At 69.3% G+C, this 57,671-nt stretch carries 43 protein-coding genes and 3 pseudogenes (1 of these 46 running past the window's edge); 38 read left to right on the forward strand and 8 right to left on the reverse strand.

All coding sequences use genetic code 11. The features are described 5' to 3' along the window. Positions 1-88 precede the first annotated feature (88 nt). From AOK01_RS00705 to AOK01_RS00805, 21 genes and pseudogenes are all read left to right on the forward strand, one after another. Positions 89-1,567, forward strand: coding sequence for a sugar transferase (locus AOK01_RS00705; protein ID WP_055507226.1), 1,479 nt, complete (start codon positions 89-91; stop codon positions 1,565-1,567). 79 nt (positions 1,568-1,646) lie between these two features. Further along, positions 1,647-2,963, forward strand: a complete 1,317-nt coding sequence (locus AOK01_RS00710) for a nucleotide sugar dehydrogenase (RefSeq protein WP_055507228.1) — start codon at positions 1,647-1,649, stop codon at positions 2,961-2,963. Continuing rightward, positions 2,953-4,220: pseudogene (locus AOK01_RS00715) on the forward strand (glycosyltransferase family 4 protein). Before AOK01_RS00710 ends, AOK01_RS00715 begins: the two are co-directional and overlap by 11 nt. After that, on the forward strand, positions 4,217-5,608 hold the full coding sequence (locus tag AOK01_RS00720; protein WP_055507232.1) for a Wzz/FepE/Etk N-terminal domain-containing protein: 1,392 nt from the start codon (positions 4,217-4,219) through the stop codon (positions 5,606-5,608). Before AOK01_RS00715 ends, AOK01_RS00720 begins: the two are co-directional and overlap by 4 nt. Beyond that, entirely contained in the window at positions 5,605-7,164 is a 1,560-nt protein-coding gene (locus AOK01_RS00725; protein WP_055507234.1) for a Wzz/FepE/Etk N-terminal domain-containing protein, read from the forward strand. Before AOK01_RS00720 ends, AOK01_RS00725 begins: the two co-directional genes overlap by 4 nt. Before the next feature lie 3 nt (positions 7,165-7,167). Next, entirely contained in the window at positions 7,168-9,093 is a 1,926-nt protein-coding gene (gene asnB / locus AOK01_RS00730; RefSeq protein WP_055507237.1) for an asparagine synthase (glutamine-hydrolyzing), read from the forward strand. Positions 9,094-9,118: 25 nt separating this feature from the next. After that, positions 9,119-11,404, forward strand: coding sequence for a bi-domain-containing oxidoreductase (locus AOK01_RS00735; RefSeq protein WP_055507239.1), 2,286 nt, complete (start codon positions 9,119-9,121; stop codon positions 11,402-11,404). Further along, on the forward strand, positions 11,401-13,404 hold the full coding sequence (locus AOK01_RS00740; protein WP_055507241.1) for a heparinase II/III family protein: 2,004 nt from the start codon (positions 11,401-11,403) through the stop codon (positions 13,402-13,404). Before AOK01_RS00735 ends, AOK01_RS00740 begins: the two co-directional genes overlap by 4 nt. A gap of 43 nt (positions 13,405-13,447) precedes the next feature. After that, positions 13,448-14,989, forward strand: coding sequence for a right-handed parallel beta-helix repeat-containing protein (locus tag AOK01_RS00745; protein WP_055507243.1), 1,542 nt, complete (start codon positions 13,448-13,450; stop codon positions 14,987-14,989). Positions 14,990-15,036: 47 nt separating this feature from the next. Further along, entirely contained in the window at positions 15,037-16,257 is a 1,221-nt protein-coding gene (locus AOK01_RS00750; protein ID WP_055507245.1) for a hypothetical protein, read from the forward strand. Between the two features lie 2 nt (positions 16,258-16,259). Beyond that, entirely contained in the window at positions 16,260-17,534 is a 1,275-nt protein-coding gene (locus tag AOK01_RS00755) for a glycosyltransferase (protein ID WP_055507247.1), read from the forward strand. Continuing rightward, positions 17,531-18,766: a class I SAM-dependent methyltransferase gene (locus AOK01_RS00760; protein WP_055507249.1), complete on the forward strand. Its 1,236-nt coding sequence runs from the start codon at positions 17,531-17,533 to the stop codon at positions 18,764-18,766. The genes AOK01_RS00755 and AOK01_RS00760 overlap by 4 nt, the downstream gene beginning before the upstream one ends. Then, the gene (locus AOK01_RS00765; protein ID WP_055507251.1) at positions 18,763-19,572 is read left to right on the forward strand and encodes a sugar phosphate nucleotidyltransferase; all 810 of its coding nucleotides are present in this window, start codon (positions 18,763-18,765) and stop codon (positions 19,570-19,572) included. Before AOK01_RS00760 ends, AOK01_RS00765 begins: the two co-directional genes overlap by 4 nt. Beyond that, the gene (locus AOK01_RS00770) at positions 19,569-20,216 is read left to right on the forward strand and encodes a PIG-L deacetylase family protein (protein WP_055507253.1); all 648 of its coding nucleotides are present in this window, start codon (positions 19,569-19,571) and stop codon (positions 20,214-20,216) included. Before AOK01_RS00765 ends, AOK01_RS00770 begins: the two co-directional genes overlap by 4 nt. Positions 20,217-20,219: 3 nt before the next feature. Next, positions 20,220-21,245 carry an NAD-dependent epimerase/dehydratase family protein gene (locus AOK01_RS00775; protein ID WP_055507255.1) on the forward strand — a complete coding sequence of 342 codons (1,026 nt, stop codon included), beginning with the start codon at positions 20,220-20,222 and terminating at the stop codon, positions 21,243-21,245. Continuing rightward, a complete protein-coding gene (locus tag AOK01_RS00780; RefSeq protein ID WP_055507364.1) occupies positions 21,242-22,540 on the forward strand; it encodes a DUF4910 domain-containing protein in 1,299 nt (432 codons plus the stop codon). Before AOK01_RS00775 ends, AOK01_RS00780 begins: the two co-directional genes overlap by 4 nt. A 5-nt stretch (positions 22,541-22,545) precedes the next feature. Then, positions 22,546-23,856 (forward strand): MATE family efflux transporter, encoded by a 1,311-nt coding sequence (locus tag AOK01_RS00785; RefSeq protein WP_055507257.1) that lies wholly within the window; start codon positions 22,546-22,548, stop codon positions 23,854-23,856. After that, the gene (locus AOK01_RS00790) at positions 23,853-24,800 is read left to right on the forward strand and encodes a glycosyltransferase family 2 protein (RefSeq protein WP_055507259.1); all 948 of its coding nucleotides are present in this window, start codon (positions 23,853-23,855) and stop codon (positions 24,798-24,800) included. Before AOK01_RS00785 ends, AOK01_RS00790 begins: the two co-directional genes overlap by 4 nt. Continuing rightward, positions 24,797-26,053, forward strand: coding sequence for a polysaccharide pyruvyl transferase family protein (locus AOK01_RS00795; protein ID WP_055507261.1), 1,257 nt, complete (start codon positions 24,797-24,799; stop codon positions 26,051-26,053). Before AOK01_RS00790 ends, AOK01_RS00795 begins: the two co-directional genes overlap by 4 nt. 41 nt (positions 26,054-26,094) lie before the next feature. Next, entirely contained in the window at positions 26,095-26,646 is a 552-nt protein-coding gene (gene rfbC, locus AOK01_RS00800) for a dTDP-4-dehydrorhamnose 3,5-epimerase (RefSeq protein WP_055507263.1), read from the forward strand. A 7-nt stretch (positions 26,647-26,653) separates the two neighbouring features. Beyond that, positions 26,654-27,988, forward strand: coding sequence for a glutamate-1-semialdehyde 2,1-aminomutase (locus AOK01_RS00805; protein WP_055507265.1), 1,335 nt, complete (start codon positions 26,654-26,656; stop codon positions 27,986-27,988). Between the two features lie 176 nt (positions 27,989-28,164). On the opposite strand, the gene AOK01_RS00810 is transcribed toward AOK01_RS00805, so the two are convergent. The 3 genes from AOK01_RS00810 to AOK01_RS00815 all read right to left on the reverse strand — a co-directional run bounded on the left by AOK01_RS00810 (position 28,165) and on the right by AOK01_RS00815 (position 29,733). Next, positions 28,165-28,950: a phosphatase PAP2 family protein gene (locus AOK01_RS00810; protein ID WP_079103068.1), complete on the reverse strand. Its 786-nt coding sequence runs from the start codon at positions 28,948-28,950 to the stop codon at positions 28,165-28,167. A 250-nt stretch (positions 28,951-29,200) separates the two neighbouring features. Then, positions 29,201-29,326 (reverse strand): hypothetical protein, encoded by a 126-nt coding sequence (locus AOK01_RS46040; RefSeq protein WP_281181279.1) that lies wholly within the window; start codon positions 29,324-29,326, stop codon positions 29,201-29,203. After that, positions 29,323-29,733 (reverse strand): hypothetical protein, encoded by a 411-nt coding sequence (locus AOK01_RS00815; RefSeq protein WP_157871147.1) that lies wholly within the window; start codon positions 29,731-29,733, stop codon positions 29,323-29,325. The genes AOK01_RS46040 and AOK01_RS00815 overlap by 4 nt, the downstream gene beginning before the upstream one ends. A 542-nt stretch (positions 29,734-30,275) precedes the next feature. Here AOK01_RS00815 and AOK01_RS00820 point away from each other — a divergent pair. Beyond that, positions 30,276-32,000 (forward strand): stealth family protein, encoded by a 1,725-nt coding sequence (locus AOK01_RS00820; RefSeq protein WP_055507269.1) that lies wholly within the window; start codon positions 30,276-30,278, stop codon positions 31,998-32,000. 711 nt (positions 32,001-32,711) lie between these two features. Here the strand turns inward: AOK01_RS00820 and AOK01_RS00825 are convergent. Further along, the gene (locus AOK01_RS00825) at positions 32,712-33,533 is read right to left on the reverse strand and encodes a DUF6602 domain-containing protein (RefSeq protein ID WP_157871148.1); all 822 of its coding nucleotides are present in this window, start codon (positions 33,531-33,533) and stop codon (positions 32,712-32,714) included. A 293-nt stretch (positions 33,534-33,826) separates the two neighbouring features. On the opposite strand from AOK01_RS00825, the gene AOK01_RS00830 reads away from it, so the two are divergent. The 4 genes from AOK01_RS00830 to AOK01_RS00845 all read left to right on the forward strand — a co-directional run bounded on the left by AOK01_RS00830 (position 33,827) and on the right by AOK01_RS00845 (position 40,980). Next, positions 33,827-34,090, forward strand: a complete 264-nt coding sequence (locus tag AOK01_RS00830; protein WP_055507273.1) for a hypothetical protein — start codon at positions 33,827-33,829, stop codon at positions 34,088-34,090. A gap of 180 nt (positions 34,091-34,270) precedes the next feature. After that, on the forward strand, positions 34,271-34,591 hold the full coding sequence (locus AOK01_RS00835) for a trypco2 family protein (protein WP_245702014.1): 321 nt from the start codon (positions 34,271-34,273) through the stop codon (positions 34,589-34,591). A 13-nt stretch (positions 34,592-34,604) separates the two neighbouring features. Continuing rightward, complete coding sequence (locus tag AOK01_RS00840) at positions 34,605-36,995, forward strand: trypsin-like peptidase domain-containing protein (protein ID WP_055507277.1); 2,391 nt, start codon at positions 34,605-34,607, stop codon at positions 36,993-36,995. Next, on the forward strand, positions 36,988-40,980 hold the full coding sequence (locus AOK01_RS00845; protein ID WP_055507279.1) for a CHAT domain-containing protein: 3,993 nt from the start codon (positions 36,988-36,990) through the stop codon (positions 40,978-40,980). The genes AOK01_RS00840 and AOK01_RS00845 overlap by 8 nt, the downstream gene beginning before the upstream one ends. Before the next feature lie 419 nt (positions 40,981-41,399). Here the strand turns inward: AOK01_RS00845 and AOK01_RS43295 are convergent, their stop codons facing one another. Then, positions 41,400-41,543: a hypothetical protein gene (locus AOK01_RS43295; RefSeq protein ID WP_157871149.1), complete on the reverse strand. Its 144-nt coding sequence runs from the start codon at positions 41,541-41,543 to the stop codon at positions 41,400-41,402. A gap of 645 nt (positions 41,544-42,188) precedes the next feature. Between AOK01_RS43295 and AOK01_RS42330 the strand changes: the two are divergent. After that, positions 42,189-42,611, forward strand: a pseudogene (locus AOK01_RS42330) (transposase); the annotation flags it as partial. Positions 42,612-42,921: 310 nt separating this feature from the next. Here the strand turns inward: AOK01_RS42330 and AOK01_RS00860 are convergent. After that, a complete protein-coding gene (locus AOK01_RS00860; RefSeq protein WP_055507282.1) occupies positions 42,922-43,152 on the reverse strand; it encodes a hypothetical protein in 231 nt (76 codons plus the stop codon). Between the two features lie 95 nt (positions 43,153-43,247). Beyond that, a complete protein-coding gene (locus tag AOK01_RS00865) occupies positions 43,248-44,324 on the reverse strand; it encodes a tyrosine-type recombinase/integrase (protein WP_055507284.1) in 1,077 nt (358 codons plus the stop codon). A gap of 13 nt (positions 44,325-44,337) precedes the next feature. On the opposite strand from AOK01_RS00865, the gene AOK01_RS00870 reads away from it, so the two are divergent. The 11 genes and pseudogenes from AOK01_RS00870 to AOK01_RS00910 all read left to right on the forward strand — a co-directional run bounded on the left by AOK01_RS00870 (position 44,338) and on the right by AOK01_RS00910 (position 55,696). Continuing rightward, positions 44,338-45,279, forward strand: a complete 942-nt coding sequence (locus tag AOK01_RS00870) for a class I SAM-dependent methyltransferase (protein WP_245702015.1) — start codon at positions 44,338-44,340, stop codon at positions 45,277-45,279. 337 nt (positions 45,280-45,616) lie between these two features. Beyond that, positions 45,617-45,775 (forward strand): hypothetical protein, encoded by a 159-nt coding sequence (locus AOK01_RS43300; RefSeq protein ID WP_157871150.1) that lies wholly within the window; start codon positions 45,617-45,619, stop codon positions 45,773-45,775. A gap of 199 nt (positions 45,776-45,974) precedes the next feature. Further along, on the forward strand, positions 45,975-46,955 hold the full coding sequence (locus AOK01_RS00875; RefSeq protein ID WP_055507286.1) for a hypothetical protein: 981 nt from the start codon (positions 45,975-45,977) through the stop codon (positions 46,953-46,955). A gap of 140 nt (positions 46,956-47,095) precedes the next feature. Beyond that, a complete protein-coding gene (locus AOK01_RS00880) occupies positions 47,096-48,610 on the forward strand; it encodes an amino acid permease (RefSeq protein ID WP_055507288.1) in 1,515 nt (504 codons plus the stop codon). A 392-nt stretch (positions 48,611-49,002) separates the two neighbouring features. Continuing rightward, positions 49,003-49,910: pseudogene (locus AOK01_RS00885) on the forward strand (type I glutamate--ammonia ligase); the annotation flags it as partial. Positions 49,911-50,000: 90 nt separating this feature from the next. Further along, positions 50,001-51,047 (forward strand): hypothetical protein, encoded by a 1,047-nt coding sequence (locus AOK01_RS00890; RefSeq protein WP_157871152.1) that lies wholly within the window; start codon positions 50,001-50,003, stop codon positions 51,045-51,047. A 308-nt stretch (positions 51,048-51,355) separates the two neighbouring features. Then, positions 51,356-51,706: a hypothetical protein gene (locus AOK01_RS44575; protein ID WP_245702017.1), complete on the forward strand. Its 351-nt coding sequence runs from the start codon at positions 51,356-51,358 to the stop codon at positions 51,704-51,706. A gap of 9 nt (positions 51,707-51,715) precedes the next feature. Continuing rightward, the gene (locus AOK01_RS00895; RefSeq protein WP_245702019.1) at positions 51,716-52,531 is read left to right on the forward strand and encodes a tyrosine-type recombinase/integrase; all 816 of its coding nucleotides are present in this window, start codon (positions 51,716-51,718) and stop codon (positions 52,529-52,531) included. Continuing rightward, positions 52,528-53,370 carry a hypothetical protein gene (locus tag AOK01_RS00900; protein WP_157871153.1) on the forward strand — a complete coding sequence of 281 codons (843 nt, stop codon included), beginning with the start codon at positions 52,528-52,530 and terminating at the stop codon, positions 53,368-53,370. The genes AOK01_RS00895 and AOK01_RS00900 overlap by 4 nt, the downstream gene beginning before the upstream one ends. Before the next feature lie 632 nt (positions 53,371-54,002). Further along, positions 54,003-55,118: a tyrosine-type recombinase/integrase gene (locus AOK01_RS40460; RefSeq protein WP_245702020.1), complete on the forward strand. Its 1,116-nt coding sequence runs from the start codon at positions 54,003-54,005 to the stop codon at positions 55,116-55,118. Continuing rightward, positions 55,115-55,696: a DUF6262 family protein gene (locus tag AOK01_RS00910; protein ID WP_055507295.1), complete on the forward strand. Its 582-nt coding sequence runs from the start codon at positions 55,115-55,117 to the stop codon at positions 55,694-55,696. Before AOK01_RS40460 ends, AOK01_RS00910 begins: the two co-directional genes overlap by 4 nt. 1,528 nt (positions 55,697-57,224) lie before the next feature. Here AOK01_RS00910 and AOK01_RS00915 read toward each other — a convergent pair. Further along, a protein-coding gene (locus AOK01_RS00915) for an anti-sigma factor antagonist (protein WP_425424709.1) crosses the window boundary here: on the reverse strand, positions 57,225-57,671 show its 3' portion. The gene runs 66 nt beyond the window's last position; 447 of the gene's 513 nt are visible here — the last part of the coding sequence; its start codon lies off the right edge, out of view; it ends in the stop codon at positions 57,225-57,227.

Below are 57,671 nucleotides of genomic sequence, written 5' to 3' on the forward strand. Positions count from 1 at the left end.
GGGAGGAACAGTGCGGGAGGTGGGGGCCTCCCGGGGCGGGGCAGTGTGAGGCGAGTACGTCGAACCACTGGGGACCTTGGGGGGTTCTGTGCGGCAAGGGGGATTGGCCAGCCCTTTTCCGACGACGCGCGAGCGTCCGGCGAACGGGGCGATCAGCCGACCGACGAGCGATTGGGAGCAGCGGTACCGCCGTACCGTGATCATGAGCGACACGGTGGCCACCGCCATCGTGGTGGCGTCCATAGGCAACTTCTTCGGGGCCCGGGACGCGGCCAACTGGCATGAGAAGTGGGGCATTCTCGCCTTCGGCACCGAGCTGCTGGTGCTGGGGGCGCTCGCGGTGAGCCGCTCGTGGGCTCCTGCCGTGCTCGGCCAGGGCGCCGAGGAATTCCGCCGGCTCGGCCGCGCGGTGTTCACGGCGACCGTCGTACTGGCACTCGGGGGGATAGCCCTCACCTCGCGCAACATCAAACTCTGGATATTCGTCGCGATCCCCGCGATCGCGCTCGTCACCATGACCGGGCGGTATGTGCTGCGCCTGCGGCTGCACAAGCAGCGCAAGGAGGGGCGGTGCCTCAGACCGGTGCTCGCGGCCGGGAGCCCGGCCACGGTGCGCGACCTGATCGCCCGGACCCGGAAGTTCCCGCATCTCGGCTGGCGGGTGGAGGCGGTGTGCACGACAGACGGTCTGGGGCTCGACGGTGACCACCTGGACGGAGTGCCGGTCGTCGGCCGGCTGACGGACGTCGCGGGCCACGTCCAGCGCGACGGCTACCGGGTCGTCGCGGTCACCACGGACCCGCACTGGTCACCGCACCGGCTGCAGCGACTGGCCTGGAACCTGGAAGGCAGCGACGCCGAGATGGTCGTGGCCCCCGTGCTCATGGAGGTGGCAGGCCCGCGGCTGCACGTCGACGCGGTGCTCGGGATACCGCTGCTGCGGGTCAGCATGCCGACCTTCAGCGGGGGCCGCCGGGCGGTCAAGGAGGTCGTCGACCGGTTGGGCGCGGCGGTCCTGCTGCTGCTGTTCACGCCGCTGATGGTGTCCGTCGCGCTGCTCGTGCTGATGAGCAGCCGGGGTGGGGCGTTCTACCGCCAGCGCAGGGTCGGCAAGGACGGCCGCGAGTTCACCATTCTCAAGTTCCGCACCATGGTCACCGGGGCCGACGTGGCCCGTGCCGCGCTGGCCGACCGCAACGAGGGCGCGGGGCTGCTGTTCAAGCTCCGCCGGGATCCGCGGGTGACCCGGGTGGGAGCGGTGCTGCGCCGGTACTCGCTCGACGAGTTGCCGCAACTCTTCAACGTGCTCACCGGCTCGATGTCGCTCGTCGGGCCGCGCCCTCCGCTGCCGGAGGAGTCCGCCGCGTACGGCCCGGACATCCGGCGGCGGCTGCTGGTCAAGCCCGGCCTCACCGGCCTGTGGCAGATCAGCGGACGCAGCGACCTGTCGTGGGAGGAGGCGATCCGGCTGGACCTGCGGTACGTGGAGGACTGGTCGCTCGCCCTGGACACAGTGATCTTGTGGAAGACGCTGCGCGCGGTGCTGTACGGGCAGGGGGCCTACTGATGCGCGGGGTTCGTCGAAGTCGTACGGCCGGTCCGCGGACCGCGGGCCGCAAGGACTCGCCTGGGGGGAAGAACGCGTCATGAGAGTCAGCGTTTTCGGGCTCGGTTACGTGGGCTGTGTGTCGGCCGCGTGCCTGGCCGGCATGGGGCACGAGGTCATCGGGGTGGACGTCAACCAGGTGAAGGTCGACCTGGTCAACGACGGCCTGGCGCCGGTGGTCGAGGAGCGGATCGGCGAGCTCATCGCCGAGGTCGTGGGGAGCGGAGCGCTGCGCGCCACCGGCGACGTCCGCGAGGCCATCATGGGCAGCGAGGTGTCGCTGATCTGCGTGGGCACCCCGTCGGAGCCCAACGGCAGCCTGTGCACCACGTACTTGGAGCGGGTCACCGAGCAGATCGGCGCGGCGCTGGCGGAGCGGGGCGGGCGGCACACCGTCGTGTTCCGCAGCACCATGCTCCCGGGCACCTGCCTGAACCTGCTGGTGCCGATCCTGGAGAAGTACGTCGGCGGCCTGGCCGGAGTGGACATCGGGGTCGCGGTCAACCCGGAGTTCCTGCGCGAGGGCACCAGCGTGCGGGACTTCTTCGACCCGCCCAAGACCGTCATAGGCGAGCTCGACCCGGCCAGCGGCGACGTGGTGATGGAGCTGTACGGCGACCTGCCCGGCGAGGTGTTCCGGGTGCCGGTCCCGACGGCCGAGGCGATCAAGTACGCGGACAACGCGTTCCACGGCCTCAAGATCGGCTTCGCGAACGAGCTGGGCGCGGTGTGCCAGGCGCTCGGGGTCGACTCGCACCAGGTCATGGACGTGTTCCTGGCCGACCGCAAGCTGAACATCAGCTCCGCCTATCTGCGGCCCGGCTTCGCCTTCGGTGGCTCCTGCCTGCCCAAGGACCTGCGCAGCCTGCTCCACGCGGCGCGGCGGGCCGACGTCTCGGTGCCCATCCTCGCCCACGTGCTGCCCTCCAACTCCGACCATCTGCAGCGGGCCGTGGACCTGGTGGAACGCACCGGCAAGCGCCGGGTCGGGATGTTCGGGCTGTCCTTCAAACCCGGCACCGACGACCTCCGCGAGAGCCCGCTCGTCGAGCTGGCGGAGAGACTCTTCGGCAAGGGCTACGAACTGCGGATCTACGACCCGAACGTGAACCTCTCCCGGCTGCTCGGCGCGAACCGCGAGTACATCGAGACCCGGCTGCCGCACCTCGCGCAGCTGCTCGCCGACTCCGTCGACGAGGTGCTCGACCACGCCGAGGTGTGCCTGGTCGGAACCAAGGACCCCGCCGTGCTTTCGGCGCTGCCCCATGGCGCCAGCCCGGTGATCGTCGACCTCGTCCATCTCCCCGACGCCGACGCGCGCCGGGCCGAACCGGGATACATGGGCCTTGCCTGGTGACATAGGCAGCGGCGACCGGCATGGCCGGCGCGCGCTGATTCTGGTGGAGAACCTGTCGGTGCCGTTCGACCGGCGGGTGTGGCAGGAGTGCACGACGCTGCGCGACGCGGGCTGGGAGGTGCACGTCATCTGCCCCCGGGGGGAGAAGCGGGACACGGAGCCGGAGGCCGTGATCGACGGGGTGCGGATCCACCGCTACCCGTTGCGCGCGGCCACCGGAGGCCCGGCCGGCTATCTGCGGGAGTACGGCTCTGCGCTGTGGCACACCTTCCGGCTGGCCCGCAAGGTCGGCCCGGTCGACGTGGTCCACGCCTGCAACCCGCCCGACCTGCTGTTCCTGCCGGCGCTGTGGGCGAAGCGGCGCGGCGCGCGGTTCGTCTTCGACCAGCACGACCTGGTGCCCGAGCTGTACCTCTCCCGGTTCGGCCGCGGCGAGGACCTGCTCTACCGCGCCGTGTGCGCGCTGGAACGACGGACCTACCGGGCCGCGGACGTCGTACTCGCCACGAACGAGAGCTACCGGGACGTCGCGCTGCGCCGTGGCGGCCGGCGGCCGAAGGACGTCTTCGTGGTGCGCAGCGCACCCGACGTCACCCGGTTCCACCCTGTGCCGCCGGAGCCGGAGTTGAAGCGCGGCAAGCCTCATCTGCTGTGCTATCTCGGCGTCATGGGCCCGCAGGACGGCGTCGACTACGCCTTGCGGGCCCTCGCGAAGCTGCGCGACGAGCTGGGAAGGACCGACTGGCACGCGGTGTTCGTCGGCGCGGGCGACGCCTTCGACGCGATGGTGGAACTGTCCCGGCAGCTCGGGCTCTCCGACCAGGTGCAGTTCACCGGGCGCATTCCGGACGCCGACCTGGTGCGCTATCTGTCCACCGCGGACGTGTGCCTCTCCCCCGACCCGTGCAATCCGCTCAACGACGTGTCGACCATGAACAAGGTCCTGGAGTACATGGTCATGGGCCGGCCGATCGTCTCGTTCGACCTCCGGGAGGCGCGCGTCTCCGCCGGTGACGCCGCCGTCTACGCGTCCGCCGACGACGAGGGCGAATTCGCCGCGCTCGTCGCGCGGTTGCTGGACGATCCGGAGCAGCGGGCCCGGATGGGCAAGCTCGGCCAGGAGCGGATCAGCGGGCCGCTCGCCTGGCGGAACTCTCAAGCGGCACTGCTCGCGGCCTACGCCGCCGCCTGCGGTGACCGCGCTCCGGCGTCGGCGGACGACCCGGACCAGCAGCAGGAAGAAGGCCGCACCGTTGAGCGATGAATCCATACGCCTGGTCACCATCGGGCGGATCGTCCGTCGGCGCCGACGGCTTCTCACCATCCTCGTGGTGGTGGGTGCGCTCGTCGGCTACGGCACCTCCTTGCTGTTTCCGCCGCGCTACACGACGTCGGCGTCGGTGTTGCTGCCGGGGGCGTGGGAGGAGCGCGAGCTGCTGACCCAGACTCAGATCGCGACCAGTTCGGTGGTGGTCGACCGCGCGGCCGCCAAGCTCGACTGGGCCGGGGTCGGCGGCAGCGAGCTGCGGGACCAGGTGAGTGCCAAGGCCGCCGAAGGGAACATCGTCAAGATCTCGGGCACGGCCGACACACCGGAGCGCGCACAGCGGCTCTCCGACCAGGTGGCCCAGCAGTTCGTCACGTTCGCCGGGCGGATCGCGGGCGACAGCCTCGACACCGAAGAGGCGGAGCAGCCCGAGGCGCTGCGGCAGATGGTGGTGCGGACCAGCCGCCGCATCACCGAGCTGGCCGACGCGGCCGATCCCGGGCGGACCGTGGAGAGCGTACAGACGCGCACCGAGCTCGCGAAGCTGCGTACCGCGTTGCAGGAGGCCGTCAACAAGCTGGACGAGAGCGACCCGGCCGCCAACAAGGCCGGCATGGTCGTCATGGGCCCGGCGGCCCGCCCGTCCGGCGAGGCACCGCCGACGCGCACGCAGCTCGTCGCCGGCGGGGCACTGCTGTTCTTCCTCCTCGCGGTCATCGGCCATCTCACCGCCGCACGGACGAACCGCCGGCTGCGCACCGAGCCGGAGATCGCCGCGGCGCTGGGCTCGACGCTGCTGGGAACCGTCGACGTACCCGGTGCACGGGACCGGCCGAAGGACCAGGGTTCATGGGCCCGGGTCCGCCGGCTGCTGGGCGCCGACGTCCGGTGGGACACACCGACCCCGCGGACGTCCGGCGACGAGGCCGGCAGACAGCTCCGCTACCGGCGGGTGTACGCCCGCCTCCGCGACCGACTACCCGCCGCGCGACGGCTGTTGGTGCTCGTCCCGGACGGCGACGAGACCGCCCGCCGGGCCGCCGGGCAGCTCGTCGCCGAGGCCGAAAGCGACCCCTCCTTGAACTCCTCGCACAGGGGGTATCCCCTGCTGCGGGTCGTGGGGATCTCGGTGTCCCGGCCGATGGTGCCGGACCGCGGTACCGAGTCCGGCGCCCTGGTCGTGCTCAGCGCGGGCAGCTGGACCGCCGGGGAGCTCGCCGGTATCGCCGAGGCCTGTGCGGACGCCAAGCACGAGGTCGTCGGCATCGTCCTGGCCGACCCGGTCCTGGACCGCCCGACGCGCTCGGCCGACCGTCCCCGGGACGCCGCCACGCCGGCCCTCGCGGTGGGCGACAACGTGACGGGAGGTGCGCGGTGACGACGAGTACGACTTCTCAGGCGTCGGCCTCCGCTCCGCTGTTCGACCTGCAGTCCCTGGTGGTGGCGGTGCGCAGACGCCGCCGCTTCTGGTGCGCCGCGGCGCTCCTTGGGCTGATCGTCGGCGCGGCGATGTCGGTCCTGGTGCTGCCACCGCCGACCGCGACGACCAAGGTGCTGGTCGCGCATCAGGAGGACCAGCCGAACGACCCCGGAACGCTGATCCGTACCGATGTCGGGCTGCTGCAGACCACGCGGATCGCCGACAAGGCCCTGCGGTCCCTCAAGTCCCGGGAAAAGCCCGAGGACTTCATGCGGGACTACGGGGGCACCGGCCTGACCAACAACCTGCTGCAGATCGAGGTCACAGGGGACAGCGACGCGCAGGCGGTGGCCCGCGCCAAGGCGCTGGCCGACGCGTTCGTCGCGGACCATGTGCGGCGCATCAAGGCAGCCACGGACGCCGAGGCCAAGACCCTGCTCGACCAGCGTGACGTGATGCGGGACGAACTCGCCCAGGTCAACAAGGCGATCGGGGACGGATCGACGGAGAGCGGGCCGAAGGCGTCGGCGGACATGGAGTCCCTCTTCGCCCGCCGGGCCGAACTCACCTCGCGCATCACCGATTTCAGCCAACGCGCCGCGGAAGCACGCGTCGGCACACCCCAGCTCATCGCCGGCACCCAGATCGTGGACGCACCGCGCGCGGTGCGTCACTCCCTGCCCAGGGCCGCCGCCACCAACTCCGCGATCGGGCTGGTCCTCGGGCTGGTCCTCGGGCTCGCGGTGGCCGCACTCGGCACGGTGGTGGCGGACCGCCCCGTGCTGCGCCGGGACATCTCGGCGAACCTGGGCGCCTCGGTCGTCGCCGAGCTGCGCCGCGCGTCCCTGCGGCCGGCCCGGCTGTGGCGGAGCCGGCGGACCCGGGCGGCACGGACCCGGCTCACCACGACCCTGTCCCGTACCGTACGCAACTCCGTGGAACCGGTGTCGCTCCTCGAACTGGGCTGTGCGCGCGCCACGAGCGTGATCGCGCTGGACCTCGCCAGGGAACTGGCGGCGGACGGACCGGTGGTGATCGTCGACGGGCTGCCAGGACCGCAGCTCGCCGGCCGCCGCCCGAAGCCGGGAGACCCGAGCGTGGTCAGCGGCGAGCGGGCCGCGGACGTGTCGCCGCAGGAGCGCCGGCTCGGCGTCGGCTCGGTGGCGCCCGGCTCGGCCTGGGCCGACCTCCAGTACCTCGGCACCCGGACCGTGCTCGTGGTGCGCGCCGGGCACGGCAGCGCCGCGTGGCTGCACACCGTGGCGCGGCAACTCGCGGACCAGCGCATCGAGGTGCTCGGCGTGGTGCTGATCGACCCCGATCCGCGGGACCGGACCGACGGCACGCTGTGGGACGGGCTGCACACCGCGCTGCGCGGCCGGCCCGAGCGGCCCGCCAGGCCGAACACGACGGGCCGACGCCAGCAGGAACGCCAGCCGGAGCGGGAGCGGCAGACGGAGCGGCAGCCGATGTGGGCGGCACAAGGCCCGGACAGCGACCAGGAGGCGCGGTAAGACATGTGTGGCATCGCAGGCACGTACCGGTGGCCGGACGGAAAGGCCGTGACCGACCGGCTCACCGATACCCTCGCCCACCGCGGCCCGGACGGCGCGGGCCGGTACGGCCACGCCGCCGGTGACGGCGAAGTGCAGCTCGGGCACCGCCGGCTGGCCATCATCGACCTGTCCGAGACCGGCGCCCAGCCGATGGTCTCGGGCGGCCTCGCCCTCACGTACAACGGCGAGCTCTACAACGCGCCCGAGCTGCGTGCCGAACTGGCGGCGGCCGGGGTGCGCTTCCGCGGTACCTCCGACACCGAGGTGGTGCTGGAGGCATGGCGGCGCTGGGGTACGGACTGCCTGCCCCGGCTGCGGGGCATGTTCGCGTTCGGGATCTTCGACGAGCGCACCGGTGACCTGGTGCTCGCCCGCGACCAGCTCGGCATCAAGCCGCTGTTCCTGCTCCGGCGCGGTACGGGCCTGATGTTCGCCTCGGAGCTGAAGGCGCTCGCCGCCGTGACCGGCGGATCGCTGGAGGTGGACCCCGCGGCGCTCGTGGCCTCGCTGCTGTACTACTGGGTGCCGGACTCCCGGTGCGCGTTCCGCGAGGCGGAGAAGCTGCCGCCGGGGAGCTGGCTGCGGTGCCGGGCCGACGGCCGGGTGGAGCGCGGCCGGTACTGGAACCTGAAGGACGTCGCCGCCGAGGGCCAGGAGCAGGCCCGCAGCGGTGAACTGCCGGACCTGGCCGCCATCGTCGAGGAGTCGACCCGGCAGCACCTGCTCTCCGACGTACCCGTGGCGACCTTCCTCTCCGGCGGGCTCGACTCCAGCTATCTGACCGCGCTGGCCGCCCGCGACCGGCCCGGGATCTCCGCCTACACGATCGGGTTCCGCCCGGAGGACGCCAAGTTCGAGGCGATGCCGGACGACCTGCGCTATGCCCGGCAGGTCGCCGAGGAGTTCGGCGTCGACCTGCACGAGATCGAGATCGCTCCGGACGTGCTCGACCTGCTGCCGCGGATGACGCACCACCTGGACGAGCCGATCGGCGACCCGGCGGCGATCAACACGTACCTGATCTGCCAGGCCGCCCGGGAGGCCGGGGTCAAGGTGATGCTCTCGGGGATGGGCGCCGACGAGCTGTTCGCCGGCTACCGCAAGCACCTGGCCAACCAGCTCGCGCTGCGCTACCAGCGCGTCCCGCGGCCCCTGCGGCGCGGCGTGTCCGGCGTCGTGGACCGGCTGCCGGTCGCCACGGCCCGCCGGGGGTACCGGTCGGTGCGGTTCGCGAAGCGGTTCCTGTCCTTCGCCGAGCTGCCGGAGGAGACCGCGTTCCGGCGCAGCTACACCATGTACGACCAGGACGAGCTGCTCGCCCTGATCGATCCGGACCTGGCCGGCACGGTCGACGACGTGCTGACCGAGCACGCGGACGTCTACGAGGACAACGAGCTCGACGACTTCGTCAACCGCATGTGCCTGGGCGACGCCCGGATGTTCCTGCCGGGCCTGAACCTCGCCTACACGGACCGCGCCAGCATGGCCGCGTCGACCGAGGTGCGGGTGCCGTACGTGGACGTCGAGGTGGTGAAGGCGGCGTTCGCCGTGCCCGGCGACCGCAAGATCGTCGGACGGCAGGGCAAGGCGGTCCTCAAGAAGGCGGCCGAGTCGGTACTGCCCCGGGAGATCGTGTACCGGCCCAAGGGTCTGTTCAGCGCCCCGCTGCGGGCCTGGATGAGCCGGGACCTGGCACCGCTGGTGCGCGAGGTGGTGAACGACGGGGTGCTCGTCAACTCCGGGTTCCTGCGCCGCGACGCGCTGGCGCGGATGGTCGCCGAGGACGCCGCCGGGCAGCGGGACTTCTCCAAGCATCTGTGGCACGTGCTGACCCTTGAGTACTGGTATCGCGGCGCGACCTCTGGGTCCGGCCGGACCCACCCCTGACAGCGTTGGAACATGAGGAGTTCGGGTGAAACAGGTTGTGCAGAACTACAAGAGCGGCGAGCTGGCGCTGCTCGACGTGCCGGTGCCGCGTTCCAAGCCGGGCGGTGTGCTGGTCCGCAGCGCCTACTCGCTGATCTCCACCGGCACCGAGCTGATGAAGGTGTCCGAGGCCGGGATGTCGATGCTCGGCAAGGCACGCTCCCGCCCTGACCAGGTGGCCAAGGTCATGCAGAGCGTGGCCACCAACGGGGTGCCCGCCACCTACCGCAAGGTGATGGGCAAGCTCGACTCGTACACGCCGCTGGGCTACTCGCTGTGCGGGGTGGTCGAGCAGGTCGGCGACGGGATCGACGACGTCAAGGTCGGCGACCTGGTGGCCTGCGCCGGCAATGAGCACGCGTTGCACGCCGAGCTGAACTGGGTGCCCAAGAACCTCTACGCCCGGGTGCCGGACGGCCTCGCGCCGCGGCACGCGGCCTTCGGCACCGTCGGGTCGATCGCGATGCAGGGCGTCCGGCGCGGCGAGCCGCAGCTCGGCGAGGTGGCGCTGGTCATCGGCCTCGGGCTGATCGGGCAGCTCGTCGTGCAGCTCCTCACCGCCTCGGGGGTCCGCGTCGTCGGGGTCGACCCCGACCCGGCGCGCTGCGAACTCGCCGAGCGCCTGGGCGCCGCGACCTGCGGCGATCCCGCGTCGGCGGCCGTGGAGAACGCCGTCGCCGAACTCACCGAAGGACACGGCGTGGACCAGGTGTACCTGGCCGCCGGCGGCGACAGCAACCAGCCCGTCGAGCTGGCCGCCCGGCTGAGCCGAGACCGCGGCCGGGTCGTCGACATCGGCAAGTGCCGCCTGGACCTGCCGTGGAACGCGTACTACGAGAAGGAGCTCGACGTCCGCTTCTCCCGCAGTTACGGCCCCGGGCGCTACGACCCGGCGTACGAGCTGGAAGGGCGGGACTACCCGATCGGCTACGTGCGCTGGACCGAGCGCCGCAACCTGGCGTGCTTCCTCGACCTCCTCGCCCGCGGGCGCGTCGACGTGGAGCCCCTGGTCTCCCACACGGCCGACTTCGGGGACGCCGTGGAGACGTACCAGCGCCTGAAGGACGGCGCCTTGAAGGCCGTGGCGGTGCTGTTCAAGTACCCCGAGCAGAAAGAAGAAACGGGGGAAACGGAGACAGCGCAGGCCCCGGCGGAAGCGGAAGCCCCGGCGGCCGTGCCCGCCGTGCGACCCGGCGGCACAGGGTCCACCTCTGCCCGGCCCACCCCGGCCCGATCCACCCCGGCCCGGTCCGCCAAGGCGTCGGCGTCGGTGCGGCTGGCGTTCGCCGGCGCGGGCAACTACGCGACGTCGATGCTGCTGCCGCACCTGGCGCAGCGCGACGGCGTCGAGTTGTCCACGGTCGTCACCACGACGGCGCTGTCCGCGGCCAACGCGCAGCGGAAGTTCGGCTTCGCGAAGGCGACCACCGATCTCGACGCCGTGCTCGACGACCCGTCCATCGACGCGGTGTTCGTGGTCACCCGCCACAGCTCGCACGCCGAACTGACCCGAAGGGCGCTGCTCGCCGGCAAGGCGGTGTTCGTGGAGAAGCCCCTGGCCCTCACCGAGGACGAGCTGGCCGGTGTGCTCGCCACGGTGGAGGAGTCCGGCAACGACCGGCTGCAGGTCGGCTTCAACCGCCGGTTCGCGCCACTGCTGCGGGAAGCCGGCAAGCGGTTCGGCGCCCGGTCCGGTCCCGCGAGCGTCCGCTACCTGGTCAACGCGGGCCGCCTGGACCACGGCAGCTGGTATCTCCAACAGGACTCCCAGGGCTCGCGGTTCGCCGGCGAGGGCGGGCACTTCATCGACACGGCGAGCTGGCTGCTCGACGCCGACCCGGTCTCGGTGTACGCGCTCACCACGCCCGGCAACGAGGACCTCCAGGTCGTGCTGGGTTACCCGGGCGGGTCGACCGCCTCCATCAGCTACGTCACCACCGGCCCGGCCGGCTTCCCCAAGGAGACCCTGGACCTGGTCGCGGACGGCCGGGCGCTGCGGCTCGACGACTTCGTCCGTGCCTCGGTGTACGCGGACGGCGGGGCCGGCGGCCGCAAGCGGTGGATCAGCTCCCGGCTGCCCAAGGCCCGGGACAAGGGCCAGCGGGCCCAGCTGGACGCGTTCCTCGACGCCGTACGGACCGGCGGGCCGATGCCCGTACCGCTGGAGTCGCTGGCCGCCACCACGGCGGCCACCCTCGCCGTGCGGACCAGCCTGGTCGGCGGCGTACCGGTGACGTTGGCGGCGACAAGGGCAGGGGCGGAGGCGCGATGACGGTGCGCTCGGGGAGTCCTGGCTGGTACCTGCGGCGGCTGTCCCGGATGGGCCCGCGGGAGGTCGGCGGCCGGGCCGGCGACGCGCTGCGCAGGCGGCGGTGGCGGTCGGCGCTCCCCGAAGGGCCGCGCGTGACCGGCGCCCGGTTCACCGCGGTGCTGCCCGCCGGGACCCTCGACGCGGTGCCGCCGGACGCCGCGAAACGGCTCGTCGCCGAGGCGGACCGGCTGCTGGCCGGGCACGCCGAGTACTTCGGCGTGGACCGCGACGACCTGGCCGACCCGGACTGGTCGTACGACCCGAAGACCGGGCGCCGGGCCCCGGCGGGTTACGCCTTCGACGTGCCGTACCGCGACGAGGACGCGGTCGGGGACATCAAGCAGATCTGGGAGCTGTCCCGGCACCAGTACCTCACCGTGCTCGCCGCCGCCTACGCGGTCACCGGGGACGAGCGGTACGCCGAACGCGTGGCCGAGCACCTGCGGTCGTGGTGGACGGCCAACCCGCCGCTGCGCTCGGTGCACTGGACCAGCGGCATCGAGCTGGGCATCCGGCTGCTGTCCTGGGTGTGGATCCGCCGGCTGCTCGACGGCTGGCCGGGCGCGGCCGGTCTCTTCGAGGACAACCCGGTGGCGCACCAGCAGATCTGGCACCACCAGCGCTGGCTGGCCGCCTTCCCCAGCCGGGGCTCCTCGGCGAACAACCACGTCATCGCCGAGACCGCCGGACAGTTGGCCGCGGGCTGCGCGTTCGACTGGTTCCCCTCCTCGGCGCGTTGGCGCGCCGACGCGCTGCGGTCGCTCGACCGGCAGCTGCGCGGCAACACCTTCGGCTCCGGCCTCAACCGCGAACTGGCCACCGAGTACCACGGCCTGGTGCTGGAGCTCGGCCTGGCCGCGCTGGCCGAGGCGGACGCCGCCGGCGTACCGGTGCCGGCGACGGTCCGGCTGGTGCTGCTGCGGATGACGGACGCGCTGGCGGCCGTCGTGGACAACAGGCTGCGGCCACCGCGCCAGGGAGACGCGGACGACGGGCACGGTCTGATCGTGGACGGCGCGGGCACCGACCGGTGGGGCTCGCTCCTCGCCACCGGGGACGCCGTGTTCGGCCGGCTCCCCTGGTGGCCGACGGTGACCGGCACCGACGTACGCACCCCGCTGCTCGCCGCGCTCGTCCGGCCGTACCCGCCCGACAGAGCCGTACCGGCCGTGTCCCGCCCGGCGAGCAGGCCGGACCACTTCGCCGACGCGGGCATGACCATCCTGCGGGGCCCTGCGGGGATCTGGTGCCGCTGCGACGGCGGGCCGCACGGGTTCCTGTCCATCGCCGCGCACGCCCACGCGGACGCGCTGTCCGTGGAGGTCCGGCACGACGGGGTCGACGTGCTCGCCGACCCGGGGACGTTCTGCTACCACGGACAGCCCGAGTGGCGGCGGTACTTCCGGTCGACCCTCGGCCACAACACCCTGCAACTGGACGGCGAGGACCAGTCCGTCTCCGGCGGCCCGTTCCTGTGGACCCGGCATGCCCGCAGCCGCGTCCTGACCGCGGACCCGTCCGGCGCCGCCGCCGGCGGGACGGCCAACTGGTGCGCCGAGCACGACGGCTACCAGGGCTCCGTGCACCGCCGCCGGGTGGAACTGACGGCTGCGACGGCTACGACAACTACGACAGCTACGACGCAGGAGTTGCGGGTGGTCGACGAGGTGCGCGGCCCGCGCCGGGCGGTGCGCCTGGCGTTCCATCTCGGCCCGGCGATCACCGCGGACCTGGTGGCGAACCGGGCCGCGCTCACCTGGACCCGGGACGGCGAGGACCGCTCCGCGGTGCTCGACCTGCCCGGGCAGCTGCGCTGGCAGGCGCACCGCGGCGAGAGCGACCCGCCGCTGGGCTGGTACTCCGCCGGTTTCGGCCGCAAGGAACCCGCCACCACGCTGGTCGGCACCGGTTTCACCGACGCCGCTGAAGGGTTCACCACCGTGCTCGGGTTCCACGGCTAGAGACGCCAGAGAAGCCAGAGAAGCCAGGAAAGGAGGGGGACGCATGGGATTCAAGTGGCGGCGCGGGGCGTTGCCCGTGGTACCGCTGGCGCTGGTCCTGCTGGCGGCGACCGCCTGCGACAGCGCGCCGGACGCGCGGCCGAAGCCGGACGCCGCACCGTCCACGTCCGCCGCCGCGCCGGCCACGTCCGTGGCCCGGGTGTGCGCCAAGCCGGCGGCCGGGCCCGCGAAGGCGCCGGCGGGCGCGGTCACGGTCGACCCCGGGAAGGTCGGTGACCTGGCCGCGAAGACCAAGAGCAGCCCTCCGAAGACCACGTTCTGGCTCCGGCCGGGCAAGCACCGGCTCGACCCCGACCGGTACTCCCAGGTCATCCCCAAGAAGGGGAACCGCTACCTCGGCGCGCCGGGCGCGGTGCTCGACGGCCGCAAGACCAACCAGTACGCGTTCGGCGGCGCCGCCGACGACGTCACCATCCGCTATCTCACGGTGCAGGGTTTCGTCGCGCCGCACGACGAGGGCGTGGTCAACCACGACTCGGCCGACGGGTGGGTGATCGAGCACGCGACGATCCAGCGCAACTCCGGCGCCGGGCTGATGGCCGGTGCCCGCCAGCAGGTCCGCGCCAGCTGCCTGCGCGACAACGGCCAGTACGGCATGAACGCGTACAAGGCCGGCGACGCCATCCGCGACCTGGTGATCAAGGGCAACGAGATCGTGGGCAACAACACCGACGACTGGGAGCGGCGGCGGGACGGCTGCGGCTGCACCGGTGGCATCAAGTTCTGGGCCGTCGACGGCGCCGACATACGCGGCAACTGGGTGCACGACAACCGCGGAACCGGGTTGTGGGCCGACACCAACAACAACGACTTCCGCATCGAGGGCAACGTGCTCGAAGCCAACGACGGTGCCGCGCTGATCTACGAGACCAGCTACAACGCGGTCATCCGGAAGAACACGATCCGGAAGAACAACTGGGTCGAGGGCCGCAAGTACGCCGACCGCGGCGACACCTTCCCGTTCGCGACCCTCTACGTGTCCGAGTCCGGCGGCGAACCACGGGTACCGGCCCGCACGGACAAGATCGAGATCTACCAGAACGTGCTGGAGAACAACTGGTCCGGGATCACCCTGTGGGAGAACGCCGACCGGTTCTGCAACAGCCCGGCCAACACCTCGTCCGGTGACTGCACGTTGCTGGTGAAGGACACCGACAGCTGCGCACAGCCGGGGATCGCCACCGCGCCGCTCTACGCGGACTGCCGGTGGAAGACCCAGCGGGTGGACATCCACGACAACCGTTTCGTCCTGGACACGTCCGTCGTCGACTGCACGGTGAAGTGCGACCGGATGGCGGTGCTTGCCAACTACGGCACGTATCCGGACTGGTCGCCGTACCAGGGCGAGCGGGTGGGTGACGCGATCACCGGCAAGCAGCACAACCGCTGGCACGACAACGTCTACGTCGGACCGTGGAAGTTCGTCGCCCACGACCCGAGCCGGGTTCTCGACTCCGGGCAGTGGCAGGGCACGCCGTACCGGCAGGACGCGGACAGCACCTTCCGCGCACAGGACGGTGACTGAGAGTGCCTGACATAGGCGCGGACCGCCGCGCATCGAGGATCGTCGGGATGGTCTGGGGGCTACTGGTCCTCAACACGCTCGGCTCCACCGGGGCGGAGACCATCATCCCGCTGCCCCGCTCCCTCATCCAGATGGTCACCATGGGCGCGCTGGTCGCCGCGTTCGCACTGGCGCTCGCGGTCAATCTCCGGCTGCGGATCCGGGCCAGTGCCTTCGTGTTCCTGCTCACCCTGCTGCTGGTGCCGAGCGTGATCTCCAGCCTGCAACTGGAGTCCGGGTTCGGCGCGCTGTTCCGCTGCGCCCGGCTGGCTCTCTTCGTCGGCACACTGTGGCTGCTCAGCCGCTGGTGGGACGGCGGCACGACGTTCGTCCGGCACCACATCCGCATGTACTTCCTGGTCCTCGCGTCGGTGGCCGCGGGCGCCGTCGTCTCACCGGGCGCCGCCATGCCCGACGTCTACGGCGGGCGCCTGGTCGGCGCGTTGTGGCCGCTCACCCCGCCGCAGATCGGACAGTACGCCGCGGTGGTCATCGGGCTCACCGTGCTGCTCCTGATCGGCGGCCGGACCGACCGGCGCAGCGCGGCGGTGGTCGTCGTGCCGTCGTTCGTCCTGCTCCTGCTGACCCATACCCGCACGGCCACGCTCGGCCTGTTCGTCGGTCTCGCGCTGGCGATCGGCTCGCTCGTCCTGACCAGCGCCGCCGCCCGCCGGTTCTTCGTCTGGGCGGTGGCGTGCGCCGCCGTGGCCGCGCTGGGCTTCGCCTCCGCGCTGCAGACGTGGTTCCTGCGCGGCCAGAGCCAGGAGAACATCACCAGCCTCACCGGCCGGGCCAAGGTCTGGGACGCCCTGCTGGCGGCACCCCGGACGACCTCGGAGCGCCTGTTCGGCACGGGCCTGGGCGACAAGTCGTTCGGCGGGCTGCCGATCGACAACAGCTGGCTGGCCGTCTACCACGAGCAGGGTCTGACCGGCATCGTCCTGGTGGCGGCGATCGTCGTCGTGCTGGGCGGCGTCGCGCTGCTGCGGCCACCGTCGCTGTCGAGGGCCTGCGCGCTCTTCCTGATCAGCTACTGCGCGATCGCGTCGTACACCGAGGCCGGTCTCGGCGACGCCTCGCCGTATCTGCTGCATCTGGCCGTGGCCGCCTCACTGCTCGCGACACCCGTCGCGGCCCCTCCCCTCGCACCCCTCACTCCGCCCTCGACGCCCGAGGTCCGTCGACACCACCACGTCCCTCGATGGGCCCGAAGAGCGGAGATGACCTGAGCATGCACGTCCTCGTGGTGCACAACCGCTACGCCTCGGCACAGCCGAGCGGCGAGAACAAGGTCGTCGACCAGGAAGTGGCGCTGTTGCGCGAGGCCGGCCACCGGGTCGAGGTGTTCGAACGGCGCAGCGACGACATCGCCGCCCGGTCCCTCCTCGCCAAGGCCGCGATACCGCTGCTCGTGCCGTGGAACCCGGGGGTCCGCACGGAGCTCGCCGACCGGCTCCGCGCCGAGCGGCCGGACGTGGTGCACGTCCACAACGTCTTCCCGCTCCTGTCGCCCGCGGTCCTTGCCGCCTGCGCCGACGCCGGCGTGCCCGCCGTCGCCACACTGCACAACTACACCCAGGTCTGCCCGCCCGGCACACTGCAACGGGACGGCCGGCCGTGCACCGAGTGCGTCGGGTCCGCGCCGCTGCCCGCCGTGCGGCACGGCTGCTACCGGAACTCCCGTCTCGCGACGGTGCCGCTCGCGGTCAGCCTGTCGGTCAACCGGCGGCGGTGGTGGTCCGGCGTGGAGCGGTTCCTGTGCATCTCCGCGGCGCAGCGCGACGTCCTGGTGCGGGCCGGTATGCCGGCCGAACGCCTCGCGGTGAAGCACAACTTCGTGCCGGAGCCCGGCGTCGTCCGAGCGGGCGACGGCGAGCATCTGCTCTACCTCGGCCGGCTCGCGGAGGCCAAGGGCGTACGGCTGCTGATGGCCGCGTGGGACGAGCTCGCCGCCGCCGGCGGTGTGGGCGTGCCGCTGGTGATCGCCGGCACCGGGCCGCTGGAGCGGGAGGTGACCGCCTGGGCGGCGGGCCGGGACGACGTGCGGTACGTCGGCCTGTACGACACGGCTCAGTGCCGGGAGGCCATCGCGCGGTCGGTCGCCGTGGTGGCTCCCTCGACCTGGCTGGAGGCGTTCGGCCTGGTGGTGGTGGAGGCGATGGCGGCGGGGGTGCCGACGGTCGCGGCAGGGCACGGCGCCTTCGTCGAACTCGTCGAGGACGGGGTGACCGGGCTGCTGCACCGGCCGGGCGAGTCCGGCTCGCTCGCGTCCTGTCTGCGCCGGATCACGGCCGAGCCGACCGTGGGCCGGGAGATGGGCCGGGCGGCCAGGCGCCGTTACGAGCAGGACTTCAGCCCGGCCGTCGGTCTTGAGCGGCTGGTGGAGGAGTACCGCACCGCGATAGCGGGTCGGTCGGGCGGCGGGGACGGCCCGTCGCCGACAGGGGACAAAAGCACCGGCTCGCGGCGGGGGCACCCACGCGAGCGGGATGGGGGAAGCAGATGACACGATGCCGACTCTGCGGCTCGGCGGCGCTGACCAGCGTCGTCGATCTGGGGGCGACTCCGCCGTGCGAGAGCTTTCTCGCCGCGGACCAACTGGACAAGCCGGAGCAGACGTACCCGCTGCACCTGCGGGTCTGCACCGACTGCTGGCTCACGCAGATCCCTCCGCTGATCACGCCGGAGGAGACGTTCAAGGAGTACGCGTACTTCTCCTCGTACTCCACGTCCTGGGTGGAGCACGCGCGCACGTTCGTCGCCGACGCCGTGGAGCGGGTGGGTCTGGGCCCCGACGCCTTCGTGGTCGAGGTCGCTAGCAACGACGGGTATCTGCTCAGGCACGTGGTGGACCGCGGAATCCGCTGCCTCGGCGTCGAGCCGTCGGTGAACGTCGGCGCCGCGGCGCGGGACGCGGGTGTGCCCACGCTCACGGAGTTCCTCGACCCAGCCACCGGCGCGGGCGTGCGCGCCGAGCACGGCCCGGCGGACCTGGTCGTGGCCAACAACGTGTACGCGCACATCCCCGATGTGGTCGGCTTCACCCAGGGGCTGCGCGCCCTGGTCGCCGACGACGGCTGGGTCTCCATCGAGGTGCAGCACCTGCTGACCCTGATCGAGGAGAACCAGTACGACACGATCTACCACGAGCACTTCCAGTACTACACGGTCGCGTCCGCGATCCGGGCCCTGGCGAGCGGCGGACTCACGCTGGTGGACGTCGAGTTGCTGCCCACGCACGGCGGCTCCATCCGGCTGTGGGCCCGCCCTGCCGAGGCGGCCGGCGAGCCGACCCGCCAGGTGGCCGACGTGCTGGACCGGGAGAAGGCCGCCGGGCTGCAGGAACTGTCCGGGTACGCCGAGTTCTCCGCCCGGGTGGCCAAGGTGCGCCGGGACCTGCTGCGGTTTCTCGTCGAGGCGGCCGAGCGCGGTGAGACGGTCGTCGGCTACGGCGCCCCGGGCAAGGGAAACACCCTGCTCAACCACTGCGGCATCCGGCCCGACCTGCTCGCGTACACGGTCGACCGCAACCCGTACAAGCACGGCCGGTTCACCCCGGGCACCCGCATCCCGATCCTGCCGCCCGAGCAGATCGCCGCGGACCGGCCGGACTACGTCCTGGTCCTGCCGTGGAACCTGCGGGCCGAGCTGGTCGAGCAGTTGTCCTTCGTGCACGACTGGGGCGGCCGGCTGGTCTTTCCCATCCCGGAACTGAGCATTGTCGAGGTCAAGGCATGAAGGTCGTACTGTTCTGCGGCGGCTACGGGCTGCGCATGCGCAACGGAACCTCCGACGACGTGCCCAAGCCGATGGCGATGGTCGGCCCGCGCCCGCTGATCTGGCACGTCATGCGCTACTACGCGTACTTCGGGCACACGGAGTTCATCCTGTGCCTCGGGTACGGGGCGCACCACATCAAGGACTTCTTCCTCAACTACGAGGAGACGACGTCCAACGACTTCGTGCTGCGGGGCGGGCGGACCGAGCTGCTGTCCACCGACATAGCCGACTGGACGATCACGTTCGCGCAGACCGGCATCGAGTCACCGATCGGGGAACGGCTGCGCCGGGTGCGGCACCACCTGGACGGCGACGAGATGTTCCTCGCCAACTACGCCGACGTGCTCACCGACGCGCCGCTGCCGGAGATGATCGACCGGTTCGCCCTGCGCGACGCCGGCGCGTCGATGATGGTGGTGCCGCCGCAGTCGTCGTTCCACTGCGTGGAGCTGGGCGAGGACGGCCTGGTGGGCGGCATCACCGCGGTGAGCGAACTGCCGCTGTGGGAGAACGGCGGCTACTTCGTACTCCGCCAGGAGGTCTTCGACCACATACCGGAGAACGGGGACCTGGTCGCCGACGGCTGCTCCCAACTGGCCAAGCAGGGCCGCCTGATGGCGCACCGGCACCGCGGTTTCTGGAAGCCGACCGACACCGTGAAGGAGCGGGCCGCGCTCGACGAGGCCTACGCCCGGGGCGACCGCCCGTGGGCCGTATGGGAACAGGGCGGCGCGAGTGCGAACGCCGGAGTGAGGACCGCGTGATCCGGCTCGGGGCAGGACGTCTGAACAGCCTGGTCGCGGTGGGCGCGCACTGCGACGACATCGCCATCGGCGCCGGCGGCACCCTGCTGGCCATGTGCCTCGCGCGGCCGGGCATCCGCGTCGACGCCCTGGTGCTCTCCGGCGGTGGCGGCGAACGGGAGCAGGAGGAGCGGGCCGCGCTCGCCGCCTTCTGCCCGGGCGCCGACCTGCGGCTGACCGTGCTCAAGCTGCCGGACGGCCGGGTGCCCGCGCACTGGGAGGAGGCCAAGGACGCCGTCGAGGAGCTGCGCGCGGCGACCGAACCCGATCTCGTCCTCGCCCCGCGCACCGACGACGCGCACCAGGACCACCGCGGCCTGGCGCAGCTGGTGTCCACCGCGTTCCGCGACCACCTCGTGCTCGGCTACGAGATCGTCAAGTGGGACGGCGATCTCGGCCGTCCGGTGGCGTACCAGCCGCTGTCGCCGGAGATGGCCGAGCGGAAGGTGCGGCTGCTGCAGGAGCACTACCCCTCGCAGCGGCACCGGCCCTGGTACGACCGGGAGGCCTTCCTCGGTCTGGCCCGGATCCGCGGCATCGAAAGCCACGCGCGCTACGCCGAGGCGTTCGCCGTCACCAAACTCACAATCGAGCTGGGGGAATGAACAGTGCGCGTACTGCTGACCGGTCATCAGGGCTACTTGGGCACGGTGATGGCCCCGGTCCTCAGCGCCGCCGGGCACGAGGTCGTCGGTCTTGACGCCGGCCTGTTCGCCGACTGCGTGCTCGGCCCGCCGCCCGCGGACCCGCCGGGGCACCGGGTGGACCTGCGCGACCTCACGGCAGAGCACGTGGCCGGGGTCGACGCCGTGATCCACCTCGCCGCGCTCTCCAACGACCCGCTGGGATCGCTGGCGCCCGACCTCACCTACGACATCAACCACCACGCGTCCGTACGGCTGGCCCGGCTGGCCCGCGACGCCGGAGTGCGGCGCTTCCTGTACGCGTCCACCTGCTCGGTCTACGGCGCCGCCGGCGGGGACGGCCTGGTGACCGAGGACGCCCCGCTGCACCCGGTGACGCCGTACGCGGAGTCCAAGGTGCGGGTGGAGGACGACCTGCACGGGCTGGCCGACGGCGACTTCAGCCCGGTGTTCATGCGCAACGCCACCGCGTTCGGCTACTCGCCCCGGCTGCGCGCCGACATCGTGCTGAACAACCTGGTGGGCCACGCACTCCTGTCCGGCGAGGTCCTGGTGCTGTCCGACGGCACGCCCTGGCGTCCGCTGGTGCACGCCGCCGACATCGCACGGGCCTTCGCCGCCGCGCTGGTCGCGCCGCGGGAGGCGGTGCACGACCGGGCGTTCAACATCGGCAGCGAGGTCAACAACGTCACGGTCGCCGAGATCGCCGGACAGGTCGCCGAGTCGGTGCCCGGCTCGAAGGTGCGGATCACCGGCGAGAACGGCGCCGATCCGCGCTCCTACCGGGTGGACTTCTCCCGGTTCCGCGCCGCGATACCCGGCTTCGACTGCGAGTGGACGGTGAAGCGGGGCGCGCTCGAACTCGCCGACGCCTACCGGAAACACGGGCTGACCCGGGAGGACTTCGAGCAGCGCTTCACCCGCCTCGCCGTGCTGCGCGCGGCGTCCGAGGCCGGCGCCGTAGACGACACCCTGCGGTGGCGCCGATGACCGCGCCGGCGGAGAAGGCGGAAGAGAGTGCGGGCGCCCGGATGCACGCGCTGGTGGAGCGGCTGTACCCGCTGTGCCGGAGCATCACCGGGGACGGCGTGCGCGCCACCCTGGACATCGTCGGCGAGTACCTCCCGCTCCAGGTGCACGAGGTGCCGACCGGGACGCAGGTGCTCGACTGGACGGTGCCGCAGGAGTGGAACATCCGGGACGCGTACATCGCCGACGCCACCGGCCACCGGGTCGTCGACTTCGCCGCGTCCAGCCTGCACGTGCTCGGCTACAGCGTGCCGGTGTCGGCGACCATGCCGCTGGCCGAGCTGCGCGAACACCTGCACACCCTGCCGGAGCAGCCGGACCTGGTGCCGTACCGCACCAGCTACTACAAGCCGGAGTGGGGATTCTGCCTGGCCCAGGAGACCCTGGACGCGCTGCCCGACGGCGACTACGAGGTGTGCGTCGACTCCACCCTCGCCGACGGGCATCTCACCTACGCCGAGCACGTGGTCCCCGGGCAGGTCGCCGACGAGGTGATCGTCTCCTGCCATGTCTGCCATCCGTCGCTGGCCAACGACAACCTGGCCGGCATCGCGGTGGCGGTGTTCCTGGCCCGGGCGCTGGCGGAGCGGAACCCGTACTACACGTACCGGTTCATCTTCGCGCCCGGCACCATCGGGGCGATCACCTGGCTGGCCCGCAACCGGGAACGGGTCCACACGGTCAAGCACGGGCTGGTGCTCGCCTGCGCCGGCGACCGGGGCGATCTGACGTACAAGCAGAGCAGGCGCGGCGACGCGGAGATCGACCGGGTGCTGCGGCATGTGCTGGCCGCCTCCGAACGCCCGCACCGGATCACCGAGTTCACTCCGTACGGCTATGACGAGCGGCAGTACTGCTCGCCGGGGTTCGACCTCGGCGTGGGCTCGCTCAGCCGGACCCCGTACGCCGGCTATCCGGAGTACCACACCTCGGCGGACAACCCGGACTTCGTCTCCCCGGAGGCGATGGCGGACACCCTGGCCGTCTGCCGCGAGGCGTGCACCGTCCTGGACGGCAACCGGCGGTACGTGAACCTCAGTCCCTACGGCGAACCGCAACTGGGCCGGCGCGGGCTGTACGACGCGCTCGGCGGGCGCAGCGACACCAAGGACGCCCAGCTGGCCATGCTCTGGGTGCTCAACCTCTCCGACGGCGAGCACAGTCTGCTGGACGTCACCGAGCGGTCCGGGCTGCCGTTCGGTGCCGTCGCCGCCGCGGCCGACGCCCTGCTCGGCGCCGGGCTGCTCAAGGAGTGACACCGATGACCATCGAGGGGGAGAAGACGACGCCGGGCGCGGACCACCACAGGCACGCCCGGCCGAACGCCAGGCGGGCCCTCGCAGGCCGGCTGTCCTGGGGACTGGCCGACCAGGCGGCCTCCAGCGCCAGCAACTTCCTGGTCGGGATGTACGTGGCCCGTTCGCTGGGGCTGACCGCGTTCGGCGTGTTCACCCTGGCCTGGGTGACCTACGGCGTGGTGCTCAACGTGTCCCGGGGGCTGGCCTCCGACCCGCTCGTGGTGCGTTTCAGCGGCGTGCCGGACGCGTCCTGGCGCCCGGCGGCGGCCCGGGCGGCGGGTACCGCGCTCGTCGTCGGCAGCGCCATCGGCGCGGTGTCCGTGGTGGTCGGGCTGGCTCTCGGCGGCCGGGTGGGGGCCGGGTTCGCCGGCCTCGGCGTGGTGCTGCCGGGGCTGCTGCTGCAGGACACGTGGCGGTTCGCGTTCTTCGCCGCGGGCGCCGGGCGCAAGGCGTTCCTCAACGACATCGTGTGGGGCGTCGCGCTCGTCCCGGCCCTGGTGATGGCGGCTCGCGCCGACAGCGTGGAAGCGTTCGTGCTCGCCTGGGGCGGCTCCGCCGCGGTGGCCGCGGCGTACGGCTGCTTCCAGTCAGGCATCCGGCCCCGGCCGGCCCTGGCGCGCGCGTGGCTGCGCGAGCAGCGCGACCTCGGCTACCGCTACCTGGTCGAGAACGTGAGCCTCAGCGGTGCGAGTCAGCTGCGGGCGTACGGGCTCGGTGCGATCGTCGGGGTCAGCGCCGTGGGCGCGGTCCGCGGCGCCGAACTCCTGCTCGGCCCGTTCCTCGCCGTGCTGATGGGCCTTTCGCTCGTCACCGTCCCGGAGGCGGCACGGGTGCTGCGGCAGGCCCCGCACCGGCTGGGCACCTTCTGCCTGCTGCTCGCCGGCGGGCTGGCCGCCACCGCGCTGCTCTGGGGCGCCGCGCTGCTGCTGGTGCCGGACTGGGCCGGCGAACACGTACTCGGGCAGGTCTGGGACCCCGCCGCCGAGCTGATCATGCCGCTCACGGTCGGCGTCGCGGGCGCCGGCGTCGGCGTCGGCGCCGCGGCCGGGCTGCGCGCGCTCGCCGCGGCCAAGCGCAGCCTGCGCTGCCAGCTGTTCGCCTCCGTCTGCTACGCGGGCGGCGGACTCGGCGGAGCGGCCCTGGCCGGCACCGTCGGCTCGGCCTGGGGCGTCGCCGCCGCGAACGCCTGCGCCTCGGCCGTGTGGTGGCAGCAACTGCGGTCCGCCCTGCGCGAGCGCCACCGCACCGCCCTTCAAGAAGAGAGGACATCATGACCGCCCATCCGCGGTTGAGCATCGGCCTGCCCGTGTACAACGGCGAGGAGTACCTGGCCGAATCGTTCGACGCCCTGCTCGGCCAGACCTACGAGGACTTCGAGCTGGTCGTCTCCGACAACGCCTCGACCGACGGCACCGAGGACATCTGCCGCAAGTACGCCGCGCAGGACTCGCGCATCCGCTACCTCCGGCTGCCCCGGAACGTCGGCGCCACGCCGAACCACAACCAGGTGTTCGCCGAGAGCCGCGGCGAGCTGTTCAAGTGGGCCTCGCACGACGACCTCTACGCCCGGGATCTGCTGCGGGCTTGCGTGGAGGCGCTGGACGAGCACCCCGACGTCGTCCTCGCGCACAGCGGCCAGGCGGTCATCGACGGCGAGGGCCAGGTGAAGGTCCCGTACGAGTACGGGCTCGCCACCGACTCGCCGCACGCGCCCGAGCGCTTCCGCAGCCTGCTGTTCGAGCCCGGCGGCGACGACTTCTACGGGGTGATCCGGGCCGACGTGCTGCGCCGGGTGAAGCCGATGGACAGCTACCACCACGCGGACCGCACGTTCGTCGCCGAGATCGCCCTGCACGGGCCCTTCCACCAGGTGCCGGAGCTGCTGTACTTCCGCCGCGACCACCCCACCCGCGCCGAGCGGGCGAATCCGAGCAAGCGGTCCCGGTGCGTCAACCTGGACCCGCGCCGGGCGGGCCCGCTGCACCCGACGCCCCGGCTGCTCGCCGAGTACGTCTGGGGCTTCGTCTCGGCGGTCCGGCGGGCGCCGTTGTCCGCGGCCGACCGGCGCGCGTGCTACCGCCACCTGGCCGCGTGGGCGGCCAGCCGGGCCCGCCCCGGCGCCGGCGAGCGGGTCGAGGACCGGGCCCCGGTCGACCCGGCCCTGCTCACCGTCTCCGTCGACGCCCTCGTCGCCGGCCGTGAAGGGAGGCAGGCATGACGTCTGCCGACAAAGCCCCGGTACGCGTCGGGATATTCGGCCTGCTCGGTGCCGGCAACCTCGGCAACGACGGCTCGCTGGAGGCCGTGCTCGGATACCTCAGGAGCGAGCACCCGGACGCGGTCGTGGACGCCATGTGCGGCGGACCCGAGGTCGTCACGAGCCGGTACGGGATCCCCGCGACGCGGCTGAACTGGTACCGCGGGGAGTACCGGACCGCGTCGAGTGCGGGCCGGATCGCGTCGAAGGGCCTGGGCAAACTCGTGGACGTGGCCCGCACCGCCGCCTGGGTGCGCCGGCACGACGTGGTGATCGTGCCGGGCACGGGGGTCCTGGAGACCACGCTGCCGCTGCGGCCATGGGGCTTTCCGTACTCGCTGTTCCTGCTCTGCGCGAGCGGCCGGCTGTCGCGCACCAAGGTCGCGCTGGTCAGCGTCGGCGGCTCCGCCATCGGCAGCCGGGCGACCCGCACCCTGGTGAAGTGGTCCGCGCGGCTGGCCACGTACCGGTCCTTCCGGGGGGCCGTGTCCCGCGACGCGATACGGGCGATGGGCGTGGACACCTCGGGTGACGAGACCTACCCGGACCTCACCTTCTCCCTGCCGACGCCGCAGGCGGAGCCTCCCTCGGACCCGCAGGGACCGGTCTGCGTCGGGGTCATGGCCTTCCACGGCGGCAACGACGAGCGCGCCAGGGCCGAGGAGATCCACCGGCGCTACCTCGACGGAACGACCGGGTTCGTCCGAGCGCTGGCCGAGGCCGGCAGGCCGGTCCGGCTGGTCGTAGGAGACGAACTCGACGTGCCGGTGGCCGTCGCGATCCTCGACGCGGTGGACTCGCCGCTGGTCACCGTCGCCGAGACGCTCTCGCTCGCCGACCTGATGAAGGAGATGGCCGATGCCCGGAGCGTCGTGGCGGCCCGCTACCACAACCTGGTCTGCGCGCTGAAGGTCGGCACGCCGACCATCGCGCTCAGCTATTCGTCGAAGAGCGACGAGCTCATGGCTCAGCTGGGCCTCGGCACGTACTGCCACCCGGCCCGCGAGATCGACGCCGACCGGCTGCTCGACCAGTTCCACGAGCTGGAGGGGCACTCGGCGGAACTGCGCCGGACCCTCACCGAACGGAACGTGGTCGTCGCCCGGCGCGTCGAGGACCAGTTCGCCGCGTTGACAGCGGCCCTGTTCCCACCGACCGACCACACCCAAGCCCAAGCCCAAGCCCCCGACCATGCCTTGCGGGAGACTCCATGAAAGCGACGGGCATGAAAGCGACCGGCATGAAAGCGCCTGGCATGAAAGCGACCGAAGTCCCGGCGATCGCCGGCGCGTTCCTCTTCGAGCCGACGCCGTACGCCGACGAGCGCGGCTCCTTCTGCCGCACCTTCGACGCCGACGTGGTCCGCTCGGTGGGCCTCGACCCGGGCGCCTTCGTCCAGGACAGCCTGTCCCGCTCGGTGGGAGGCGTGCTGCGCGGCCTGCACCTGCGCTCCGGCGCGGGCGAGGCCAAGCTGGTGCGGTGCTCGTACGGCAGGATCTTCGACGTCGTCGTGGACCTGCGGCCGGACTCGCCGACCTACCGCGACCGGGCGTTCTTCGAGCTGTCCGACGAGACGCAGGTGACCCTCTACATCCCGGCGGGGTGCGCGCACGGCTTCCAGGCGCTGACCGAGACCGCCGACGTCTCGTACCGGATCGACCGCCCGCACGATCCGGCCGAGGACGTGACGATCGCCTTCGACGACCCGGAGCTCGCCATTCCCTGGCCGCTGCCGGTCACCTCGATGTCCGAGCGGGACCGGAAGGCGCCGAGCCTGGCCGAGGTCCTGGCACAGAAGGAGAGTTGAGACCGGCATGGACCCGCAAGACACCGAGGAGTTCCTCCTGCCCCGGTCACGGCTGGCGAACGAGCGGTTGCACGCGCTGATCCCGGGTGGCGCGCACACCTACGCCAAGGGCGACGACCAGTACCCCGAGAACCTGGCCCCGGTCATCAGCCACGGCCGCGGTGCCCATGTGTGGGACGTCGACGGCAACCGCTACATCGAGTACGGCTCCGGGCTGCGGTCGGTCAGCCTCGGCCACGCCCATCCACGCGTGGTCGAGGCGGTGCGGCGGGAGCTCGACCGCGGCAGCAACTTCGTCCGGCCTTCCATCGTGGAGGTCGACGCCGCGGAACGCTTCCTGGCCACGGTGCCGACCGCCGAGATGGTGAAGTTCGCGAAGAACGGCTCCGACGCCACCACCGCCGCGGTGCGCCTCGCCCGCGCCGCCACCGGGCGCACGCGGGTGGCCGTCTGCGCCGACCATCCGTTCTTCTCCGTCGACGACTGGTTCATCGGTACGACGCCGATGTCCGCCGGGATTCCGGCGGCGACCACCGAACTCACCGTGGCGTTCCCCTACGGCGACCTGGCCGCCACGGAGGAGCTGCTGACCCGGTACGAGGACGACGTCGCCTGCCTGATCCTCGAACCCGCCGGCCACACCGAGCCCCCGCCCGGCTACCTCGCGGGGCTGCGCGAGCTGGCCGACCGGCACGGCTGTGTCCTGATCTTCGACGAGATGATCACCGGTTTCCGCTGGTCCGAGGCGGGCGCCCAGGGGCTGTACGGCGTCGTCCCCGACCTCTCCACGTTCGGCAAGGCGCTGGGCAACGGGTTCGCCGTCTCCGCCCTTGCCGGGCGCCGCGAGCTGATGGAGCGGGGCGGGCTGCGGCACTCCGGCGACCGGGTGTTCCTGCTGTCCACCACACACGGTGCGGAAACGCACTCGCTGGCCGCCGCGATGGCCGTGCAGACCACCTACGCCGAGGAGGGCGTCACCGCGCAACTGCACGCGCTGGGCGAGCGGTTGGCCGCCGGTGTCCGCGAGGCCGCGGCCAGTACAGGCGTCGGCGACCACGTAGTCGTCCGGGGCCGGGCCAGCAACCTGGTCTTCGCCACCCTGGACGAGAAGGGGCAGCCGTCGCAGCCGTACCGCACCCTCTTCCTGCGCCGGCTCCTCGCGGGCGGGGTGCTGGCCCCGTCGTTCGTGGTCAGCAGCGCGCTCGACGACGCCGACATCGATCACACGGTCGACGCGGTGGCCCAGGCATGCGCGGTGTACCGGAAGGCACTGGACGCCGGGGACCCCACCCCCTGGCTGGGCGGACGCCCGGTGAAGCCGGTGTTCCGCCGCTCGGCGTGAGCTGAGACGGGGCGCGCGGCGGGGTGCGGCCCGGCGCGGCCCGGCGACGTACCGTCAGCGGCGCGCGGTTGCCTGACCTGGAGGACTGAGCCGGCCGGCCGTGCCGGGTGCGGGTGCGTCGTGGCTGGTCGCGCAGTTCCCCGCGCCCCTGAAAGGCGGGGCTGCGCCCCGGCCTTTCACTCGCCGGGCACCGCGCCCGAACTGCGCCGCCGGTCGTCGGCCGCCGGATCGACCACCCGGTCCGCAGTCTCGCCGGCCATCTGACCGTTCGTCTGGCCGGCCGTCTGACCGGGTGGTCGATCGGTCATCCGGTCGGTCATCCGGTCGGCGGTCCGGTCGACCAGCCAGGCGGTCGCCGGAACCACCGCCAGAGCGGTGCACCAGCCGCCGAGGGCGTCGGTCGGGTAGTGCGCGCCCAGGGCGACCTGCGCCCAACCCATCGCCGCGCCGACGACCAGCGCCGCGGCGAGCACGAGTGACAGGCCGGCCGCCCTGCCGAGACCGAGCCGGCCGGCCGCGAGCAGCGCCATCACGAGGGCGACCGCGGTGGCGAAGGCGGTGTGCCCGCTCGGGTAGGACAGATTGTCGTCGCCGTGGATGGTGCGTCCCACCAGGGACTTGAGCAGCGTCGTCGTCCCCACGGTCAGGCCGGCGCCGGCCACGACGAGCACCGCCGCGCGAGGCCGCCGAAGCAGCAGGCAGCCCGTCACGACGGCGGCCACCAGCATCGCCGCTCCGGCGGGCTCCCCCAGGAAGTCAGTGGCCAGAGCGACCTGCCGCCACGGCGACCGCACGCTGTCCGCCGTCGGCGAGACGATCCACCTGTCCACCCTGCCGGGCTCACTGTGGCCGGCGTACAGAACCCCGACCAGGGCGACCACGAACGCGGCGAGGGCCGCGACGGGCCCGAGCCACACGCGCAGCGACGGGGGCAGCAGCACGGCCGCCGAGCGGCCGGTCACACACTCACCCCGTACGGTCGCCGGTCGTCGACCGCCGCCACGACTTCAGCGGTAACCCGCACACCGCCGCAGACCATCCGGCAGATGCGACGCACCTCCCCCTCCGTCGGGGCCGACCCCAGGTCGCCCGCTGCCACCGCAGTCCTGATCGTCCACACTAACCAACGATGCGGTCGCGGAGCCCGTGGACCGTGGACCGGTTGCGTACGTTACGAGGGGAAGGCCGGTTCGCCGGTTCGGTTCGCCGGTGTCAGAGGCCGAAGGAACCGGCTCGGCTGCCCGTTCGTTCACGCCGGTGGCGCAGTTTGTCGGTCCGTTCCCAGGTGTCCACGGCCGAGCGGGGCACCAGGCCCGCGGAGACACCGGCGATGATCATCCGGCGGTACTCCAGCCCCTTGAAGCGGTACATCGTGCCGACATGCACGCCCTCGACCCCCTGGCCCCATCGCCGGTGATCTTCGTGGCCATGATGCCGCGTCGGCTGAGCCGCGCCACCACCTCGTCGACCTTCTCGTTCGTCGGCACACAGACCGCGACGGACTCGCGCGGGACGTCGTGCCACTCCTGCACCTGATCCACCACGAGGTCGAGCTCCTTGCGCAGGACCGCTTCGAGGAAGAGCCGCCCGCGCCGGAAGTAGGAGGACGTGTCGGGGACCAGGCGCGTCTTCTCCGGCTCCAGCAGTTCGACCGTGTCGATACCGGTGCGGAACACGGCCTCCTCGTCCCGTACGAGGATCTGGGCCCTGTCTGCTCGCTCTGCTCGCTCTCGCCCGGAGTTCACGGGGCGTTCACGGGCCATATGGCGATATGGGAGCCCCGACGGGGGGCGGAGCTTCCCCCCTGCGCTCCCCTGCACTGCAACCGACCGCCGGTGCGCTGCGCCGACCGGCGGCGCCTCACACCGCCCAGGGCGTCCACGAGCCCAGCCGCGCGCCAGCAGTGTAGGGGAGCACCCGACGAACCTTCCGGTGTCCGCCCGGCAATCCAGTACCGCCCGGAGCCATCGTGATGGTCGTACGCCAGGCATCGATGCCGGCGACCGCCAGCCGCTGGGCGTGACGGACTCCACGTTCCCGGAATGGTTGTACGACCTAAGGCAGCTTTTCGGCAAATAATCCATCACGTCTCCCTCACGCTTCCTCCTCCGGCATTCACCCCGGCCGAACAGCCGTCCGACCGACATAGCCTGAGGCGGTCTCTCACGGCATCTGCGTCACCTGCGCCCCAGTGGTGACCCCGTGCCGGTAGGCCACCCGCCGCAGACGGAGCGGCGCCGCCGGGAGGCGTGACACAGCCCGCCCCGCTCGACAGATCGGACATACATTGGCCACGCCCGGACCCCGTTTGTCTCGTTTCCGCCGAGACACACGGCAGCAGCCCGCACCCGAGGTCACTACGGTGGACCGGCGCGGCAAGCTCCTGGCAGGTGACCCGTCACTGGCCGAGTTGACGACCGACGGGCGCACCTGGGTAGGCCGGCGTGTGACCAGCCTGGAGGAGGGACGGGCGGCCGAGCGCAACCTCCGGCTCGTCACGGCCGCCCTTGAACACGGCGGCGTCGAGTACTTCCTGGTGCCCGGACGCTCCGTACAGCGATACGTCGTCGGAATCCGGCTCGCCGACCGCAAGACCCTGCTGAGCTCCCTGCGAGAGCTGTACGCCGGTACGGCCCTGTACGCGGCGGAGCCGGTCTCGGACATCTGGCCCGCCAACGCGGCGCTCTACGCCGAAGGCGCACTGCCCACGGAACTCAAGCGGCGCCCGGTCATACGGTTCGGCGAAATCCTCCTCGGCCCTTCGGGACAGGTTCTCGCCGGGCTCGTCCGAGGCTGCGACGTGGAGTTCTGGCGGGACGGCGGCCTGCTCCACGAGCAGCGCGAACAGGGCGACGCCCGTGCCACCGAGCTGCTCGGCAGCCTTCGTTCCCAGGCGCCGCCCGCACTCCTCGACGGCGCGCTGGTGGGCCCCCGCCCCAACGCGGTCTCCGACGTCGTACCGGCCGAGGCCCAGAAGCCCGCCACCCGAACGATCCGGGGCACGGACCACCCCACATTCGTCGACTTCACCGAACCCGGCATCGACACCGTCACTTTCCCCCTGGACGTCGTCTACACCTGGGTGGACGGCGACGACCCCGCTCTGGCCGCGAAGCGCGAGGCCCACCGCACCGGCCGGGCACCCGACGCGCAGTCCCGTGAGGCGGGCGCCTCCCGCTACACCAGCCACGACGAGCTCAAGTACTCACTGCGTTCCCTGGAGATGTACGCGCCGTTCCTGCGGAACATCTACATCGTCACCGACGGCCAGAGCCCCTCATGGCTGGACACCGCGGCGCCCGGCATCCGAGTCGTCGACCACAAGGAGATATTCGGCGACCCGGACGCACTCCCCGTCTTCAACTCCCACGCCATCGGCACCCAGTTGCACCGCATCGACGGGCTCTCCGAGCAGTACCTGTACTTCAACGACGACGTCTTCCTGGGCCGCCCGGTCACGCCAGGACACTTCTTCCACGGCAACGGCATCGCCAAGGTGCCCTTCTCGCCCTCCCAACTCGGCCTCGGGGCACCGCATCCTGACGAGCCGGCCCCCAACTCGGCGGGCAAGAACGTCCGGCGCCTGCTGCAGGGGGATCACGGACGCATGACGGTGAACAAGTTCGCGCACGCCCCGCACCCTCAACTCCGCTCAGTGATGCGCGAAATAGAGGAGCGCTACGCGGAGGACGTCGACCGCACCAGCAGGTCCCGGTTCCGCGCCCCCACCGACATCGCCATGGGAGCCTCGTTCCATCACCATCAGGCGTTCCTCACCGGCCGAGCGGTGCCCGCGACGTACAAGGCACGTTACGTGGACGTGGCCCGGGGAGACGCGGACGAACGGCTCACCGAACTCCTGACGAACCGCCGCTTCGACTTCTTCTGCCTCAACGACGTCAACACCCCCTCGGAGCAGCAGGAAGAGATCCACCAAAAGATCCATACCTTCCTGGAGAGCTACTTCCCCTTCCCCAGCCGCTTCGAGCGCAACACCGCCACAAACACCTGACGGCACCCACGTCGCGCCACGAAACCAGCGCACTTCGGGCCGCTGCGACAGTTGAGGGGCGCCCGGCCCAGGCCCGCAGGAACTCCGCTCGCCAGGTCAGGCACCCTTTGCGACAGGCTCAAGGATCGCGACGCACTCCACATGATGCGTCATCGGAAAAAAAGTCGGATCGAGCATGTCTCGGAAAGAGCCAGGTCAGAGGCCATTTCTCGGCTCGTTGTCCCGCCCGCGGGAGCCCAGAGCGTCAAACGAGCGTCATGACGCACAGCACATCCCTCCTCTCCGGAACGGAACAGGTTGCCACGACCAAGTGCCCCAGCACGGCCTGTTGGCTCGGCAAGCACGCTTGTGGGTTTTAGGGCTGACCGATCGGCGCACTCACTGAAATGTGGAGGGGGTCGCGTGCGGTACGAACAGATCCCTCACAGCATCTGCCGATCCGGGACAGGCTTTAGCACTCCTCGTCGCCTTGCAAGAGTGCGTGGGGCCAGACGTGCACCTGCGGCCGCGGCTACACCACCATCGCCCTAGACACGGAGGACATCTTCATTGAGATCCTCGCGGAGTTGAGGCCTACGCACGGCCGGTCCGTGCACGACGAAACGTCAAGCGATTGCCGCAACGTCCTGCCTGACCTAGCTGCCGGATACCGGTAACCACGGCCGCGGAATAATCGGCTGGACAAGAACTGTCCGCTCTTCACGGCTGGACTTACGGGACCTCGTCGTCACCGGCGTCCGCCATTTCAGTCCAGCACTTGCGGCTGTCTCCCAACTCGCTGGATGCATAGGCCATGAGGTCAAAGGGAGGCATCCAAGCTGTAGCGAAGGCGACGTTCATGTACATCGCGAGGGGATAGATGATGTCGCCGTCTGGCACGGGGTTCACAAGGTGCAGATTCGTCCCCGGTTTAGAAGGACACAGTGCCTCCTCGTCAGGGCTGAGCCAGCCGAGGTAGCCCTTGCCAAGAAGCCAGATGGCGTCAGGGCATTGAGAACGGTCGTGCTCGCTGCACCATTCTGCGAAGTGGGTGCCGAGTGATTCCGGGTCGATACTGTTGAAGGCGAAGATCATTCCCACAGTTGGGAAGGGCTTGAAGTCATCTGGAGCCTGCCGACGTTGTCCCCCCAGATTCTTCTGGTAGGCAACCTTCGGAAGGCTCTTGGCCTTCCTGATCTTCTCACAGTCCTGGCGCAGACCGTCTCCGTCGAGGGAGGACTTGACTTCGACGAGGCCGTAGACGCACTCGTTCGGCACGACTGCATAGCCACCCGAGTCGAGCAGAGGCGGTGTGCTTCGGTCACAAATGACGGTGTCGCACTGAGCTGACCTTTGCCCGTTGACCGAGATGATCTCGGCGTTGTGGAGGGCTTCGACATGGCCAGGCAGGTGGCTCGCTGCGAAGGTGTGAAAGATCCCTTCGCGGCTGGTCCCCATCCCACCCTTGTGCTGGAAGGCTCGCGTCGCTTCGAAGTCTTCCTTCATGCGCCTGGCAACCGAATGAAGGATCTGTTCCAGCAAGTTGTCACTCATGTGCATATTGTACGTTTCTCGCCACTAATCCGCTCTGGTCTGACTGTTCACTTCTGCCGGGCATTCCGTCGGGCGACCTCTGCCGCGTAACAACAGACGAGTGCTTCCAGCCGCTTAGATCCACTCTGAGGCGGCTCGGCTAGCAGTGCCTCGCTCTGCGCCGGGGCACCCGGCGTCAAAGCCGTCCTGTAAAGCCACACCCGCACCGCAAGAGGCGCAACCGCGACGCTGGCAAGCACTGGGGGGCGCCTCTCTCATGCCCGCCCACAAAAGGGGCGAGAACGGAGAGCATCATGCTCGCCACTGCTGCCGTACGGCAGCAGTCCCGCACACTCGTCATCGCCACGGCCGCCGTGCCGCTCGCCCTGGCCGTCCTCGCAGACGACGTCCGGGTATGGCGCCAGCTGCACACCGCCCGCCGCGACGCCCTGATCGCCGCCATCGGCCGCCGCCTCAGCGCCTGGGCTGCCAGCCGGAGCGGGATGGCCGCACGCCTCGTCGCGCGAGAGGTCTACCGACACCTCACCAGCGCACCATCAACATCTTCAGCCACCTGACGATCTATAGGAGCTTCAGAGTCACCCACCTGCGCCGACGATTACGAAGAGGGATCACCCCCGGCCGAGCGCGTTTTGTCCTGTGGTGCGGGACCGCTGCCCGTTCGGCACTGCCGCCGACCTCGATACCTCATCCCGCATTCTCCTGACATGGGCTAAGTACGTCGTTAAGGTTCGTCTATGCCGAACGATGATGATCAGATGGTCGATCTTGCCACCGTGATCAGTGACCTACGCGTGCAGTTGAACACCGCGCTGGAGGAAGGTAAGGACGAAAAGATTCGCTTCGAACTCGGCCCGGTCGAGTTGGAGTTCGAAGTCGCGGTCACCAAGGTCACTGGGGTCGACGGGGGGTTGCGCGTGAAGGTCCTGTCATTCGGCGCGAAGCGGTCGCGCTCGAAGGGAACTACCCACAACATGAAGCTCACCCTTCAGCCGGTTGACACACAGGGAAAACACCAACGCATCTCCGGCACGCAGGAAACGCTCCCCGCCGGCTGACCGCGAGGCCGACGTGCACGAGGACAGAGTTGTCGAGGTCTGGGCTCATCGCTCGGATGGCGGCTGGTCGTGCGGCTCCGGCTATCTGGTCAGCACCCAACTCGTCCTCACGGCCGCCCATGTGATCGTCGCGTCACCCGCAGGGAACGAACGGTGGCAGGACACGTTGCACGAGATCCCTTCCAGTAACGACGTCCGTATCCGCACCCGCCACATTGCCGACCCCATCGGCGGAGAAGTCGTTTGGCGCGGCACGGGGTCCGGACTCGACATGGCCCTGGTCGAGATCACGGACGAGAGGTGGCGCCAGAAGACCATCGAACCAGTGCGCTGGGGTCGTGCGACCTGTCAACAGGGCCGGGTGGAGTGCGCCGCGACAGGATTCCCCGAGGTACTCCTCCTTCCCGACCAGCGGCGCGAACGTGAGCAGCTCAGCGGTCAGTTCAGCCCGACCACCGGCGAGAAGTCCGGCCAGTACCATGTTCAGGTCGATAACGCGCCGGTCCGGCACATGGACGGTAGCTCGTCGTGGTCGGGCATGTCGGGCGCCGCGCTCTTCAGCTCGAATCTGCTGATTGGCGTGGTCATCATCGATCCTGACGGATTCAACGGACAGCGTCTGGTAGCCGTGCGCATCGGCGTGGCCTTCACGGACCCGGAATTCGTGCAGCTTCTGGTTCGACACACCGGCTCTTCCGGCCACCATCGTGCAGAGACACCGGCGCTCGAGTCGGCGGAGTTGGTCAATCTCTTCGCGGAGCGGCCTGTCCTCGGTCGGCCACACTCCCCCGCGATGCTGCTGACACCTCAGGTGGCGGCCGTGCGCTGGTTCCACCGGCGGGAGGAGCAGGTGAAAAACCTGCTGAGGTGGCTGGAGTCGCCGGAGCCGTTTGAGGCGCAGCTCATCGTTGGGCCCGGCGGTCACGGGAAGACACGTCTTGCAAGGGAACTTGAGCGCAGGGCACGCGCCGACGGGTGGATCACCGGGATGGTCCGAGCACAGACGGTGGAACGACTTCCGCCCGAGTCGCTGGCCCGGTTGTCGTCCTGCGAGGCCCGGCTGTTGCTCATCGTGGATTACGCGGAGACCAGGCCGGAGGTGATCCGCGAGCTGCTGGAACGAGCCAACACCACGGAGGCGCCCGCCGTACGCCTCCTCATGCTCGCGCGCTCGCCCGGCCAGTGGTGGGAGCGCTTGTGGGGCGCCAGCAGTCGGCTCCAGGAGGCCGTCGAGCTGAACGCCGTCACGGTGCTCTCCCCACTTCCGCCGCACGAGGATCAGCGCCTTGAGTCTTTCCAGGACGCGTTGGCGGACCTCGCACAGGCGCTACCTCAGGTACGCCTGCTCAGCGCGACGGGCTGGACAGCCCAGGATTGGACGGCGGCGGCCGACCGCATCGCCACCCCTGACCTGAGCCATCCGGGCTACGGTTCGATCATGAAGGTCCAGCTCGCGGCGCTTGTCGCGCTGTTGCAGGAGGGGCCGAGGCCGGCCTCTTCCACCAATGTGGAGATGACTCACGAGGACGTACTGCTTCTACATGAGAAGAACTACTGGTGGACCAGTGCCGCCGCCCTGGGGCTCGCAGAGGATACGTTATGCAACGCCGTGACGGTCGCCACGCTACTCGGCGCAGCCGACATCGAGGAGGCGGTGGCAGTTCTCGCCCGGGTTCCTGGGCTCCGGGACCAGGACGAGAACCAGTTGCGTAAGGTATCCGAGTGGTTGCACACCCTGTATCCGGTGTCCGATCAGCCGACCCGGGGTGCCAGCGCCGACCGACCGCCGGGGGTCTCGATGTCCGCGGGCCAGGAGTGGGGAGCACTCGAACCCGACCGGCTCGGCGAGTACTTGGTCGCGGTACGCCTCCGGGACCGGCCGCAGGTGCTCGATGGGCCGCTCGCCGCCGCCACCGATCTGCAACTCCACCGTGCCTTTCACGTGCTGGCCAGAGCGGGCGTCGACCACGATTCAGCGCGGACCCTCATGCGTGCCCAGGTTACCGGTCAGCTCGCGCGTATCGGCCCTGTCGTCCTGGCGGTCATCATGGAGACGGAGGAACCTGCTTATCTCATCGAGGTCATGGAGGAGGCCATTGCCCGCGCAGCCGACGATGCGCAGACTCTTGCATCGCTTGCGGACTGGTTCCCTGTCCAAGCCCCAGCTGTTCCTGTTCTGGCGGAGCAGGTCACCCGCCTAGAGAGAACCGTTTACCAGCGCCTTCTCGCAGGCGGCCACACCGCCGTCCGTGAGAACCTGGCTGGGGCTCTGCGCCGGTACGCAGAGTGCCTTTTTGCACTGGGCCGAACCAACGAGGCCCTGAAAATACAGTCCGAAGCCGTCGCCCTGTACCGGGAACTCAGCGCGGAACAACAGGAGGAGGGGAGCGGCGGCCATGCCTGAGTCTCCCTACCGCTTGGAACTCGCCGAGAGTCTTACGGAGCAGGCAGCTCGGTTGCTTTCCTTGGGCCGCCACGTGGACGCTCTGCAAGCATCGGTCGAGGCGTGCGCAACGTACGAGAGCTTGATGGTTGACGACGGTCCGCGCTCGTTCGGTCAGGTGAAGTCGGCGGCGAAGTCCTTCACCATCCAAGTACTGATCCGTGCTGAGCTCACGGGGGTACGAAGTACCCGCACGTACGCGCGGCAAGCCCTTGATGCCTGGAACCGCGTGGTCTTGCCCGGTAGTTCGCAAACCAGTCCTGTTGACGAGGCTCGCTTCCTGCACGTGATCGGGGCGCTGCACGTCTTGCTCGACGAGAGCGGTGATGCTGCACGGAGGGCGGCGGCGGCGATCCGTCGCCTTCCGTCCAGCCGGTCACGGGGCGCGGTGGTCTCCGAACTGCGGCTTGCTGGACGGGCGTCGACGACGCTCGCTGTGGCACTGAGCCGGGATAGCGCGCGATCCGAGGCGGTGCAGGCTGCCGAAGACGCGGTGGACTACTTCCGCCAGGCGGGATCGGCCTGGAGCCAAGGCGGGCAGGACGGTGACGAGCGCCCTGTGCCGGAGGATGAGGCCGCTGCGGTCAAGGCACTGGCACGGCTGAGAACCGAGGAAGGCTACGGCAGTATCTCCTCCAGTCTGGTCCTGCCCGGCGTCAGGTCCACCGTTGAGGAGATCAGCGATCGCGCGGACGTCTCTGGTGTCACTCACGAGGACTCTGTCCGGCTCCACCGCCACCTCGCTCACGAGCAGCCCGACCCGTCGTCCCTGCTGTCATTGCTTAATGCCCTGAGCATCGACGTAGCCAAGCGGTCGCGAACGGACGGTCCCGCGGCCCTCGGCCCGAGGTTGGCGGAGGTCCTCAACATCGCCCAGCGTCTACTCCAACTCGACTCCCCCTCCTCTCACGCCCATGTTGTCCGCACGCTGGTCGAGTTGTGCGACGTGTTCTTGGAAGGACTCGACGGTCCCCAAAGAGAGGCCAATCTCGACCACTGCACAGCGCTGCTGGAGCTCGCCGTGACGAGCATGACCGGACCGCAGGGCGCGCTTTCGCGTGCGGCGCTGCAGGTACGGCTGGCGTTCGTGCTGCTGACACGGTTCTCGGAGCGGTCGTCCTCGTCGGACCTCGAACATGCCATCAGCGTTCTCCGCGATGTCGCGGTGCGAGCACATGAAGAACCAGAGTCACGTCAGGCAGCTGTGTCCTTGCTCGCGCGGGCGCTGTTGCTGCACTACAACCGCACTGCCGACGCCGAGGTGCTCAACGAAGCAATAGCGGTCGGTGTCGAGGCCGCACGATCAGCCGACCCGAGTGATGCCATGATGAACACCGCCCTGTCGAACCTGAGCGCAAGCCTGCTGCAACGCTACGAGCGCTTTGGTTCCCAGGAGGATCTGAACGCGGCGGTCGACCTGGCGCGGCGTTCCCTGAACGCGGCCGGACCAGAGTCGGCCGGTCGCGTTCAGGCACTCGTGCAGTTGAGCACCCTACTGCGCGTCTACTACCGCGACGTCGGTCACCGCGAAGCGTTGGATGAGTCCATCGACACCGCCCGTCGCGCACTCGCCGAACAGTCGAGCTCGGCCGACAATCTGGGCGACGCCGCTGCCCTGCTTGCGGGCTTGTTGCAGATAAGGCACGAAGATTACGGTGCTCCTGACGACACATCTGACCTCGATGAAGCAGTCCACCTGTGCGAGGCCGCCCTGGCCAGTGCTGACGGTTCTCGCCAAGGCGTGCTCCTCGGCCAGCTGGCCAGAGTCCTACTGCAGCGGTCAGCCGGGGCCTCCCGGGCTGAGGACATCCAGCGCGCCGTGGACGCCAGTCGCGGAGCGCTGGAGCGTATTCCGCCAGGCAATAGCTCGGACAGAGTTGTCGTCCTCACCTTGCTCAGCGCAGGGCTCGTCGCCACCTTCCGTCACTTCGGCGATCTCCACAGCCTCGACAGCGCAGTCGAAGCGGCGGAGGAGGCCGCAGCCGAGTCTGTACAGGACCGAGCCGCGAGAGTGTCGGCGCTTGGTGTACTCGTCAATGCCCTTCTTACGCGGGCCGCAGCCGAAGGACATACCAGTGCGAGTCGAGTCCGCATGGACCTGGACCGTGCGACGGCGGCGTGCCATGCCGCTCTTCGGATCGTGCCGAAGGATCACCCGGCACAACAGGCATTCCTGAAAGCGCAGGACCGCACAGCCGACCTGCGGGTGCGGCAGGAGCGAGAGTCAGGAGTCGACTGGCAGGCTCTGGTACTGGAGTACGAGCAGACCGGCTCAGCAGCGGCCTACGCCGAAGCCGTTGTAATTCTCGGCGGCGCCGTCGCCGACGAGGCGTCACTTCCGGTGGACCGGCTACGCGCTGCCGAGCGGTGGGGACGCTTGGCGACACAGGCGGGCGACCACCGGGAGGCGCTCACCGCCTACACGAGGGCAATTACACTCCTACGCCTAGTACTGCTTTCCTCTCCCGGACGCCAACCCTGGCCGGATGAAGCGGGCTACGGCGACATCGTGGGCAGCCTGGTGAATGACGCCGCCGCAAGCGCCCTTTCGGCCGGACAACCGGAGCAAGCCGCCGTCCTACTGGAGGGTGGGCGCGCAGCGCTGTTCGCGCACTCTCCGGGGCCGGATCAGGCGTGGGAGCGCATTCGTTCAGTGAGGCCGGAGCTCGCCGAAAGACTGGAAGCTGTGAGCCGTCGAGTGGCCGACCCGGGAACATCACAGACCGAGCGGCGACACCTCGGATCTGAGTGGGACAACTGTGTCCAGAGGATTCGTGAGCTTCCCGGACTGAAGCGCCTCCTGGCCCTTCCAGAGATGGCAGACCTCACCGCGCAGGCGCACGAGGGTCCGCTGGTCATGGTGAACGTCAGCCGTCACCGCTGCGACGCTCTCGTCGTGACAGAGCATGGGGTGCACACGGTGCCGCTTCCTCTGATGCGCTACGAGGATCTCGTCGAAAACCTCGCCCGTTTCCAGTCTGTTCTGAACCCGGCCTACGCGCCGCTGTCCGACAGCCTCAGCGGCGAAGAGACGCTGATCGGCGTTCTCGACTGGCTATGGGCGGCGGTTGCGGAGCCTGTTCTGTCCTCCCTCGGCCTCCCGCCCGCCCTGTCCCAGGACACCCGGCCGCCGCGTGTCTGGTGGATGCCCACCGGGCCATTGAGCCTGCTCCCGGTTCATGCCGCCCAGGCTCGCAAAGCCCGCAGGCAACACGTGGCGGCTGACGGCTCGAGCCTGAGCGCTTTCGAAAGCGTCTGCTCTTCCTACGCGACCACGATCGGTGCTTTGGCAGCAGCACGTGAAGGCGTCGCGGTCGAGGATTCGTCCCAGCTACGCGGGCTCGTCATCGCGCCCGACGGGAGCACCCGCGTCGCAGCCCTCGCCCACGTGGCCAGGGAAGCCAGCCACGTCGCCGGCTACATCGGTAGGTCGCGAGTCCTGTCAGGTGATGCGGCGACCATGGACGCGGTGAAGGCCCTCCTTCCCCAGGCATCGCTCCTGCACTTCGCGTGCCATGGGACCGTCAACTCCGGCTTCCCTCGAACCGGTGGAGTCGAACTCGCCAACGGCTTCCTCAGCACCACAAGCCTGCGGGAGGCGCGGTCTGAACAGCACCAGTTCATCTTCGTCTCAGCATGCCACTCGTCGACACGAGACCCAGCCAGCGGGCTCTTCGGTATGGACGCCCACCCGGCCTGGGAGCCAGTGAATCTTCCCGCAGCGTTGCACCTCGCCGGCTACCGACACGCGCTCGGAACCCTGTGGGAAGTCCAGGACCGCACGCACGCCGACGTTGCGGAGTACTTCTATAAGGCTCTCGGAGTGCGGGGCCGAGTGGACCCGGACCTTTCGGCACAGGCACTCTGGCAGGCGCTGCGCCGGGTGCGGGACCGTTACCCCCACATTCCGTCCCTTTGGGCGGCTCACATCCACCTTGGCCCCTGACCGCCCGGGTTGCCCAGCCTACAAAACCATCGAGGCCTGATTCCGCAACCATCACGCCGAAGCGCTCACCAAACGTGGGTGGCGCCCCACCGAGTGTCACCCAGCGGGATACAACCCGAGATCCGGGGCGGTCTTCCGCTGAGGAGCCTCCCAAAAGGGTGGACAAGGGTGCGCCGATCTGAGGCCAGCTGAGCAAGTTTTGGCGCGAAGTCGACTTTGGCAACACCGCGTCGCAGCCGTCGAGCGTGCACCGCTTCATGTTGCTGCGTGTCACCTCTCAGGAGGTTCACAAGCACGATCCGAGAACTGGACCTGACCTGCAGCGATCAGGCGAGCGTTTTCGAATCGATGTGTGTGCGTTCCGGAGTGATCTCCTGGCAACCCGCTGACCTGCAGCGACGGAGTTTGCGACAAGCCCTCTAGCGCTGGGCCAGGACGGTGCCGGTGTGGTCCATCGCGGCGAGCAGGGTGACGTACGTGGTGGTGGCGGTGCGCGAACCGCGCAGGGCTTTCCCGTCGACCGCGATCGTATGCAGTCCGGGCCGGGGCGGAGCGGGCGGCAAAGAACGCTTATATCGCCCCGGTCCAGGGCGTCGCCGTCGAACTGGACGAGACGCCGTCGCAGAGTGTGGGACGTGGACACAGACCGTGCCGGTCAGTGGGTCGGTGAGGAAACCGAGAACCCCAGCAGGCCCACGCCGGTGCATCGCTGACCCACTCGGTGATCGCGGTGAGCGAGGGGGCGTCGGCCAGAACGTTCGCCGCTGCCGCAGTCACCAGCGCCGACAGCGGATAGCGGCATCCGCGAAGGGCGGGGGCAGGCTCAGGGAGCCCGACAGGCGGACCGCGTCCGTCAGCGGAGCCGGAGCAGAAGCTCGGACCGGTTGGTCCTGCGGGGCGGGCATGAGGTGCAGGTGTGGACTCATTAAGCGCTCACGGGACTTCGACACTCACATGATCACTGAGACCGTATGTCAGAGGTCGTTTTCATCTTGAAGGCAGTTATGTGGGCAGGTTTGTTCCGCGTCTCAGTGTGTTGCTGGGGATTCTGCTGGGGCGGTTCTGCTGAGTGATTTTGGTGATGTGGCGGGTGGGGTCAGGGTCTGCTTGCGCCCGTCTCATTCCAGGACGCCCGGTTCTGTACCATGCTTCAACGTGGTGGGATGCGCGCCTGGGCGCACGCCCCCGGGCGGCGGTATCCCCAGGTCATGACGGAACGTCGTGCGTATCCAAGTGACCTGTCCGATGCGCGCTGGGAGCTGATTGAGCCGGTGCTGTCCGCGTGGCGTTTCGAGCGCCGCGGCCGGGCCCTGGACTTCGGCCGGCCGCCCCGGCACGACCTGCGCGAGATCATGAACGCGATCCTGTACGTGGATCGCACCGGCTGTCAGTGGGCCTACCTCCCGCACGACTTCCCGCCGCACCAGAGCGTCTACGGCTACTTCGCCCGATGACAGAAAGACGGCGTGTTCGCCCAGCTCAACGGCCTGCTGCGGGAGTTGGTGCGTCAACAGAAGGGCAAGAACCGTGAGCCCTCGGCCTGTGTGATCGACGCGCAGAGCGTGAAGACCTCCACGTCCGTGCCCGCGAAGAGCCAGGGCATCGACGCGGGCAAGAAGATCGTGGGCCGCCTCGCTATGACCGACCTCATGACCCGACGCCTCACCGGCGAGAGCACCGTCTCCTGGCGCGACCCGACACCAGCACATCAAAGTTGCATTTCGGTATAAAACAACAGGACGAAACGACCTCTTAGTCCGGCCCGGGCGGCGTCCGGGGTGCTGCGCCTGTGGGTGGTTTGTCGCGTGGACGGGCGCCGGCCGTGGTGCACCAGCATGGACGTGGTCCCCGACCAGGATGTCCTCGTCACCATTGGGTAAGTGGCCGGCTCGGACGGTGGCGACTGCTTGGCAGCGCAGCATCGCCCGGCTGGCCCATGGTCTAGCAGGCTTCGGCAGTTCCGCCCTCGGGCCTGAAGAAGGCAACGACGGTCCTGCGCAGCTGTGTAGCCACCTTGCGGGCGTCGCGTAGATGATTGCGTGCTGCTTCGGCCTCCTTGTACGTCTTGGTCACCCCGCGCAGCGTTCTCGTCACCTTCTCACTGAACTGGGCGAGACGCTCGAGAAGCTCGATGCAAGAGGACACGATGGAGGGGCGGGGTTCTGTGGCCATGTGATCAGTCTTATCGCTCGTTGGGCGTCTTGTCCGAGCATTGCGTAATGAGATGCCTTCACCCCTGTCCGGCGCGGACAAGGGTGAAGGAACGTTCATGTGGTGATGGTGAGCGGGTTTTCCATGCGTTTCCAGGCTCCGAGGACGGCCTTGTGGGCGTCCGGCTGGAGGTGGGCGTAGCCCTGGGTGGTCTGGAAGCTCTCGTGGCCGAGGAGGTGCTGGACCTCGTAGAGCGAGACTCCCTTCTGGACGAACCACGAGGCGCAGGTGTGGCGCATGGAGTGCGGGACGGGCTGCAGCTCGCCGTCGTCGCCGAAGCAGTAGGCGGCCTCGACGGCGGGCCACCAGGTCTGGCGGCGCCAGTTGCTGTCGGCGAGCAGGCGCCCGGAGCGGCCTTTGGTGATGGTGGTGAATACCACCGCGTCGCGGTCGAGCCGGTGGATGTGGCGTTCGAACGCTTCCAGGATGTGGGGCGGGAGCGGGACCTCCCGGCGGCTCTTGGAGCTCTTGGGGTATTCCTTGATGCCGCTTTTGGTGTTGACCTCCACCACGAACAGGCGCGAGCGGCGCACGTCGATGCGGTGGCGGTGCAGGCCGGAGAGTTCTCCCCAGCGCAGTCCGGTGTAGAAGCCGAGCAGGCACATCGTGCGCCAGGCGGGGGCGAGTTGGTCGAGGATGCTCTGCGCCTGGTCGGGCGTGAACCACTGCGGCGGTTTGACGGCGATGGGCGGCAGATCGATGCTGCGGCACGGGCTCACCGCGATCACATCGTCGTCGACCGCCGCGCGCATGATCGACGACGTCAGGTTGTAGGCCCGCTTGATCGCAGCAGGGCCTGCACCCTTGTCGACCAGGGAACGGATCCAACTCTGGACGTCCATGCGGGTGATGGCCCGCATCTCCCAGTCCGCCCAGTGGGGCATGACGTGGTTCTTGATGCTGGACGCGTCGCCACGCAGGGTGTGGGGTTCGACGATGCGGGCGTCCCACCATCGGTCGTGCCACTCCCGGAACGCGATTTCCCCGGCCCGCGGGTCGCGCACGGTTCCACGGGCGAACTGGGTCTCCAACTCGATGCCCCAGGCCCGCGCCTGGGTCTTGAGGGGGAAGGACTCGCTGAACCGGTCGCCGGCCCGGTTGCGTACGGTCGCCTGCCACCGACCGGACTTCAATTTACGCAGGTACGTGGTACTGCTCCTTGCCGGCACCGGCTACAACGCCGCTCTGCTCAAGCACCTCACCGGGAAGTCCGGGCAGGTCACCACGTGCGACATCGATCCCGACGTGACCGCCTACACCCGCCGGATGCTCGACGCGAACGGATGTGAGGACGTTCGCGTGGTCACGAGGGACGGCGCCCTCGGCGCCTCACGGTTCAGCCCCTACGACCGAATGATCGCCACGGTCGGCATGTGGGACCTCCCCGGTGCCTGGTGGGATCAGCTCGCCGTCGGCGGACGCCTCGTGGTCCCCCTGCGATGGCGCGGGCTCTCCAGGGCCGTGGCCTTCCAGCGTGAGGAGAAGGTGATGCGGTCCGACTCCGTCAAGATGTGCGGCTTCCTCCCGGTGATCGGTCAGGACGGGGAGCGGAACGACTACATCGACGACGACCGGCTCGTCAGGCTCTACTGGGACGAGGACCAGTCCATCGCCCTGGACCTCCTGCACGACGTCCTCACCCGACCGAAGTCGCTCGCTTGGACCGACGAGACGGTCGGCCGTGTTGAGTCGTTCGACGGCGTCTGGCTACGGCTGAGCGCCACGGAGCGGACAACCTGCCGCATCACCGCGAAGCCCGCCGCGGTGGAGGCCGATATTCACCGTCCCGCCTCACCCGCCCTGAGCCCTGCCCTCGTCGAGGCCGACTCCATCGCCTACCTCACTCTGGAGCGGACCACCGAAGGCCCGGAAGCAGAACCCCAGTTCCGCCTGGGAGCCGTCGGCTACGGCGCGGCCGGCGCCGATCTCGCCGAGCGGATCTGCGCGCAAATCCGCGCCTGGAGCCCGGCCCGGACCGCCGAACCCGTGGTCACGGCCTACCCCGCGGACACACCGGACAGCGACCTCGCCGACGGAGCCGTGATCGACCGGCCCTCCGTGCGGCTCGTCATCGCCTACGGACCCTGATGGCCTGACGCACGCGGGCGTGGCCGTTGACAGGTGCGGCCACGCCCACTGAAACGAGAACAGCGCTGCGTCGGAGCATGGTGGTCACCCCTCCGCGCGGTTCGCCTCACAGTCGGTGCACCGCCGCACTGCCCGTCGCCTCGGATTGCCTACTGATCGTAAGTACGTCATGAACTGGAATCTTTAAGGCAGATCTTTGACAATGGCCATATAGATTTGTTTCATCCTGCAATTAACATTTCCATGATCGGGATTCGAAAGAGCTTTGCGCCAAGCGCTGCTGGTGGACCGAATTTGCTTGAACCGAAGGCAGCCGCAGCATTCCGGCACCCTCTGCATGCCCACTCTCAGCGGATCTCTCCGGCTCTACCGCGTCACCGATCCCAAACGGTTCGACAACCGCCGCCACCCCCTGGACCTCGAACCCCACACCGAGTGGGCGAACCGCTTCCAGGCACAGACCCTGCCGCCCGAGCGCACAGCCGCCTTCGGCTGACCTATGCAAGCCCCGTTGTGCCGCAGTCATCAGTCCCGGCTCTCCCTATAGGCGGCGGATCACGAGGGCTGTGGCCCGACGACCCCACCCCCTGTCCTGAGGACTCACTTCCATGCCTTCCTTACGCGCACGGGGCCAGTGCGCCGCCGTCACCCTCCCAGCTTTCTCACACGGGGGCCCACTGATGCCCCCTGCTGGCATGAGCCTGACACTCCCGCATCCCGCCGGCAGGGACGCCGACCTGCGCGTCGCGCTGGAGGACCTGCGGCTGAATCGGTGGCTGTCCACGAAAGAGCTGCTCGCCAGAACGGATTCCTGGTCACTGCGGTGCAGCCGCAGTCAGGTCCTGGGCCGCGCGGCGGTGGACACCGAGGCGATCGAGATGTGGGCCGCGGAGGAGCCTGAGGACTGGAACGCCTGGATGATGCGGGCCCGCGTGCTGAGCGAACGCGTGGTCCTCGCCCACCGCAACGGGGTCTCCCGGCCACAGCTGATGCAGGCCATTCTCAAGGCCCGTTACGCGTGCAGCGCGGCTGCGGAGTGGAAGGCCGATCCGGTACCGCCGCTGTGCTTCATGACGCTCGCGCAGGTCGATGACGACCCGGGGCGGCCGCACAATCCGCTCAACTGGATCGTGCGTGAGGACCTACTGCCGCCAGGTCCGTGGCGACTGTTGGACGCGGTGCACCAGCGCGATGCGCACAACCGTGAAGCCTTCCACCGGATGCTCGCCGTCTTCCGCGCCCGCGGCGACGAGCTGATCACCTTCGCGCAGTGGGTGGCGTCCAGAGCCCCCGTGGGGTCCCCGCTGAAGGTTCTGCCGCTGTACGCCTTCGTCGATCAGTACCGCAAGCAGTGGGCGACACGGCAGACCGCCAGTGTGCTCGCGTACTGGATCACGGAGGACAAGGCCCACTACGCCCGCCAGGCACTGCATGAGTGGTTCGAGCCGACGCAGCCCGCACCAGGGCGGCCCGACACCCGTTCCCTGCTGGATCTGAACCACCTTGCGCACGCCCTGACGGCCACCGGCGTAGGCCATGCCGGCCCGGTGTTCGAAGCGATCGGCCCGCACGTGACCACCGCGCCGTGGGCCCAGGTCGCCCACGAGCCGCAGGAGTGGCAGGAGGAATTCCTCAAGGCCCGCCGCCCCGCCCTGAGATCCAGGGGCCGCCGATGACCATCCGAGGCCCACCCTCCGCAGCCGCGAACCCTTGCGCTCGCCCTTCCTTCTTCGAGTCGTTCAGAGGACCTTTCCGTTGCACTTACCACCCGCATTACGCCGTCTCTCCCCTCCTCCCTTCTCTCCCGAGGTGCCTGATGTCGCACAGACGATCAACTAGCCGCCGTCCGCTGGACGACGACGCGGCGCTGCGCGGGCACGGCTACACGCCCGAGCTCAAGCGCGGCATGGGCGGCTTCGGGAACTTCGCGATCAGCTTTTCCGTGATCTGCATCCTGGCCGGCGGCATGACCCTGTTCGGCTACGGCCTGAACACCGGCGGCCCTGCCGTCATGCTGTGGGGCTGGGTCGGCATCGGCGCCATGACCCTCATCCTCGGCGCGTGTCTGGCCGAGGTGACCTCCGCTTATCCCACCTCGGGCGGCCTGTACTACATGGCCCACCGCCTCGGCGGCCCGCGCTGGGCGTGGGTCACTGGCTGGCTGAACCTCCTGGGCCTGCTCGGCGCGATCGCCGGCATCGACTACGGGTGCGCGCTGTTCGTCGGCGCGTTCGCCAACCTGCAGTGGGGACTTGAGCCCACGCCCGAGACGACGATGCTGATATTCGCCGGCATTCTGCTGCTGCACGGCACCCTCAACACGCTCGGGATGCGCCTGGTCACCGTGCTGAACTCGATCTCGGTGTGGTGGCAGCTCGCCGGCGTCGCGCTGATCGTCGGCGCGCTCACCCTCGCCCCGGGCGAACGCCAGAGCGCCAGCTTCGTCTTCACCCATTTCAACAACGGCACCGGCTTCGACAACCCCGTGTACGTGGCCGCGCTCGGCTGTCTGCTGGCCGCGTACACGTTCTGCGGCTACGACGCTTCCTCCCACCTGTCGGAGGAGACCAAGGGCGCACAGATCGCAGCGCCCAAGGGCATCGTGCGCGCCATCGCCTGGTCCTGGGCGGCCGGGTTCGTTCTCCTGGCCGGGCTGCTGTTCGCGATCGAGGACTACGCGGGCACCCTGGGCACGAGCACAGGTGTGCCGCCCGCGCAGATCTTCATCGACGTCCTGGGCACGGGCGTGGCCAAGGGGCTACTCCTCGTCGTGATCGTCGCCCAGTTGTTCTGCGGGAACGCGGAGACGGCCGCCGCCTCCCGCATGGTGTACGCGTTCTCGCGCGACGGGGCCCTCTACGGCTCCGCGACCTGGCGCCGCGTCAGCAGCCGCACCAAGACCCCCGTCCCCGCGGTATGGCTGTCGGTGGGGATCGCGCTGCTCCTGGCGCTGCCCAGCCTGTACTCGCCGACCGCCTACGCCGCCGTCACCGCGATCAACGTCATCGGCATCACACCCGCCTACGTCATCCCGGTCTATCTGCGGCGGCGCCACCCGAAGAAGTTCACGCCGGGCCCCTGGCACCTGGGCGCCTGGAGCAAGCCGCTCGGCTGGATCTCGGTGGGCTACGTGAGCGTGCTGACCGTCGTCTTCTGCCTGCCGCAGGCTTCCCCGATCACCGTGCAGTCCTTCAACTACGCGGGCATCGCCCTCGCGGTGGTCCTGCTCATCGCATGGCTCACCTGGATCACCAAAGGCCGACGCTCCTACAAGATCCCGCCGCTCGGCACCGAAGCCGAAACCGTGGCACTGTCCGAAGGCGTGCTGTGATGACCCACGAGACCGAACCGAGTGGCCTGCTCGTCCTGGGGCGCGGCGGCCAGCAGCCGCAGGACCTGGGCCGGCTGGTGCGAGACCGCGAGATCACCACGGTGATGCTCGCCGTCCCCGACATGCAGGGCCGACTCAAGGGCAAACTCCACGACGCCCACACGTTCCTGGGCCGCTTCGAATCGCACATGTGCGCCTACGTGCTGGCCACCGACTGGGACATGAACGCACAGCCGGGGTACCGCCTCACCGGCTGGGACAACGGGTTCCAGGACCTGCGCGTCGTCCCCGACCCGAAGTCGATCCGCCGGCTGTCCTACCTGCCCGGCACCGTCCTGGTCCACGGCGACGCCGTCCACCAGGGCTGGCCCATCGACGTCGCCCCGCGGCAGATGCTCCGTCAGCAGATCGCCGAACTGGCCTCCCTCGGGTATCGGGCCAAGGTCGGCATCGAGAGCGAGTTCATGCTCTACAAGGGCACCCCGGCGCAGGCCCGCCGCCGCGGGTACCGAGGGCTCACCCCCGTCTCGCCCTACAACCTCGACTACGCGCTCGACCACCCGCCGGCGCTGGCCGCGTTCTTCGACGACCTGAGGGAAGCGCTGCATGCGGCCGGCTGCCCGGTCGAGATCAAGACGGAGGGAGCTCCCGGACAGATCGAGGTGACCTGGCCCTACGAGGACCCGATGACGGCCTGCGACATCTACACCGTCCACCAGCACGCGGTGCGCCATCTCGCCGCACAGCACAAGATGGCGCCCACGTTCATGGCCGCCCCGCAGACCGGGGTCGGCAGCGGCCTGCACCTGCACGTCTCCCTGTGGCGCGACGAGGAGGACTCGGCGTTCTGGATGCCGCAGGGCAGTGAGCTGCCCGAACCGCTGCAGCACTCCGTCGCCGGGCTCCTCGACGCCCTGCGCACCTGGCACTGCTGTACGCGCCCACCCCGAACTCGTACAAGCGCTACCGACCGCACTCGTTCGCCCCCACCCGCTTCACCTGGGGACACGGCAACCGCACATGCACCATCCGTATCACCGGCGAGGAGTCGAACCCGCACCTGGAGAACCGCGCGCCGGGCGCCGACGCGAACCCCTATCTGGCCCTGGCCGCCACGCTCGCCGGGATCATCCACGGCCTCCGCAACCAGCCGAAGCTCCCCGCGCCCTGCACGGGCGACAGCTACCAGAACACCGAGGCGCGCGAGATGCCGTACAACCTGGATGAGGCAACCACCGACTTCGCCAGCAGCCGTATCGCGTCGGTCGCATTCGGGCCCAACCCCGTGGACCACTACGTCCATGCCGCCGAGCTCGAACACGCCGCCCTCACGTTCGAGGTGACGGACGTGGAACTGGCGAGGGGTTCGACCGTGGCTGAGGTTCCCACCGTGACGTTCCCCGTCACCGCTACGCCGGCGCGCCGTGTGCTGTGGCAGCTCGCAGGTCTGCTGTCGCTGGCCACCCTCGCGAGCCTGGCCGGCGGAACGGTGTTCGCTGCGTCCTTGTACGGCGTGCAGTGGGAGGTCACCGAACTGATCAAAGTCACCCAACTCGCCTGCAGTTACCTGGTGGGCGGCTGGCTCACCTGGCTGGTGCTTCGCCGACCCGCCCCGAAAACCGCTCCACGCTGGTGGCGGCCACTGCGAGGACATGCGGCAGGGACGCTGGGAGTGGCGATCTCCGCGTTGGCCATGCCGGCGGCCGGCACGCTGGGCCGCGATCTGGGGCCGGCGCTGTTCGGCTGCGCGGTGGCATGGCTGGCCGTGGAAATCTGCCGTTCTCACGGCGTCTGGCCGGACAACGGGGCTCCCCATACGCCTGTCCAGCAACTGCAGCGCTGGAAGGTCGCACAGTGGGGGTTCATCGTTTGCGGCGTGTCCGGTCTCCTCTTCGGCCTGCTGGGGAAGCTGCTGACCTGGCTCGACCTGGACATCATGCCGGTCATGCAGGACAGCCAGATGGCCACGCTCGGTATCAGCGGTCCGCTAGAACTCGCCCTGACCATCGTGCATTCCGTCACGATCGAGGACGTCGTCATCGTCGCGGCCACGATCACGCTGATGAAAGCCGTACGCAGACCCACATGGGAGATCTACACCCTGGTCTGCCTCATCGAGATAGGACTGCACGCCTACTTCGGGCTTCCCGCCATCGGCGCCGCCGCCATGGCCGCAGGCCGCGTCTGGCTGTACCTGCGCTACCGCAGCCTCCTGCCCCTGATGGCCGCACACACCCTATGGAACCTCTTCCCCGAACTCGGGCGGCTGTCCTTGCCCAACCGGCTGATGGCGGGCGTCCTCCTCGCCGTCCTATTCACCGAGATCGACCGCCGGCTGAAGAAGACCGCCAGTCAGCCACCCCCGAAAGCACCCGCCTCCTCACAGCCCGCCACCCCTACCCATGACCGCGACCGTATGCAGGAAACGCGCCCGTGAGCACGACGGACGAACTCACTGACCCCGACGCGTGAGTCCACCATCTCTGCGACACCCGGGATGGCGGGGCCACACGGCGCCCGCCACCCCGACACCGCACCGCTCAGCACGACCGAAAGGAAACCGTCCATGACGATCACCTCCGCGCGGCCCCAAGCCCCGCCCACCATCTCGGAGTTCCTGGCACTCGGGCTTACCGACCGGCTATCCGAGTGTTCGTGACGTTCGCCGTGACCGTGCCCTGAGTCCTGGCGTACTCGTTGACCGCCTATGTACGCGACGTGGTCAAAGTGCGCCAGGAGGCTTGTGTGGATGGGAAGTTGGTCATTGACGATCTACGGGTACAGGAGCTGGAGCTCGCGGACGGCACGTTCGCGTACACGATCCTGTGGCCGGAGGGCGCGACCCACCGAGAAGCGGACGGCTTCCTTCGGACTCGTCAGCCCGGTACGGACCGCACCTACGCCTTCCAGTTGGTGGACCACCTGCGGTGGCTGGTGCACGAGGGCCTGACACCCGCCTCGGTGACGCTCGATGACCTGTACCGGTACATGGGTGCGGTTGGCGCGAAGGTCCCGGGTCCGTACGGACAGCCGTGGCGGACGGGTAAGCGGCCGTACGGACACTCGGCCTTGAAGCTGGCCGCGTCCTGCCTGTAGGGCTTCTACTTGCACGTCTCCGGGCTGGGCATCAACGAGGAGTTAGGCAAGCGACTGGATCGAAGCCGGCTGCCGACGCGCCAGGACCGCAATCGGGCGCTGCTCGGACATACGCAGAAGCAGATGCCGAAGAACCCGCTGACTCCGAAGCAGGTACGTCGTCGCCACCCGAAGATGGCCCCCGAGGGTGCGAAGCAGATCCTCATGGAGGCAGTGAACTTCGCGCGAGACCGGCTGGTCGTGACCTGGCTGGCGGACGGAGGCTTCCGCATCGGCGAACTGTGCGGCCTGCATCAAGCGGACCTGCATCTACGGGAGAAGGCGGCCTGCGGCCAGTGCCGCTCTCCGCACGTGCACGTCGTGCACCGGCCCGCCAACCCCAACCGGGCCGCCGCGAAGACCAAGGCAGAGTGGTCCATCGAAGATGGCGTGGTGCGCGATGGGCTGATCCGTCGGGCCAGTCCTGCGATGATCCACACCTACTTCGAGTACATGACCTGCGAGTACCCCCGCGACGCCGGGCACGGCATGCTGCTGGTCCAGCAGCATGGCCCACGCCAAGGCCAGCCGTGGAGCACGGACGCCGCACGCGGCATGCTGCGTCGGGCCGGGGACCGGGCCGAGCTCGGCCGAGTCAAGCCACACGGATTTCGGCACTCGTTCGCTACAGCCGTTCTCGATGCCTCCGGCGGTGACCTGGTGGTCACCCGAGAGGCGGGCGGCTGGGCATCGGCGAGCACGGTCGATGAGATCTACGCACACGCCGACGTCCACGACCCCGACTTCGCCCGGGCCCTGCAGAAGGTCTGGGGTGAGGAGCTGTGACGCATCTTGAGCCGGCATCTCGGCAGCCAGATCCGCGCCGGCGAGAGGTTCGAGACCGGCTGGAGCTGTTGACCGCTCTGATCAACGGTCCGGACTGCGATCCGGTCTTCAGCAAGGAGATCATCAGAATCCCGGCTGATCACCCGGTCTACCCGTGGTTCTGCTCGGTGCTCGCATGCCAGCGCCCCCGGCACTCCAGGGCGGATCTATGCCCAGAGCACGGCAAGCAGTGGCGGGTAGTTCGTGAGGAAGGCACGGACAGAGGCAACTTCGTGCGCACCGCAGAGCCCTTGCAGCCGCGCCCCGCGACGATCGCGTCCGTGGTGTGCCGGATCTGCCGGACGCGCCCCGCATTCAACCGGGAGTTGGCGCTCTACCAGCGGCACCGCAATCAGTGGGTACGCAGCGCCAACGACACCGCCTTCGAGCGGTGGCTGGCCTCGCAGTCTCCCTACGTAAGTTACGGGGAGTGCAAGGTGACGGTCTGCGATGAATTCGCGGAGTCTGCCCTGGGGTTGTGCACCGTCCACGCCGACCGTTATCGCCGCGTGGGCAGCCCGGGTCAGGCGAGACTGCCCGCCGGATCGTTCATTTCCTACGAAAAGGCCGGGCGTGATGTCCCTGTCCAGTACGCCGACCAAGCAGTCTTCCTCCGCTGGTGCGCGACGGCTCAAGCCTTGCGGCAATCGGGGCAGGTGAACCTGCGCGGCCTTCGCCCTCTGGCTCGGGCCGAGTTCCAATGGAGCCTGCATGCCCATGGGTACGTGCGCGGGCGGTGGTGGAACCTCGCATGGATTCAAGACCTGGTGGACCTCTGCCGAGAACAGGCCGTCAACTAGCTTCTGGAGGCCGACGTCACGGGGGTGCGTGCGGACCACCGCGCTGTGGTCCACGAGATGGAAACCCACCTGCGTCTGATCTACGTGACCCCGGCGGAGACCAAGGAGGCCGGCTTCATCGAGACGGAGCACTTCGGGCACCGGTTCCCCACGCGCTCCAGCCGCTTCGATCTCACCAGAATCACGCAACGCTGGCTCCGTGACCTCGCGTGGGAGTACCTGGCGGACCGGATGCGCTCCCCTCAATGCCCGCGTACCGGGTTCTTTCTCGACCATGCCCAGCGAGCCTGCGCCGAACTGAGCACCTTCCTGGAACTCGTGGCCACCGGCGGTGGCCACGACCCCGCCCAGCTGCAGGCGGAACACATGCAGCAGTTCGTCGCTGACGTCCGGCGCCGGGAATCAAAGGGTCTGCCCTCCCTCGCCAGGCGCGGAGCTCATGATCGACCGGTCATCATGTCTGCCTCCGCCCGCCGGGAAGTCTTCAACCACTGCCGCCGAGTGCTCCGCTTCGCCCTCGACTCAGGAGAGGCGGACATCCTTGCGTTGGAGCGGGGCTTCATCACCGCCGTGCCCTACGGGCACCCAAGCGAAGCCGCCACCCCTTCCCCGACGAGGTGGCACAGGCCGTCGTGGATGAGACGAATCTGGGGCGGCTGGCCGCGGCATACGACCCGCAGGACCGCGGGCTGCGGGATATGTGGGAGACCATCGTCGCAACAGGGCGGCGAGCCAGCGAGGTTATCGAGCTCAAGCTGGAATGCCTCGGCCGATACAACGGGTTGCCCATGCTCTGGCACGACCAGACCAAGGTCGGCAACTACGACGAGGCCATCCGCATCCCCGAGCCGGTCTACGTCATGCTCCAACGCCGCCAGCGCAAGACCCGCGCATGGTTCGCTGAGCGTCACTCCGGCCGCTATCCGGCGGCGAACGAGCGGGCCGCCCTTGCGCTCTTCCCGTCGCCGATCTGTAACCCCGAGGGACAAACTCCCCTGTCCTACACGTGGTTCAACAGCAAGTTCAGACAGTGGATCCAAGACCTCGAACTCGGAAAGTACGTCGCCCACCAGCCCAGACACACCCTGGCCACCCGCCTGCTGCGACACGGAGCCACCCTTTCGCACATCCGCCGCTACCTGGGCCAGGTCTCAGACCGGATGGCCGAGCACTACGTGAAAGTCGCGGTCTCCGAGATCGAAGACGTGCTGCAGCACATCTGGGTCGCCGGCCCCGGGGCGCCCAATCCGGGGGAACTCCTCTCCGGCCCGGTCACGCCGCTGGATCGCCGCCAGGCCGAGGCGCTTGCCGTGGACCTCTCCCGTCGCAGCACGCCGGCCCAAGGCGGCTTCTGCACCTTCCAGCCCGTAGTCGACGGCGGGGCCTGCCCGTTCAACCTCGACTGCGAGAACTGCGACAAGTTCGTCATGTCCGGCGCCGACCTTCTCTACTGGCGCCGCAAGCGAGAGCACTGGGGTTCCGTCGCCGAGCGTGCTCCAGACGACCGCACCGCCGACTACCTGCACGAGTTGTTCGCACCGACCGCCAAGGCCATCGACGGGCTGGAGCGGGCTCTGGCCGGCCTCGGGTTACTGGAGGACGCCTTGGCTCTCGACCTGCGACGGCCCCAGGACTACTTCGAGCGCCTGTGGAACATCGGCTTCAAGGCCGCTGATCTCGCTGCCGCCGCTGACGACACGGCCGAGCACGATGACGAGGGCGATGCCGAGGAGAGGCGGTCGGCATGAGCGCACCAGCCTCCCCGCCGCGCACGGCCGCCGCCCTGGCCGCCCGCGAACGCCGCGTCAAGGACATGCTCCAGCGAATCGAAGCCACCGTCGCCGACTTGCGGCGCCGACACACCGCAGTCACCTTCCAGGCCGTCGCCCGCAAGGCGGGCGTCTCCCGCACCTTCCTCTACGAAAACCCCGAGGCCAGGAACCTGATCGAGACCGCACGGCAGCGGGGCAAAGGGGCCGGCCGACCAGAGCAGCATCACGGCAGCGAGGCCGAGACGGCCTGGCGTGAACGCGCGCTCAACGCCGAAGACGGGCTCAAGACCGCACATGCGGAGATCAGAAGACAGCGCTCCCGCATGGGCCAGTTGCTCGGTCAGATCCGCGACCTGGAGGCCCGCTGGTCGGACGAGTCGGTGACGCACCTGGTCGAGCAGAACGCGCAACTCAAACAGCGAGTTCAGCAACTGTCCCAGGATCAGCGGCAGATGGAGGAGCGACTGCAGGCGGCCCGGACGAACAACAGGTTCCAGGACCGCCGCATCGCCCAGTTGGAAGCACAACTGCTGGCACAATCCGGCGGCAGTTGAGCACCGTGCTCGCCTTGCAACTCGGGGCCCGCGTCAGGGCCCGGGCAGCGGCAGGCCGGGCATCTGCTCGTGCCGCGGGTGCTGGCCCCCCTCGCGGACCTGCCATGTTCCGTCGCCCGGGGTGAGCATGATGCCTGTTGGCGACCGTCCGGGTCCGCTGACTCAGTCACTTGTAGCGCGGACCAGGGTTGACCTCACGGTTGAACCGCCGCATCCGCAGCCCGCCCACCGCCTCGCGATCGGGCAGGGACAATACGGAATTCCTGAAGACGACGTCGAGGCCCCGGCTTGCTGGCCATAAGATCCTTCTCCACAAAAAGAAGCCCCATGTGCCATTGCCATCCAAGGAACGATCTCTAGTCTGAAAGGCATGGCCTGCGGAGAAGAAACCGAGATCGAAGAGCGGCACTGGTCCTGGTGCCGAAAATGGGGCATTCCCTACCCGTGTCGGAAGTCGAGAAGAGTGACGAAGTTCAGGTACGACTTCTTCCCCACACGCTCGCGACTCTCCTGGCCCTTCCGCTGCAAGTACGAGGGATGTTGCGGAGGCGCTCTGTATGAGTGGGGAAACTGGTGCTGGGGAGGAACCGTAAACTCTGCGTGGAACCAGTTTTCCACCGTGACGCGATACTTCGGCTCTCGACTTTCTCCTACCGGAGATTGTCCTTTCGGCGGCGGAATCGATTAACGAGATCTTTCGGCGTAGCCATTGATCGGAGGACGCCAGGGCGGCCTCTACTGCAAGCTCCATCCACATCTCACGACGTTCGCGGCCGGCGTCCACTTCTCCGTTGGCGCCCGCCTATCCCTACACGGTGGCCGCCACCGGCCTACTCGCCTTCCGCTGGCATGCCTATCCTCTCGACCGGGTCGACGTCACTGTCCACTGACCGACGCTGTTGCCCAGGCGAGTCGCTGATCACCCTCTTCGCTGTCCAACCCGTCAAGGGGCAACTGATTGGTGTCAGGGGATTCCTTAGGTTCGCTCTGCCGCACAGAGATGAGTTCAACAGGCGCCGCGAGTTGCGGATACTGGAATCCTCGTGCGCAACCACCAACGTGCTCGGTGAAATTGACCCATTAATTCACCCCTGCATTGAGGTCCATATTTCAGGAGGTCGACCACAGGGGGGTTCTGGCCTCGATCCGCCAGATCCCTGCACGCAGGCCTGATGCGAATATTCCCACCAGGCCATAAGTGGAAGTGCCAGGGGCTTCCCATTGGTCCGACATGTTGAAGGTTGAGACCCCGGTGTCCCCGTGCGGTGTGGTGAGCTGTCCGGTGAAAGTCACCGTACCGAACGACCAGCCGCTACTACTGCCCCCGGCGAGGGGTATCTTTCAATTGAAGAGTACCGAAGCTTCTGTGGGTTGTGAGTCGAAGGCGTGACAGTCGCCTTCCCAGCGCAAGTTGATTCCGAAGGTACGCTCGCAGTGAACGACGTGATCTCCAGCGACCCGATTGAAGAGGCCGAACCTGTTCTGTGCGTACCCGATCCTCGATCCTGTGTTGCCGCCGGTCAACCCCTTAGGTCTCGCTTCCTGCTGCCACAGCCTCATCTACCGTGCCATACACGGGAAATATGTTAACGAGGTTGGTAATTCGGAGAATCTTGAGAATTTCCTGGGAGCGTACATTATGGCACACCAGGAGAACTTGGCCGCCGTGTTTGCGTACCGCTTTGAGATCAGCAACGATTACATTCAAACCAGTCGAGTCGAGAAAATCCAGTCTGCTGAAATCAATGATGTGGCGATACTGCCCCTGCATTACGAGGTCAGCCAGGGCTTCCCGAAGGAATGGGGACGTGTAGACGTCAATCTCGCCACCCAATTCAACGATTGCGAACCCAGGGACGAACCTTGTCGATACGGCTAGCTGCCCAAGCTCGTACCCATCAATTATCGGGGCGCTGATCTGCAAGCTGTCATCTTGAGCCTGCCGCTTAACACTTCGCAGGGCTTCCTCTATTTC

The sequence above is a fragment of the Streptomyces aurantiacus genome, assembly GCF_001418335.1.
GTDB lineage: Bacteria > Actinomycetota > Actinomycetes > Streptomycetales > Streptomycetaceae > Streptomyces > Streptomyces aurantiacus.

What these genes read in the sequence shown, in the direction of transcription:
- AOK01_RS00710 (WP_055507228.1), top strand. Translation starts at nt 1,647, where the DNA reads ATGAGAGTCAGCGTTTTCGGGCTCGGTTACGTGGGCTGTGTGTCGGCC.
- asnB (WP_055507237.1), top strand. Translation starts at nt 7,168, where the DNA reads ATGTGTGGCATCGCAGGCACGTACCGGTGGCCGGACGGAAAGGCCGTG.
- AOK01_RS00740 (WP_055507241.1), top strand. Translation starts at nt 11,401, where the DNA reads ATGACGGTGCGCTCGGGGAGTCCTGGCTGGTACCTGCGGCGGCTGTCC.
- AOK01_RS00745 (WP_055507243.1), top strand. Translation starts at nt 13,448, where the DNA reads ATGGGATTCAAGTGGCGGCGCGGGGCGTTGCCCGTGGTACCGCTGGCG.
- AOK01_RS00750 (WP_055507245.1), top strand. Translation starts at nt 15,037, where the DNA reads ATGGTCTGGGGGCTACTGGTCCTCAACACGCTCGGCTCCACCGGGGCG.
- AOK01_RS00755 (WP_055507247.1), top strand. Translation starts at nt 16,260, where the DNA reads ATGCACGTCCTCGTGGTGCACAACCGCTACGCCTCGGCACAGCCGAGC.
- AOK01_RS00760 (WP_055507249.1), top strand. Translation starts at nt 17,531, where the DNA reads ATGACACGATGCCGACTCTGCGGCTCGGCGGCGCTGACCAGCGTCGTC.
- AOK01_RS00765 (WP_055507251.1), top strand. Translation starts at nt 18,763, where the DNA reads ATGAAGGTCGTACTGTTCTGCGGCGGCTACGGGCTGCGCATGCGCAAC.
- AOK01_RS00780 (WP_055507364.1), top strand. Translation starts at nt 21,242, where the DNA reads ATGACCGCGCCGGCGGAGAAGGCGGAAGAGAGTGCGGGCGCCCGGATG.
- AOK01_RS00785 (WP_055507257.1), top strand. Translation starts at nt 22,546, where the DNA reads ATGACCATCGAGGGGGAGAAGACGACGCCGGGCGCGGACCACCACAGG.
- AOK01_RS00790 (WP_055507259.1), top strand. Translation starts at nt 23,853, where the DNA reads ATGACCGCCCATCCGCGGTTGAGCATCGGCCTGCCCGTGTACAACGGC.
- AOK01_RS00795 (WP_055507261.1), top strand. Translation starts at nt 24,797, where the DNA reads ATGACGTCTGCCGACAAAGCCCCGGTACGCGTCGGGATATTCGGCCTG.
- rfbC (WP_055507263.1), top strand. Translation starts at nt 26,095, where the DNA reads ATGAAAGCGACCGAAGTCCCGGCGATCGCCGGCGCGTTCCTCTTCGAG.
- AOK01_RS00805 (WP_055507265.1), top strand. Translation starts at nt 26,654, where the DNA reads ATGGACCCGCAAGACACCGAGGAGTTCCTCCTGCCCCGGTCACGGCTG.
- AOK01_RS46040 (WP_281181279.1), bottom strand. Translation starts at nt 29,326, where the DNA reads ATGATCATCGCCGGTGTCTCCGCGGGCCTGGTGCCCCGCTCGGCCGTG.
- AOK01_RS00825 (WP_157871148.1), bottom strand. Translation starts at nt 33,533, where the DNA reads ATGAGTGACAACTTGCTGGAACAGATCCTTCATTCGGTTGCCAGGCGC.
- AOK01_RS00830 (WP_055507273.1), top strand. Translation starts at nt 33,827, where the DNA reads ATGCTCGCCACTGCTGCCGTACGGCAGCAGTCCCGCACACTCGTCATC.
- AOK01_RS00835 (WP_245702014.1), top strand. Translation starts at nt 34,271, where the DNA reads ATGCCGAACGATGATGATCAGATGGTCGATCTTGCCACCGTGATCAGT.
- AOK01_RS00845 (WP_055507279.1), top strand. Translation starts at nt 36,988, where the DNA reads ATGCCTGAGTCTCCCTACCGCTTGGAACTCGCCGAGAGTCTTACGGAG.
- AOK01_RS00860 (WP_055507282.1), bottom strand. Translation starts at nt 43,152, where the DNA reads ATGGCCACAGAACCCCGCCCCTCCATCGTGTCCTCTTGCATCGAGCTT.
- AOK01_RS43300 (WP_157871150.1), top strand. Translation starts at nt 45,617, where the DNA reads ATGCCCACTCTCAGCGGATCTCTCCGGCTCTACCGCGTCACCGATCCC.
- AOK01_RS00875 (WP_055507286.1), top strand. Translation starts at nt 45,975, where the DNA reads ATGAGCCTGACACTCCCGCATCCCGCCGGCAGGGACGCCGACCTGCGC.
- AOK01_RS00880 (WP_055507288.1), top strand. Translation starts at nt 47,096, where the DNA reads ATGTCGCACAGACGATCAACTAGCCGCCGTCCGCTGGACGACGACGCG.
- AOK01_RS00910 (WP_055507295.1), top strand. Translation starts at nt 55,115, where the DNA reads ATGAGCGCACCAGCCTCCCCGCCGCGCACGGCCGCCGCCCTGGCCGCC.